The sequence below is a fragment of the Tardiphaga sp. genome (genome assembly GCF_044336785.1).
Classification (GTDB): Bacteria; Pseudomonadota; Alphaproteobacteria; order Rhizobiales; family Xanthobacteraceae; genus Tardiphaga.
In genome coordinates this window covers 1-41,705 of sequence record NZ_JBIIOT010000045.1, presented here as the reverse complement: position 1 = coordinate 41,705, position 41,705 = coordinate 1, and the positions used below count along the sequence as shown (strand labels likewise).

General features: G+C 62.1%; 42 protein-coding genes. 15 read left to right on the top strand and 27 right to left on the bottom strand.

The window, feature by feature from the left end:
• Positions 1 to 165: 165 nt before the first annotated feature.
• The 4 genes from ACIQ2A_RS14610 to ACIQ2A_RS14595 form a co-directional block, all read right to left on the bottom strand.
• Complete coding sequence (locus tag ACIQ2A_RS14610) at positions 166 to 915, bottom strand: superoxide dismutase (RefSeq protein ID WP_398480315.1); 750 nt, start codon at positions 913 to 915, stop codon at positions 166 to 168.
• A 185-nt stretch (positions 916 to 1,100) separates the two neighbouring features.
• On the bottom strand, positions 1,101 to 3,101 hold the full coding sequence (locus ACIQ2A_RS14605) for an OmpA family protein (RefSeq protein ID WP_398480313.1): 2,001 nt from the start codon (positions 3,099 to 3,101) through the stop codon (positions 1,101 to 1,103).
• 201 nt (positions 3,102 to 3,302) lie between these two features.
• A complete protein-coding gene (locus ACIQ2A_RS14600; RefSeq protein ID WP_398480311.1) occupies positions 3,303 to 3,536 on the bottom strand; it encodes a hypothetical protein in 234 nt (77 codons plus the stop codon).
• Positions 3,536 to 4,021 carry a pyridoxamine 5'-phosphate oxidase family protein gene (locus ACIQ2A_RS14595; protein ID WP_398480309.1) on the bottom strand — a complete coding sequence of 162 codons (486 nt, stop codon included), beginning with the start codon at positions 4,019 to 4,021 and terminating at the stop codon, positions 3,536 to 3,538. The genes ACIQ2A_RS14600 and ACIQ2A_RS14595 overlap by 1 nt, the downstream gene beginning before the upstream one ends.
• A gap of 134 nt (positions 4,022 to 4,155) precedes the next feature.
• On the opposite strand from ACIQ2A_RS14595, the gene ACIQ2A_RS14590 reads away from it, so the two are divergent.
• Positions 4,156 to 4,542, top strand: coding sequence for an MAPEG family protein (locus tag ACIQ2A_RS14590; RefSeq protein ID WP_398480307.1), 387 nt, complete (start codon positions 4,156 to 4,158; stop codon positions 4,540 to 4,542).
• A gap of 106 nt (positions 4,543 to 4,648) precedes the next feature.
• On the opposite strand, the gene ACIQ2A_RS14585 is transcribed toward ACIQ2A_RS14590, so the two are convergent.
• The 12 genes from ACIQ2A_RS14585 to sdhC all read right to left on the bottom strand — a co-directional run bounded on the left by ACIQ2A_RS14585 (position 4,649) and on the right by sdhC (position 19,367).
• The gene (locus ACIQ2A_RS14585) at positions 4,649 to 6,619 is read right to left on the bottom strand and encodes an ABC transporter ATP-binding protein/permease (RefSeq protein ID WP_398480305.1); all 1,971 of its coding nucleotides are present in this window, start codon (positions 6,617 to 6,619) and stop codon (positions 4,649 to 4,651) included.
• Positions 6,620 to 6,669: 50 nt separating this feature from the next.
• Positions 6,670 to 8,796, bottom strand: coding sequence for an ATP-binding protein (locus ACIQ2A_RS14580; RefSeq protein ID WP_398480303.1), 2,127 nt, complete (start codon positions 8,794 to 8,796; stop codon positions 6,670 to 6,672).
• 90 nt (positions 8,797 to 8,886) lie between these two features.
• Positions 8,887 to 9,657, bottom strand: a complete 771-nt coding sequence (locus ACIQ2A_RS14575; protein WP_398480301.1) for an ABC transporter permease — start codon at positions 9,655 to 9,657, stop codon at positions 8,887 to 8,889.
• Entirely contained in the window at positions 9,654 to 10,442 is a 789-nt protein-coding gene (locus tag ACIQ2A_RS14570) for an ABC transporter ATP-binding protein (protein WP_398480299.1), read from the bottom strand. Before ACIQ2A_RS14570 ends, ACIQ2A_RS14575 begins: the two co-directional genes overlap by 4 nt.
• 35 nt (positions 10,443 to 10,477) lie before the next feature.
• Positions 10,478 to 11,494, bottom strand: coding sequence for an ABC transporter substrate-binding protein (locus ACIQ2A_RS14565; protein ID WP_398480297.1), 1,017 nt, complete (start codon positions 11,492 to 11,494; stop codon positions 10,478 to 10,480).
• 139 nt (positions 11,495 to 11,633) lie between these two features.
• Positions 11,634 to 13,124 carry an AMP-binding protein gene (locus ACIQ2A_RS14560; protein ID WP_398480295.1) on the bottom strand — a complete coding sequence of 497 codons (1,491 nt, stop codon included), beginning with the start codon at positions 13,122 to 13,124 and terminating at the stop codon, positions 11,634 to 11,636.
• An 83-nt stretch (positions 13,125 to 13,207) separates the two neighbouring features.
• A complete protein-coding gene (locus tag ACIQ2A_RS14555) occupies positions 13,208 to 14,419 on the bottom strand; it encodes an ABC transporter substrate-binding protein (RefSeq protein WP_398480293.1) in 1,212 nt (403 codons plus the stop codon).
• A gap of 178 nt (positions 14,420 to 14,597) precedes the next feature.
• Positions 14,598 to 15,734: a GSU2403 family nucleotidyltransferase fold protein gene (locus ACIQ2A_RS14550; protein ID WP_398480291.1), complete on the bottom strand. Its 1,137-nt coding sequence runs from the start codon at positions 15,732 to 15,734 to the stop codon at positions 14,598 to 14,600.
• Between the two features lie 194 nt (positions 15,735 to 15,928).
• Positions 15,929 to 16,711 carry a succinate dehydrogenase iron-sulfur subunit gene (locus ACIQ2A_RS14545; protein WP_398480289.1) on the bottom strand — a complete coding sequence of 261 codons (783 nt, stop codon included), beginning with the start codon at positions 16,709 to 16,711 and terminating at the stop codon, positions 15,929 to 15,931.
• 20 nt (positions 16,712 to 16,731) lie between these two features.
• Entirely contained in the window at positions 16,732 to 18,570 is a 1,839-nt protein-coding gene (gene sdhA / locus ACIQ2A_RS14540) for a succinate dehydrogenase flavoprotein subunit (protein ID WP_398480287.1), read from the bottom strand.
• A 3-nt stretch (positions 18,571 to 18,573) separates the two neighbouring features.
• Positions 18,574 to 18,948 (bottom strand): succinate dehydrogenase, hydrophobic membrane anchor protein, encoded by a 375-nt coding sequence (sdhD, locus tag ACIQ2A_RS14535; protein ID WP_398480321.1) that lies wholly within the window; start codon positions 18,946 to 18,948, stop codon positions 18,574 to 18,576.
• Positions 18,949 to 18,968: 20 nt separating this feature from the next.
• The gene (sdhC, locus tag ACIQ2A_RS14530; protein WP_398480285.1) at positions 18,969 to 19,367 is read right to left on the bottom strand and encodes a succinate dehydrogenase, cytochrome b556 subunit; all 399 of its coding nucleotides are present in this window, start codon (positions 19,365 to 19,367) and stop codon (positions 18,969 to 18,971) included.
• 245 nt (positions 19,368 to 19,612) lie between these two features.
• On the opposite strand from sdhC, the gene ACIQ2A_RS14525 reads away from it, so the two are divergent.
• Positions 19,613 to 20,461 carry a sulfite exporter TauE/SafE family protein gene (locus ACIQ2A_RS14525; RefSeq protein ID WP_398480283.1) on the top strand — a complete coding sequence of 283 codons (849 nt, stop codon included), beginning with the start codon at positions 19,613 to 19,615 and terminating at the stop codon, positions 20,459 to 20,461.
• A gap of 152 nt (positions 20,462 to 20,613) precedes the next feature.
• Entirely contained in the window at positions 20,614 to 21,570 is a 957-nt protein-coding gene (locus ACIQ2A_RS14520) for a cation diffusion facilitator family transporter (protein ID WP_398480281.1), read from the top strand.
• A gap of 137 nt (positions 21,571 to 21,707) precedes the next feature.
• Here the strand turns inward: ACIQ2A_RS14520 and ACIQ2A_RS14515 are convergent, their stop codons facing one another.
• Positions 21,708 to 23,216 carry a malonyl-CoA synthase gene (locus ACIQ2A_RS14515; protein WP_398480279.1) on the bottom strand — a complete coding sequence of 503 codons (1,509 nt, stop codon included), beginning with the start codon at positions 23,214 to 23,216 and terminating at the stop codon, positions 21,708 to 21,710.
• Positions 23,217 to 23,517: 301 nt separating this feature from the next.
• On the opposite strand from ACIQ2A_RS14515, the gene ACIQ2A_RS14510 reads away from it, so the two are divergent.
• The 3 genes from ACIQ2A_RS14510 to ACIQ2A_RS14500 all read left to right on the top strand — a co-directional run bounded on the left by ACIQ2A_RS14510 (position 23,518) and on the right by ACIQ2A_RS14500 (position 25,736).
• The gene (locus ACIQ2A_RS14510) at positions 23,518 to 24,102 is read left to right on the top strand and encodes a fasciclin domain-containing protein (RefSeq protein ID WP_398480277.1); all 585 of its coding nucleotides are present in this window, start codon (positions 23,518 to 23,520) and stop codon (positions 24,100 to 24,102) included.
• A gap of 202 nt (positions 24,103 to 24,304) precedes the next feature.
• Positions 24,305 to 24,943 (top strand): cytochrome b/b6 domain-containing protein, encoded by a 639-nt coding sequence (locus ACIQ2A_RS14505; RefSeq protein ID WP_398480275.1) that lies wholly within the window; start codon positions 24,305 to 24,307, stop codon positions 24,941 to 24,943.
• Positions 24,944 to 24,953: 10 nt separating this feature from the next.
• Entirely contained in the window at positions 24,954 to 25,736 is a 783-nt protein-coding gene (locus ACIQ2A_RS14500; RefSeq protein WP_398480273.1) for a molybdopterin-dependent oxidoreductase, read from the top strand.
• Between the two features lie 106 nt (positions 25,737 to 25,842).
• On the opposite strand, the gene ACIQ2A_RS14495 is transcribed toward ACIQ2A_RS14500, so the two are convergent.
• On the bottom strand, positions 25,843 to 27,045 hold the full coding sequence (locus tag ACIQ2A_RS14495) for a YbfB/YjiJ family MFS transporter (RefSeq protein ID WP_398480319.1): 1,203 nt from the start codon (positions 27,043 to 27,045) through the stop codon (positions 25,843 to 25,845).
• 131 nt (positions 27,046 to 27,176) lie between these two features.
• Between ACIQ2A_RS14495 and leuB the strand changes: the two genes are divergently transcribed.
• On the top strand, positions 27,177 to 28,289 hold the full coding sequence (gene leuB / locus ACIQ2A_RS14490) for a 3-isopropylmalate dehydrogenase (RefSeq protein ID WP_398480271.1): 1,113 nt from the start codon (positions 27,177 to 27,179) through the stop codon (positions 28,287 to 28,289).
• A gap of 207 nt (positions 28,290 to 28,496) precedes the next feature.
• Here leuB and ACIQ2A_RS14485 read toward each other — a convergent pair whose 3' ends face one another.
• Positions 28,497 to 28,892, bottom strand: a complete 396-nt coding sequence (locus tag ACIQ2A_RS14485) for a hypothetical protein (RefSeq protein WP_398480269.1) — start codon at positions 28,890 to 28,892, stop codon at positions 28,497 to 28,499.
• 170 nt (positions 28,893 to 29,062) lie between these two features.
• Positions 29,063 to 29,866 carry a hypothetical protein gene (locus tag ACIQ2A_RS14480; protein ID WP_398480267.1) on the bottom strand — a complete coding sequence of 268 codons (804 nt, stop codon included), beginning with the start codon at positions 29,864 to 29,866 and terminating at the stop codon, positions 29,063 to 29,065.
• Between the two features lie 115 nt (positions 29,867 to 29,981).
• Here ACIQ2A_RS14480 and ACIQ2A_RS14475 point away from each other — a divergent pair, with 115 nt between their 5' ends.
• Both ACIQ2A_RS14475 and ACIQ2A_RS14470 read left to right on the top strand, forming a co-directional pair.
• Positions 29,982 to 31,016 carry an aspartate-semialdehyde dehydrogenase gene (locus ACIQ2A_RS14475; protein WP_398480264.1) on the top strand — a complete coding sequence of 345 codons (1,035 nt, stop codon included), beginning with the start codon at positions 29,982 to 29,984 and terminating at the stop codon, positions 31,014 to 31,016.
• A gap of 7 nt (positions 31,017 to 31,023) precedes the next feature.
• A complete protein-coding gene (locus tag ACIQ2A_RS14470) occupies positions 31,024 to 31,611 on the top strand; it encodes a TIGR00645 family protein (protein WP_398480262.1) in 588 nt (195 codons plus the stop codon).
• 112 nt (positions 31,612 to 31,723) lie between these two features.
• On the opposite strand, the gene ACIQ2A_RS14465 is transcribed toward ACIQ2A_RS14470, so the two are convergent.
• Positions 31,724 to 32,380 carry a carbonic anhydrase gene (locus ACIQ2A_RS14465; RefSeq protein WP_398480260.1) on the bottom strand — a complete coding sequence of 219 codons (657 nt, stop codon included), beginning with the start codon at positions 32,378 to 32,380 and terminating at the stop codon, positions 31,724 to 31,726.
• Positions 32,381 to 32,509: 129 nt separating this feature from the next.
• Between ACIQ2A_RS14465 and ACIQ2A_RS14460 the strand changes: the two genes are divergently transcribed.
• Positions 32,510 to 33,385, top strand: a complete 876-nt coding sequence (locus tag ACIQ2A_RS14460) for an HpcH/HpaI aldolase/citrate lyase family protein (RefSeq protein WP_398480258.1) — start codon at positions 32,510 to 32,512, stop codon at positions 33,383 to 33,385.
• A gap of 196 nt (positions 33,386 to 33,581) precedes the next feature.
• Here ACIQ2A_RS14460 and leuD read toward each other — a convergent pair whose 3' ends face one another.
• Positions 33,582 to 34,187, bottom strand: coding sequence for a 3-isopropylmalate dehydratase small subunit (leuD, locus tag ACIQ2A_RS14455; RefSeq protein WP_398480256.1), 606 nt, complete (start codon positions 34,185 to 34,187; stop codon positions 33,582 to 33,584).
• A 235-nt stretch (positions 34,188 to 34,422) separates the two neighbouring features.
• Positions 34,423 to 34,824 (bottom strand): metallopeptidase family protein, encoded by a 402-nt coding sequence (locus ACIQ2A_RS14450; RefSeq protein WP_398480254.1) that lies wholly within the window; start codon positions 34,822 to 34,824, stop codon positions 34,423 to 34,425.
• 121 nt (positions 34,825 to 34,945) lie between these two features.
• Here ACIQ2A_RS14450 and ACIQ2A_RS14445 point away from each other — a divergent pair, with 121 nt between their 5' ends.
• The 4 genes from ACIQ2A_RS14445 to ACIQ2A_RS14430 all read left to right on the top strand — a co-directional run bounded on the left by ACIQ2A_RS14445 (position 34,946) and on the right by ACIQ2A_RS14430 (position 37,196).
• On the top strand, positions 34,946 to 35,236 hold the full coding sequence (locus ACIQ2A_RS14445; protein WP_398480252.1) for a hypothetical protein: 291 nt from the start codon (positions 34,946 to 34,948) through the stop codon (positions 35,234 to 35,236).
• A 224-nt stretch (positions 35,237 to 35,460) separates the two neighbouring features.
• Positions 35,461 to 35,757 carry a hypothetical protein gene (locus ACIQ2A_RS14440; RefSeq protein ID WP_398480250.1) on the top strand — a complete coding sequence of 99 codons (297 nt, stop codon included), beginning with the start codon at positions 35,461 to 35,463 and terminating at the stop codon, positions 35,755 to 35,757.
• A 129-nt stretch (positions 35,758 to 35,886) separates the two neighbouring features.
• Complete coding sequence (locus tag ACIQ2A_RS14435; protein WP_398480248.1) at positions 35,887 to 36,312, top strand: hypothetical protein; 426 nt, start codon at positions 35,887 to 35,889, stop codon at positions 36,310 to 36,312.
• Positions 36,313 to 36,551: 239 nt separating this feature from the next.
• On the top strand, positions 36,552 to 37,196 hold the full coding sequence (locus tag ACIQ2A_RS14430) for a hypothetical protein (protein WP_398480246.1): 645 nt from the start codon (positions 36,552 to 36,554) through the stop codon (positions 37,194 to 37,196).
• Between the two features lie 100 nt (positions 37,197 to 37,296).
• Here ACIQ2A_RS14430 and ACIQ2A_RS14425 read toward each other — a convergent pair whose 3' ends face one another.
• Positions 37,297 to 38,466 carry a winged helix-turn-helix domain-containing protein gene (locus ACIQ2A_RS14425; protein WP_398480244.1) on the bottom strand — a complete coding sequence of 390 codons (1,170 nt, stop codon included), beginning with the start codon at positions 38,464 to 38,466 and terminating at the stop codon, positions 37,297 to 37,299.
• Here ACIQ2A_RS14425 and ACIQ2A_RS14420 point away from each other — a divergent pair.
• The gene (locus ACIQ2A_RS14420; protein ID WP_398480323.1) at positions 38,435 to 38,782 is read left to right on the top strand and encodes a hypothetical protein; all 348 of its coding nucleotides are present in this window, start codon (positions 38,435 to 38,437) and stop codon (positions 38,780 to 38,782) included. The two genes, ACIQ2A_RS14425 and ACIQ2A_RS14420, sit on opposite strands and share 32 nt — an antisense overlap.
• 132 nt (positions 38,783 to 38,914) lie before the next feature.
• Here ACIQ2A_RS14420 and ACIQ2A_RS14415 read toward each other — a convergent pair whose 3' ends face one another.
• The 3 genes from ACIQ2A_RS14415 to rplS form a co-directional block, all read right to left on the bottom strand.
• Complete coding sequence (locus ACIQ2A_RS14415; protein WP_398480242.1) at positions 38,915 to 39,124, bottom strand: cold-shock protein; 210 nt, start codon at positions 39,122 to 39,124, stop codon at positions 38,915 to 38,917.
• Between the two features lie 331 nt (positions 39,125 to 39,455).
• Positions 39,456 to 40,868, bottom strand: coding sequence for a 3-isopropylmalate dehydratase large subunit (gene leuC, locus ACIQ2A_RS14410; protein WP_398480240.1), 1,413 nt, complete (start codon positions 40,866 to 40,868; stop codon positions 39,456 to 39,458).
• 361 nt (positions 40,869 to 41,229) lie between these two features.
• Positions 41,230 to 41,631 (bottom strand): 50S ribosomal protein L19, encoded by a 402-nt coding sequence (rplS, locus tag ACIQ2A_RS14405; protein ID WP_398480317.1) that lies wholly within the window; start codon positions 41,629 to 41,631, stop codon positions 41,230 to 41,232.
• Between the last annotated feature and the right edge of the window lie 74 nt (positions 41,632 to 41,705).

Here is a 41,705-nt window from a genome sequence, read left to right as displayed (position 1 = left end):
AACCTCTCCCCGCTTGCGGGGAGAGGTCGCCTGTAACATGCGAAGCATGTGGAAGGCGGGTGAGGGGGCTCTCCGCCCGCTCGGAGCGAACGGAGAGCCCCCTCATCCGGCCGCGCTACGCGCGGCCACCTTCTCCCCGCGCAGAGCGGGGAGAAGGCACAACAATTACACCGCCAGCGTGCCAGCCTTCGCGGCAGCATAGCGCTCGCCGATCTTGGTCCAGTTCACCGTATTCCACCACGCCTTCAGATAGTCCGCACGGCGGTTCTGATAGGTGAGGTAATAAGCGTGCTCCCAGACGTCATTGCCCATCAGCGCACGCTTGCCGTCGATGATCGGGTTGTCCTGGTTCGGACGCGTCTCGATGGAGAGCTTGCCGGCCTTGTCCACAATCACGAACACCCAGCCCGAGCCGAATTGACGGCCGCCGGCGGCGTTGAAGTCGGTCTGGAATTTCTCCAGGCCACCAAGATCACGATCGATCGCGGCCAGCACTTCGCCGTCCGGCTTGCCGCCATTCGGGCCCATGATCTGCCAGAACATAGTGTGATTGGCGTGACCGCCGAGATTGTTGCGCACGGCGGTGCGGATATTGTCCGGTACGCTGGAGAGATTGCCGAGCACCTCGACCAGCGGCTTCTCGCCGAGCATCGGCGTGTCCTTGGCAAACGTGTTCAGATTGGCAACGAAGGCCGAGTGATGCTTGCCGTGATGGATCTCCATCGTCTTGGCATCGATATGCGGCTCCAGCGCATTCACCGGATAGGTCAGCGGCGGCAGCACAAAGGCGCCATTACCGGCGGTGGGCGTTGCAGCAGGTGCTGCAGCCTGGGCAAAAGCGAGCCGCGGTGCAGCAATCGCGGCAGCCATGCCGGTCGCAGCGAACATCATTTGGCGTCGGGACATCGAGGACATGGTGCGTCTCCTGGGATTTGCGGGCCGGCAATACGGCCTTGGCAATTACGTGCGGTTTGAGTGCCAGTTTCATATGCGGGCAATGTGACGCATCGGCGCAAGATCGATCACGTCACAGCGAGATTGAATCATTTGAAAAGAAACGGCCGGGATCGCTCCCGGCCGTCGGTATTTGTTAGCTCCGCTCAGCGGCGCGGCGGCGCCGTGCCGGGAGGCGGCGGTGGCAGCGACGCCTGACCGCCATTCAGCAGTGGCGTGATGTTGCGGACCGTGACACGGCGGTTCTGACGCTCCGGGCCATCGGTCTGGATCTTCAGATACTGCTCGCCATAGCCCTGCGACGTCAGGTTCTCCGCCGGCACCTGGAATTGCTGGGTGAGCAATTCCGCCGCCGACTGCGCACGGCGATCCGACAGCGACAGATTGTCGACATCGGAGCCGACCGCATCAGTATGGCCCTCGATCAGGAACACCGCCCGCGGATTCCGCGAGATGGCGCGATTGAGACCATCGGCGATCACCTGCAGCTTCGAGGCCTGATCCGGCGGAATATCCCACGAACCGAGGTCGAAGTTGATGGAGTCGAGATCAATGGACGGCATGCGCTGGCGCACGGCCGGGCTGTAGCGGACTTCATCCAGCGTATAGCGACGCTCGATGCGATCCACTGGCGGCGCGATCAGCGTATCGTAGACGAGATCGGGCGAGGCCTGATCGTAATCGACGATGTAGCGGTTCTGCGGAATGCGGATCATCGGAGGCGGCAGATCCACATAGAAGCCACCGCGCGGACCACGCGGCCCGCCGCGGGGACCATCGAACGAATTGTCGATGATGATGATCTCGCGACCATCGCGATCCCGGCGGATACGGCGCATCAACTGGCCGTCGCTGCCGACCACGGTGATGATCTGCGATCCATCGGGCCGCACCACGATGGTGCGATCCTCGTTGCCGACGCGCTGGGTGCGAATGTCGCGCGCGCCGTAACGGAAGCGATCGACCTCGTTGTGGCGGATATAGGATTGCCCGCTCGGATCCTGCACGATGATGCGGCCGGGCTCGGTGATGATGGTGCGACCACCTTCGCGGCGCTCGCTGCGCTGGCCGCGGAAGTCATCCAGACGGCGCGGACCATCCGGCGCGGCACCCGGCGCGATCGGCGCCAGGGCTGCGGCCGGCGGCGGCGCAGGCGGGATCGGCGTCGTCACCTGAGGTGCCGGTGGCTGCACGACCTTGATATTGCCGCCACCGGGAGCGACCACGAGAGGCGCGGCACTCGGGGTCGGCGGTGGAGCAACCGGAGCTGCCGCCGTGGGCGGCGTCCCCGGCGCTGCGCCGGGAGCGACAGCCGCGGGCGGCGTGCCGGGAGCAGCAGGCGCACCTGGAGCGGCGCCGGGCGCACCCGGCCTGCCCTCGCCGCGGCGACCGCCTTCGCGGCCTTCGGGCCCACCGGGACGGCCGGACGGCGCCGCACCGGCTGGCGGAGTCGCCGACGGAGCGGGCGCTGCGGCAGGCGGTGTTGCGGCCGCTGGCGGAGTTGCTGGAGCTGCCGCCGGAGGCGTGGCTGGCGTCGGCGCTGCTGCGGGAGCCTGGCGCGCGGCAGGCGGTGTCGCAGGCTGGGCCGGCGTTTGCGCAGCGGGTGGCGTGGCCGGAGGCGTCGGACGCGCACCGGGTTCGCGGCGCTCGCCATCCGGGCGTTCACGACGCTCGGCGCCGGCCGGTGCTTCGCGACGCTCGGGACGAGCAGCAGCAGGCGGAGTCGGTGCAGCCGGCGGCTCAGCGCGTGGCGCCGGCGCTGCGGCGGGAGGCGTGGGCGGAGTTGGACGTGGCGGCGGCGCAGCTTCAGGGGCCGGACGCGCCGCAGGGGGCGCAGGTGGTGCCGCGCGCGGCGCGGCTGGCGGCTCGGCACGTGGCGCGGGAGCTGCGGCCGGAGGTGCAGGGGGAGCCGGACGTGGGGCTGGTGGCGCGGCGGCAGGAGGCGCAGCTGCAGGCGGAGCGGGCCGTGGCGCGGCAGCCGGCGGCGGCCCCTTCGGCGCAGCCTTGGGCTCGCCTTCTGCTGCAGGCGGGGCTGCCTGTGCGAGCAGGATCGGCGCATCGCCATTCGATGCGTGAGATGTCGCGACTGCGATCTGCGTCACACCGAACGCAGTCGTGGCCAGCAGGACGAGACGAAGTTTTGTCATGATGAGCTTGGGCCCCTCGCTTAAGTAGACTTCAACAAAAGATTTGTCGGCCGAACAAATCGGCAGATCGATGAACGAATAAGCATGGGGCCGGAATGTGGCGGCCCGCAAAGCCACAGTCGTATTTATTTTGCACACACGAACGGCCTGAGCGCGCATTGTTCATGGCGCGTTCAGACCGTTTGTTTAGTAGCGACCGTATTACATCACCGCTGGTGGCTGACCCGGCGTCTCATCCGGATTCGGCACCGGAATATCCGCGGGCAGATCGCCCGGCAATTCCTCCGGCCGCGAGGGCTCGCCGGGATCGCGTATGGGCGGCGGCACTTCGGGCCGCGGATTGCCCGGCGGGCTTTCCTGTGGCGGCTCCGAAGGCTTGCCCGGCGTGATCGGCGGCTCCTCGACAGGCGTATTGCCGGGTGCGGCGCTCGTCATCAGATCGCAACCTTGCGATTGGTGCCGATATCCGGACGCGAGCCGGTCATCGCCGCCGCAGCCATCTTCACATAGCTGATCACGGTGCCCGGCGAATCCCAGAACTCGGCTTCGTCCGGCGTGAACTTCAGCACGCGAATGTTCGGATCATCCGCACTGTCCCACCACGCCTTCGCTGTGGTGGTGAACAACTCCTTGATCTTGGCGCGATCGTTGGACACGACCGCCGTACCACTCACCGACACGTATTTCTGATCGCTCGCATCTGCGAAGGAGAGATTCACATTCGGGTTCTGCTTGATCTCGTCATCCTTGTGACGGCGTGCGTCACTGAGGAAATAGACCGCGTCTGCCGCGCGATCGATATAGGCGGACATCGGCCGGGCGCGCAGCTTTTCGCCATCCTGCGTCACCAGCATGGCAAAGCCGATCTTCGTCATCAGCTCCCAGGCCCGATCGGTATCGCGAGCATTGTCATTGGTCATTTCATTTCTCCCTTCGCAGGGTAACAAGCGCGACCGGGCGATGTTCCGGCACCGATCGGCGCATGGACCGATTTGACAGCCGATCGGGAACCGCCCATCACAGCCGAATTCACCACGCCGTTTGGGGGGATTCGATGCCGTTCGCTTACTGGAGCATTCTGATTGCTGCACTGCTTCCGCTGATCATTGCCGGCTATGCCAAATCAGGATCGCGCGACAACAATACGCCCCGCGACAGCGCTGGCGAGCTCACCGGCCCCAAGCGCCGTGCCTATGCCGCGCATCAGAATGCGTTCGAGAGTTTTCCGTTCTATGCCGTGGCGGTGCTGGGTGCGCTGTTCTTCGGTGCATCGGCCAAGACGGTCGGCGTGCTCGCTGCCGTCTATCTCGCCTTCCGCATCGCGCATGCGCTGTTCTATATCGCCGACAGATCGACGCCGCGTTCACTGGCCTATGCCGGCGGTTTCCTCACCAATGTGGCGATCTTCGCGCTGCCGATGCTGCAGATCAATTTCGTCTGAGCCTTTCCTTCGTCATTGCGAGAAGCGAAGCGACGAAGCAATCCAGTTCTTTCTTTGCATAGCTCTGGATTGCTTCGTCGCCTTTGGCTCCTCGCAATGACGCCAGTTATGTCGCCGGCTTGCGATGACGCAGGAAGCGGCCGAGCAGGCGACGCTTGCCCTTGCGCGGAATCAGATCGATATCGCTCACCAGCTTGGCGCCGCCCTTGCGGCGCTCCAGCACGATCTTGCGGCTATGGAACGCCTCGAGCTCAGCGCGATGCGCCACCGAGACGACGGTCGCCTTGGGCATCTCCTTGGTCAGTAGCCCCATCATGCTGTCCTGACTCTTCTCGTCGAGCGCGGACGTCGCCTCATCCAGCACGATGATATCAGGGTTGTGAAGAAACAGCCGCGCGAAGGCCAAACGCTGCTTCTCGCCGCCGGAGAGTGTCTGATCCCACGGCGCTTCCTCCTCGATCTTCTCCTTGAGATGCGCAAGGCCGACCTTGTCCAGGGCTTCGCCGATCTGCTCGACGCTGAAATCCTCTTCTGCAGCGGGATACGAGGCGGCGCGGCGCAGCGTGCCCGACGGCACATAGGGCTTTTGCGGCAGCATGAAGAGCCGGCGATCGGGATGAAAATTGACGCTGCCGCCGCCCCATGGCCACAGGCCGGCAATGGCGCGCACCAGCGTGCTCTTGCCGGTCCCGGACTCGCCTGCAACCAGAAGGCGCTCGCCCGGATCGATATTGACTTCGGTATCGCCGACAACAGCGGTGCCGTCGTCGAGCGTGACGGACAGATCGTGCAGGCTCAACATGCGGTCATCCGTGGTCTCGCCGCGCTTGATGCGGCCGATACCGTCGCCGAGTTCGGCGCGCTCGAGACCGTCGAGCGACATCATCAGCGAGGCGATGCGGCGTGCGCAGGCATTCCAGTCGGCCAGGCGCGGATAGTTATCGACCAGCCAGCCGAACGCGCTCTGCACGATGGTGAAGGCGGACGCCGCCTGCATCACCTGGCCGAGCGACATGCTGCCATCGAGGAATTTGGGTGCACAGAGCAGAAGCGGCACCACGGGCGCGATCAGGCTCGACCCCTGAGACACCAGCGTGGTGCGCATATATTGCCCGGCAAGCCGCGTCCATTGCTTGAGGACATTGCCGAAGGTCTTGTCGATGCCGCCGCGCTCTTCCTCCTCGCCGCCGAGCAGCGCGATGCTTTCGCCGTTTTCGCGTACGCGGGTGAGGGCGTATCGATATTCGGCCTCGGCCTGGTTCTTGTCTTCGGAGATGCCGACAAAGCGGCGACCGATCGCCATGATCGAGCCCGACGCGATGGCGGCGTAGAGCACCGCGGCGATGACGAGGAAGCCGGGAATTGTGATCACGCTGCCACCAACGGACAGCGTCAGCGCGCCACCGATGGTCCACAGGACCACGATGAAGGTCGCGGCCGACAGCAAGGCAGACGTGACACCCGCGATAAAGTCCACCGGCGAGTCGGTGGCGATGCGGAGATCTTCCGCGATCCGGTATTCCGGGTTCTTGTGATCGCCGCCGACCAGATTGAGTTGATAGTAGCGGCCGTTCTTGAGCCAGCGCGAGATCACCGAACTCGTCAGCCAGGCGCGCCAGCGGCGCTGGATGCTCATGCGCGCGAACACCTGCCCGACGCCGAGCAGTACGCTGCCGATGGCGAGCGGAAAGAACACGCCGGTGAGATGAAAGACGCTCGCCGCATCGCGCTTCTCGATGGCGTCGAAGATCGCGCGATTCCAGACATTGATGCCGTATTGGAAGGCGACATTGGCGATAATCATCAGCAACAGGCCGATGGAAAATGCCCAGGCGAGCTTGTCGCCCGTCTTGCCCCAGAAGCCGCGCGCACTAAGCCAGAACCGCGTCAGCAGATAGTCTTTCCGCGCCTGCTCGACCTCCTCCGGTGACAAGTCCGGATCGGGTTCGACCACTTCGGGCGGGGGTGGATCGATATGGTCGCCGGCCTCATCCTTCAGCGGGACGATCGGGCCTTTTTGGGCATCGTTCTTCGGCTTGGTGGTGTTAACGCTTTGGTGACCCGCAGGCTTGCTCATGGCGCAATAACGCCAAGCCTATCATGGGGTTCCCTGAGGTTCCGCTGTTCTCAGGCAGTCTCCCGCTGGGCCTTGCGCCAGTTGCCTGATTTAGCCAGGACGCGCGAGAGCTGCTCGATGGAATAGGGTTTTTGCAGCAGCTCAAAGCCGAATGTGCCGTTCTGCGCCAGGACGTGGCTGTAGCCGGATGTGAGCACGACGGGCAGATCCGGATAGAGTTTTCGAATCTCCTGCGCGAGTTCGATCCCGGTCATGCCGGGCATCACGACATCGGAGAACACCACGTCGTAGCGACCGGCGCTGCGCTGTAATTCGTCGAGTGCTTCCTCGGCGCTGTGCTTGAGGACTGTGGCATAGCCGAGCTCGGACAGTGCGTCGGTCGTGAAGGTGCCGACATCGCGATTGTCTTCCACGATCAGCACTGAGAGGCCGTGGCCATCGATGGGCGGCGCCTCGCTTGATACGATTGTCGGCGCGACATTGCCGACGACGCGCGGCAGATAGAGCGTGAAGACGCTGCCCTTGCCGACTTCACTGACAACCGTGACCTCCCCGCCGGATTGCTTGGCGAAGCCGAATACCTGCGAAAGACCGAGACCTGTGCCCTGCCCGACTTCCTTTGTCGTGAAAAACGGCTCGAAAATGCGTTCGAACTGATCCGCGGGAATGCCGCTGCCGGAATCTGCGAGGGCCACGGCGACATAGCCATCCTTGCGCGGCATCGGCGCCGATGGCAGCCGCTCGCTGGCGGTGACGCTGATGATGAGGCGGCCCTCGCCCTTCATGGCATCGCGCGCATTGACGGCGATATTGATCAGGGCCGTCTCGAACTGGCTGAGATCGGCATCGACAAACAGTGGCTTGTCCGGCAGATGCGTGACGATCTCGATCGGCGAGCCCGTCAATGTGCCGATGATGTCGGTGACCCCGTTGACGCAATGGCCGACATCGAACACTTCGGGCTTCAGCGTCTGCCGGCGCGCAAAAGCGAGCAGCTGAGCCGTCAGCTTGGCCGCGCGGTTCACCGTCTCCGATATCGCCGCGATATAGCGGGCGCGACGCTCGGGTGCGAGATCCGGTCGCTGCAGAAGATCGACCGACGAGCGGATCACCGTCAGCAGATTGTTGAAATCATGCGCCACGCCGCCGGTGAGCTGGCCCAGCGCCTCAAGGCGCTGGCCGTGTTTCAATGCTTCCTCGGCCTCGCGACGCTTTGTGGCCTCAAAGTTCAGCCGGCGGGTGCGGCGAAGCGCGAAGAGCAGCAAGCCGAACAACAGCAGTGTGGCCGGAACGCCGAAAATCAAATGATAGCTGATCGCTTTCAACCAGCGATCGCGGATGGCCGAAGTTTCCAGGCCGGCGGCGACATAGACGGGATAGCCTGCCAGCCGCCGATAACCGATGCGGCGTTCGACATTGTCGCCGGGCGCGCTGATGGTCACGAGCCTGCCGTCGGGATTGGTCGATAGCACACGCCCGACCGGCCCTTTGGGATCGAGCCGCGCGGCCGCTGCGAGCGCCGGATAGCGCGCAAGGATCGATCCGTCGGTCAGCCCCAGCGCGAAGAAACTGCCCGGCGCGCGGCCGATGCGGGCATAGAATTTCTCGAAATATTCGGGGAACACCGACGCCTGCACGACACCGGTGAAGCTTCCGTCCACGCTGGTGCGACGGCGGCTGACGCCGAAGAACGCCGCACCCTGATAGGGCGGCCGCGGCAGCAGATTTGCACCGATAAACGTGCCGACATCCTTGTCGATGTGGGACTTGTAGTAGTCACGATCGGAAAAATCGAGATGAGGCAGCGCAAGATTGAGGCTGTTGACCAGTGCGCGGCCCTTGTCGTCGAACACCCAGACCGATTTCAGCTGCGGCAGCGCATCGGTGAGCTGCCTGAGCCGCGCCGACATTGCATCCGCCTTGAACCGCAGCTCGTCGTCGCTGCGATCGCGAACAATTTCGTTCACCTCCGACAGGCTGCGATCGATGGTCTCGAACACTTTCAAGGCGTGTTCATGCGCGACATCGACCGTGCGATCGATCTCGCGATCGGCAATATCGTTGGTGGAAATCCAGGAATTGGTGGCGGCGAAGGCGAAAAGCGCAATGGGAAACGCCAGGGATGCGGCCATCATCCACTGCAGCATTTTCAGAGAATTGTGCTGTTCTGTCTTCACAGTCCCTGCCCGCGTCGCGCCAGTCTAGCGCATGACGCGGGATCGACCAACCCATGAGGGTTGATCGAATGCAGAGGTGTGACGTGTTCGCTAGCCGGCGTTCATCTGCGAACGGAAAGCCCAGCGCGTCGAACGCTGCTCGATCCAGGCAAAAACCGCATACATCAGCACGCCTTCGAAGGCGAGCAACAGCAATGCGGCATAAACATTCGCCATGCGGAAACTGGCACCTTCCTGCGCGATCAGAAAGCCGAGACCGGCATTGGCACCGAGGGTTTCGGAGACAACGGTACCGACGAAGGCCAGCGTGATGGCGACTTTCAGTGAACCAAAGAAATATGGCAGCGCACGCGGAATGCCGACCTTCAGCATGATATCCAGCTTGCCGGCACCGAGCGCACGCAGCACGTCTTCGAGTTCGGGCTCCGTTGTCGCAAGACCGGTGGCGATATTGACGACGATCGGAAAGAACGAAATCAAAAATGCAGTGACGATGGCGGGCACTTCACCGATACCGAACCACAGGATCAGCAGCGGCACGATGGCCACTTTCGGAATCGTGTTGAAGCCGATCATGACGGGATAGAGACCGCGGTAGATGGTCTGAGACCAGCCGACCACGAGGCCGAGCATGACGCCGAACACCACCGCCAGCGCGAAGCCGACCGAGGTGACCCACAGTGTCGCCCAGGAATGATAGAGGAACACCTTCCACAGCTTGAACATTGCGGCAAAGGCAGCCGATGGTGGCTGCAACACCGATGTGTTGATCTTGAACACCGCGCAGGCGCCTTCCCAGATCAGAAAGATCGCGAGCGTGAAGATCCAGGGCGAGAGCTTTTCGACAACGCGCGAATTCATGATTTACGCGCCTCCGCGATCTTCTGGCGCAGCTCGTGCACGATGTCGCCGAAGCTCTTGTCATAGGTGACTTCGAGATCGCGCGGCCGTGCAAATTCGACCGGCTTGATTTGCACGATATGGCCGGGACGCGCGCTCATGACATAGATATTGTCGGCGAGGAAAGCGGCCTCGCGCAGATCATGGGTGACGAGGATCACGGTGAAGCCGAGGCGCTGCCAGAGATCGCGCAGCACGCACCACAGCTCCTCACGCGTAAAGGCATCGAGCGCCGCAAAGGGCTCATCGAGCATCAGCAATGCGGGTTCGTGGATCAGCGAACGACACAGCGACACGCGCTGCTGCATGCCGCCCGATAATTCCCATGGATAGCGATCGCCGAAGCCAGCCAGGCCGACGGTTGCGAGCAGTTGCTCGGCCTTGGCGCGAAACTCGGCTTTCTTCGATCGATATTGCGAGCGATAGGGCTCGACGATTTCCAGCGGAAGCATGACGTTGTCGATGACCTTGCGCCATGGCAGCAGATTCGCGTGCTGAAACGCCATGCCGGCCATCTTGACCGGTCCCTTCACTTCCTTGCCATCGATGGCAATCGTCCCGGCAGTCGGCTTGTGCAGGCCGGTGACGAGACGCATCAAGGTGGACTTGCCGCAGCCCGACGGGCCGACCACGGCGGCGAATTCGCCGCGCGCGATCTTCAGCGTTGCATCCTGCAGCGCGACGATGTCCCCCGCCGCGCCGCGATATTTCAGCGTGACGCCATCGATATCGACGAATGCTTCCATGCGAACTGATCCGACCTTCTTGTCGCGCTGGTCGGTCAGAGCTTGCGTTCGCCGGCCGGGGGCAGATAGTCCGACGTGAACAGGTCACCGGCCTTCGGCTTCGGATTCTTGAACTCGTAGGTGACGGCGATCTGCTCGATGGCATCGCTCATCCGCTTGTCGTCGATGCCGCCGACGCCGTTGGCCTTCACCCAGTCGGTAATGAAGTTGTCCTTCAGCGACATCTTCAGGCGCGCCAGCTCGATCTTCTCGTCGCCGGTCTCGTTGCGCTTCATCACCGATTTGATCGCGGCATCAGGATCCTTCGCCGTGTCGATGATGCCCTTGATGGTGGCGCGCACGAAGCCGGCGACCACCTTCGGATTGGCCTTGGCGAATTCCGGATTGACCATGATAGCATTGCCGTAGAGCACGATGCCATGATCGGCCATCAGCATCACCTTGATGTCCTTCTCGGCGATGCCCTTGGCCAGCAGGTTGAAATAGGACGAGAACGAGAATCCGGTGATGGCATCGACCTTGCCATCAGCGAGCATCGGCTCGCGCACGGGGAAGCCGACATTCTCGATCTTCACCTTGGCGTCGTCGATCTTGTTCTCCTTCACGAAAGCCTTCCACTGCGCGAAGGCGCCATCCGGCGCGGGCGCGCCCAGAATCTTGCCTTCGAGGTCCTTCGGCGCATTGATGCCGGACTTGGCGATGGAGACAATGGCGAAAGGCGGCTTGTCATAGACCATCAGCACGGCCTTGACGTCCTTGTCCGGGTTCTGGTCGCGGAAGCGCGCCAGCGAATTGATGTCAAAGAAGCCGATCGGATAGGTGCCGGCGGCCACGCGGGCGATACCGGCGACCGAGCCCGGCCCGGTATCGATGGTGACGTCGAGCCCTTCGGCCTTGTAGTAGCCCTTGTCCAGCGCGACGAAATAGGGCGCCGACGGCCCTTCATATTTCCAGTCGAGCGCGAATTTGACGGCGGTCTGCGCCTGCGCCGACATGATGGACGTCAGCAGCGCGGCACCTGCAATTGCACTGAGACCCAATTTGCGAAGCATGGAAAAATCCCCTGATCGAATGTCCGATACAGGCTAGCACAGACCATGCCAGCATTGGCCTCGGCAATATCACGCTGTCCCCCGAAACGCACGGATGTGCGCGCGGGAGATGCCGGCCGGCCACAGGTCGCAGAACGGCTTATGCCGGCCGCGTCCGGAACTCGCGGCCTTCGTCCAGCCAGCGGATCCGTTCGTCCCGCAGCATGGTCCGGCGCACCTTGCCGGCATCGTCGCGGACGGCGTCCTGCGAGAACTCGTAGCTTTCGGGATGCTTGGGCCGGGCGAGGTTTTCGGCCAGGAAGCCCGGCATGGCGGCAGCCAGCCCCGCGCTTTCGGCGCCGGGTCGCAGCTGCAGGATGGCATGGATGGACGCACCGAGATCGGGATGCGGCAGGCCGATGACAGCACAGCTCTCGATATCGGCATGCGCCAGCAGCGCCGCCTCGACCTCGGCGGGATAGACATTGGCGCCGCCGCGCAAAATGAGATCGGTGCGGCGATCGGCCAGCCAGATATAGCCTTCGGCATCGATATGGCCGATATCGCCGAGGGATTCCCAGCCATCGGCAGAGCGCTTCGGCTCGGCGCCGAGATAGTGATAGGTCGTGCCGGCGCCCTCGACCGATTTCAGATAGATTTCACCGATCTCGCCCGGCGGCAGATCGCGGCCGTCCTCGCCGACGATTTTTGCAGCGCCGATCTCGACCCGCCCGACCGAGCCCTTGCGCTTCAGCCATTCGGTGCCGGGAATGACGGTGGAGGCCTGCCGCTCGGTGCCGCCATAGAGCTCAAAGATGCGCTCGGGGCCGAGCCAATTGATCCAGTCTTCCTTCAGCCGCGGCGGCATCGGCGCGGCCATGTGGAAGACGGTGCGCAGGCTGGAGACATCGTATTTCGCGCGCACATCGTCGGGCAGCGCCCAGATGCGGCTCATCATGGTGGGGACGAAATTGACCCATTCGAGCTTCCAGCGATCGATCAGCCTGAGCGCCTCCTCCGCATCGAATTTCGTCATGCCGACAATCGTGCCGCCGGCAAACAACCCCACATGCGCCACCGAGAATGGCGCATTGTGATAGAGCGGGCCGGGATTGAGCAGTTGCACGCGCTCATGCACGTTCAAGGGCTGCAGCTTTGGATCGGTGACCGCAGGCTGATGATCGACGATCACCTTGGGCCGGCCGGTCGATCCGCCCGAGGTCATGGCCTTCCAGTAACGCCCGATCGGGCCATCGATCGGCGCGTCGGAAAATCCCTCCGGCACGAAATCCGCGGGCAACCGCTTCGGCGCTTTCCAGTCTTCCTCGCCGCCGATGACGAGGGACGGGCGCAGCAATTCGAGAATCGCCGAGGCCTCGCCGCGCGGCAGCCGATAGGACAGCGAACACGGCGTGGCGCCGCATTTCCAGATCGCGAAGGTAGTTTCGAAGAAGGCGTTGGAGTTCGGCAGGCCGACCGCGATGAAATCGCCGGGCTTGACGCCATGCTGCATGAAAGCGCGCGCCCGCCGATTGGCGTTGCGCTCGAGATCACCCCAGCTGAGCGCGACATTGTCGTGCACGACCGCAGGCTCATCGAAGCCATTTCGCTCCGCATGCCAGCGGGGGATGTCAGCCATCGGGATCAGCATTGCGGTTCTCGCTTGTTGTTATTGGAGCGTTCTGACTTCACCTCTCCCCAGCGGGGAGAGGTGTTTCGAGCGCCATCGCTTCGTTAGTTCATTTTCGCTTCGATCACCGGCCCAAAACTCTCCCACTGATCGCCCTTGAAGCGGATCATCTGCATCTGCTTGATGGGGAAATGATCGCCGGGTGCGGTGTTCATGGTGATGCCCGGCAGCAATGATGTCGGCGCGAGGCCCTTCAGGCTGGTGGCGATCCGCATGATGTTGTCGCGCGACAGATCATCGCCGGCCTGCTTCAGGATATATTCCAGCGTCTGCGCCGCACCGTAGGAATACAGGACGAGGCCGTTGCTGCGATCCACATCGGGCGCATATTTGTCGACGAAGGCATTGAACTCCTTCATGCCGGCATCGTCCTTCCAGGCGGGATCGATGGGATCCTTGGTATAGTTCGCGCCGATCAGCCCCTGCGAATGATCGAGACCCGCAGGCTTCAGCACGGCACCGGTGGACTGGCTGACCTGATTGAGAATCTGGATCGGCTTCCAGCCGATTTCACCGATCTTGCGGATGGCCATGGCGGCGAATTTCGGCGTCGAGAGATTCAGGAACATGTCCGCTCCCGATGCCTTCAGTTTCACGATCTGCGAATCCACCGTGGGATCGGAATTGTCGTAGGTCGCCTCGCTGACGATCATCGAGATCTTCTCGCCGAGCCCGTCGCGCACGCCCTTGTAGATATCCTTGCCGTAATCATCATTGGCCGACAGCACGGCGATCTTGGCATTCGGATGATTGTCGATGATCCATTTAGCATAGATGCGCCCCTCGGCCTGATAGGGCACGTTGAAGGGCATGGTCCATGGATTGGCCTTGGGATCATCGCCGAACCGCGTGCCGCCGCTCGACAGCATGATCTGCGGCACCTTCTTGGTGTTCAGATATTTCATGACGGCGGTGTTCGACGGCGTGCCCAATGTCTGGAACAGCAGCAGCACCTCGTCATTCTCGACCAGCTTGCGCGTCTGCTCGACAGCCTTCGGCGGCGAATAGGCGTCGTCATAGGACAGCCAGTTGATCTTGCGCCCGTTGATGCCACCCTTGTCGTTGAGCATCTTGAAATAGGCGCCGTTGATGCGGCCAACCATGCCGTAGGCCGATGCCGGCCCGCTATAGGGCACGAAATTGCCGATCTTGATTTCCGTATCGGTGACGCCCGGACCGTATTTCTTCTGGGCCGCTGCAGGACCTGACGCGATGACAAAGCACGCGCCAAGCGCGGCAAGAATGCGCGCTCGCATGGATGTTTCTCCCTTGTTTTATCGTCATTGCATCACCGCATCGGTGACGGGCGTTCCGCTGTTTTTGTTTGCGGTGCGCGAATAGTTTCTGCTTCGATCTGGGAAAGCAAGGCTGTTTGCAGCAAGCCAGATTTCCGCTCGACGGAACGATTGATCACGTCGCTACTGAGCGATCGGACTACATATTCTTGCGCACGTCCGGCACATCACCGGCAAGTCCATAGCTCGCCGGATCGTCTCCCAACTCGGTGATGCCTTTCGCCAATCCCTGACGCAGCATCGACTGCAGGCTTTCGTCATATGTCGCGAGGCTCTTACTGATGGCGTCTTTCCATGCGTCACCGCGATCCCAGGCCTCCATGAAGGCCGCTGCCATATCCGCCTGCTGGTAATTCATGATGAGCGCCTGGAAGATCGAGCGCGCCTGAATCCGGTCCTTGGCGCTTTTCGCCATCACGTCGCGATCGTCCCGCCGACGCGAGGCGACGATGAGCTTGTGCACGGCGTATCGCTCCGGCGACGGAATGGTCACCGGGACGCCTGCGCCATGTAGAAGCACGGCGCGGATCGGATACCGGATCAGAAAATCGAGGAAGCGGAGAGGATAGGCCGCTGCGCCGCCCAGCGCCGGCATCTGCACCGGCTTGTCGGCGACATCGTCCGGTCCCCGATTGGGCGTCAGGAATTCGACCTTGAACTGGTCGCGCGACACGAATTGCGTCGATACCCGCCCGTCCGCCGAGCTGGGCACCTCGCGAAACGTGGGATCGACCTTTTTGAGGATGCCCAGGATCGGCGGCAGGCTGTCGCCGATGGCGACCGAGATCTCCCGGAACTGAGCGAAATCGGCGTCGCCGGTTTGCATGGCGGCCGCATCGAGCCGCCGCGCCAGCACGGCCGAATAGCATTGATAGGCGACAGTGCCGACCAACACCCCGCGCAACCTGAAGAAACCGGCATGTGCCAGTTCCTCGACCACCCGGCCCGTGGTGATCGGCGGCTTTGGGAGATAAGCCTCCCGCGTCAGGGTGGATACGAGGCGGCGACGTCCCTTGATGTCCGCCTTGAGGTCCTTGAATTCCTCGACGCGCCTAGTGATGTCGGGATCCTCTTGCGGACCCACGTAACGCCGGTCCTGTCCGCCGCCTTCAGGCTTGGGCGTGTCAAAGTACCAGTATTTGCGGCCCTTGACCTCGACGGCGACAAACCGGCCATCGGACGAAAATTCGGAGGTGAAGCTGTCGTCAAGGCTGCGCTGCACGAGCTCCGAGTACAGCGTCTGAAAGGTAATATCGACGCCCGCAGCCTTGGCCATGGAACCCCCGCTATACTATTTCCGCAATAGCAGTATAACGCGGCTAGACCGCCGATTCAAGCTGTTATACTGTTTCTGCGAAAACAGTATACCGAACGAACATGACCGTTGGGCCAACGAAAAAGGCCCGCAAATGCGGGCCTTTCCACGACATGATCGTCGCCTGACAATCGGTGTTTCAGCTCGCTTGAACGTCAGACCTGACGTTCGACCATCTTCATCTTAAGCTCGGCAATGGCTTCCGACGGGTTGAGACCCTTCGGGCACGCCTTGGCGCAGTTCATGATGGTGTGGCAGCGATACAGGCGGAACGGATCTTCTAGATTGTCGAGACGCTCGCCAGTGGCTTCGTCGCGGGAATCCTTGACCCAACGGGTGGCCTGCAGCAGTGCGGCCGGGCCGAGGAAGCGATCACTGTTCCACCAGTAGCTCGGGCACGAGGTCGAGCAGCAGGCGCACAGGATGCACTCGTAGAGGCCGTTGAGCTTCTCGCGATCCTCGTGGCTCTGGCGCCATTCCTTCTGCGGGGTCGGCGTGGTGGTCTTCAGCCACGGCTCGATCGACGCATACTGGGCGTAGAAGTTGGTGAGATCCGGCACCAGGTCCTTCACCACCGGCTGATGCGGCAGCGGATTGACCTTGATGGCGCCGTCATCGACTTCGTCCATCGCGCGGGTGCAGGCCAGCGTGTTCTGGCCATCGATATTCATGGCGCAGGACCCGCACACGCCTTCACGGCAGGAGCGGCGGAAGGTCAATGTCGGATCGATGTTGTTCTTGATCCAGATCAGGCCGTCCAGAATCATCGGACCGCAGTCATTGGTATCGACGTGATAGGTGTCGACCGACGGGTTCTTGCCGTCATCGGGATTCCAGCGATAGACGCGGAACTCACGCGTCTGCGTGGCACCGGCGGGCTTCGGCCATTCCTTGCCGCCGGTGATCTTGGAATTCTTCGGGAGTGCGAACTCAGCCATATTCTCGAGCCTTCGCTTTCTCAGTACACGCGCGCTTTGGGCGGGATGTACTGCACGTCATTCGTCATCGTGTAATCATGCACCGGGCGATAATCGATGGTGGTCTTGCCACCCTGCTCGACCCACGCCAGCGTGTGCTTCATCCAGTTCTTGTCGTCGCGATCCGCAAAATCCTCGCGGGCATGGGCGCCACGGCTTTCGGTGCGGTTGGCGGCGGAGTCCATGGTGACGATGGCCTGACCGATCAGGTTGTCATATTCCAGCGTCTCCATCAGGTCCGAATTCCAGACGAGCGAACGATCGGACACGCCGATATCGTCGATGCCGTCATAGACCTTGTGAATCAGCGTCTTGCCTTCGTTGAGCACGTCGCCGGTGCGGAACACGGCGCAGTTGGTCTGCATGACCTGCTGCATGCTCTCGCGCATCTTCGCCGTGGGCGTGCCGCCCTTGGCATTGCGGAAGTGATCGAGACGGCCGAGCGCCATTTCCGACGAATTCGGCGGCAGATCGGGCTGCTTGGCATTCGGCGTCAGCTTGTCGGCGAGACGCAGCGCGGCGGCGCGGCCGAACACCACGAGATCGATCAGCGAGTTGGAGCCGAGACGGTTGGCGCCATGCACCGACACGCAGGCGGCTTCGCCGACGGCCATCAGGCCCGGCACCACCGCATTGTCGTCGCCGTCCTTCTTGGTGACGACTTCGCCGTGATAGTTCGTGGGAATGCCGCCCATGTTGTAGTGCACGGTCGGGATCATCGGGATCGGTTCGCGGGTCACGTCGACACCGGCGAAGATGCGCGCCGATTCCGAAATGCCCGGCAGGCGTTCATGCAGGATCGCCGGATCGAGGTGATCCAGATGCAGGAAGATGTGATCCTTCTTCTTGCCGACGCCGCGGCCTTCGCGGATTTCGATGGTCATCGCGCGCGAAACGACGTCGCGCGAGGCCAGATCCTTGGCGGACGGCGCATAACGCTCCATGAAGCGTTCGCCTTCGGAGTTGACGAGATAGCCGCCTTCACCGCGGGCACCTTCGGTCACCAGACAGCCCGAACCATAGATGCCGGTCGGGTGGAACTGGACGAACTCCATGTCCTGCAGCGGAAGACCCGCGCGGAGCGCCATGCCGCCGCCGTCGCCGGTGCAGGTATGGGCCGAGGTACAGGAGGCGTAAGCGCGGCCATAGCCGCCGGTGGCGAGAATGACGGTCTGCGCCTTGAAGCGATGCAGCGTGCCGTCGTCCATCTTCAGCGCGATGACGCCGCGGCAGGTGCCCTGGTCGTCCATGATCAGGTCGATGGCGAAGTATTCGATGAAGAACTCGGCGGCGTGACGCAGCGCCTGGCCATACATCGTGTGCAGCATGGCGTGACCGGTCCGGTCGGCGGCGGCGCAGGTGCGCTGCGCCTGGCCCTTGCCGAAATCCATGGTCATGCCGCCGAACGGGCGCTGATAGATCTTGCCGTCTTCGGTGCGCGAGAACGGCACGCCCCAGTGTTCGAGCTCGTAGACCGCGTCCGGCGCGTTGCGCACCATGTATTCGATGGAATCCTGATCGCCCAGCCAGTCCGACCCCTTCACGGTGTCGTACATGTGCCAGCGCCAGTTATCCTCGTGCATGTTGCCGAGCGAGGCCGAGATGCCGCCCTGCGCCGCAACGGTGTGCGAGCGGGTCGGGAACACCTTGGTGATGCAGGCGGTGCGAAGACCCGCTTCGCCACAGCCGACGGTCGCGCGCAGGCCGGCGCCGCCGGCGCCCACGACGACGACGTCATAGGTGTGATCTTCGATGGGATAGGCGTAGCCGTTGGTGGCGGGGCCGCCAACGCCGTTCGCGCCATTGCCGTTCGCGGCCATGCGCTACACTCCAGATGATAGTTTGAAAATGGCGTAAGCCGAGGCCAGCGACACGACAGCGGCGAAGAAGTTGTTGGCGATCGCGCAAACCAGCTTCAGCTTCTCGTCATGCACATAGTCTTCGATCACGATCTGCATGCCGATCTTCATATGCACCACGCTGGCGACGATGAAGAGCAGCAGGATGATGGCGACCAGCGGCGAACCGAGGATCTGTGCGGCCCCCGCCTGATTGCGGCCAAGCAGCGACATGACGATAAAAACGATCGGAACCAGGAGCAGCAGCATGGCCACCGCCGAGGTACGCTGGCGCCAATGATCCGACGTGCCGGAATGGCCCGAACCGTGGTTGCGGACGCGGCCGAGCGGCGTGCGCATGGATTTCTGCGAATTGCCGCTCATCGTGCGCCTCCGCTCATATAGGCCACGACCCAGAGCAGGATGGTGATGACGATGCCGGCGATCAGCGCTGCGCGGGTCAGCCATTCACGCTCGGTCGGCTTGAAGCCATAGCCGAGGTCCCAGACCAGATAGCGGATGCCGCTCATGGCGTGATGGACCAGTGCCCATGTGTAGCCAAAGGCGATCAGGCGGCCGATGATGCTGCCGGCAAAGGCCTGCACATATGCGTAGGCTGCGGGGCCTGACGCGGCGGCGATCAGCCACCAGACAAGCAGCAGGGTGCCGAAATACAAGGCAATACCCGTCGCGCGATGGATGATGGACAGGGCCATCGTCAGCGTCACGCGATAGATTTGCAGATGTGGCGAAAGGGGGCGTTCGATCCTGGTGGCCATTCAACAACTTTGACAGGTTAATGGGCAAACTCTGCTCGATATGGGATCGCGTAGAGCAATTCTATTTACGAAGTCGATACGGCGAGTGCAATCGCGAAATGACATAATCGGAATGCATGTTCAGAGTTTGAAATCAGCATTGCGCGTGGCGGGATTGACACTTGGCATGCCACGGGCGCACAGCCGATGAAGCGCGATTCAGGCAAGCTTTATGGCGCGATTGCAAATATAAATCGGGGCGGGACATGGCAGGCCTGAGTATCACCGAAGTTGTCGAACTTGCGGTCCTTCTGGTGGCGGTGGGAGGACTGAGCGGTTTCCTTGCCGGGGTGTTCGGGATCGGCGGCGGAGCCATTCTTGTGCCCGTATTTTACGAGTGTTTTCGCATTGCCGGCGTGCCTCTGGAGGTGCGGATGCCGCTCTGCATCGGCACCTCGCTGGCCATTATCATCCCGACCTCGCTGCGCTCGTTCCGCGCCCATCTCGCCCGCGGTGCAGTGGACATGGAGATCCTGCGCAAGTGGTGGCTGCCGATCCTGGTCGGCGTCGCCGTGGGCAGCGTGACCGCCCGCTTTGCCCCCGAAAGGCTGTTCAAGATCGTCTTCGTGGTGGTGGCCTGGTCCGCTGCTGCACGGCTGCTATTCGCTCGTGAGGGGTGGAAACTCGGCGACGACCTGCCCGATGGACCGCTGATGAAGGTCTATGGCTTCTTTGTCGGCCTGCTCTCGACCCTGATGGGCATCGGTGGTGGGCTGTTTTCGAACCTGCTGATGACTTTTTACGGCCGCCCGATCCATCAGGCGGTAGCGACCTCCTCCGCGCTGGCGGTGCTGATCTCGATCCCCGGCGCGCTCGGCTACATCTATGCCGGCTGGCCGGCGGCCGCGACCTATCCCGACGTCGCGCCGCTGCAGCTGCCCTTCGCGCTCGGCTATGTCTCGCTGATCGGCGCCGTGCTGGTGATGCCGACCAGCCTGCTCACCGCGCCGCTCGGCGTGAAGGCGGCGCATGCGATGTCCAAGCGCACGCTGGAGATCGCGTTCGGGGCTTATCTATTCATCGTGGGAAGCAGGTTCGTGGTGGCGCTGCTGTAATGCGTAGGCCGGCGGATGAGCCGAAGGCGTCATCCGCCGGCCTAGCTCAAAGCTGAAACTCCGCGGCGGATGACGCTTCGCTTATCCGCCCTACAGCCCCGCGTAATACTATCCGTAATAGTATCCATACGCAGTCTTGTTATGGATGCCGCATGGCTCACGATCACAACCACGATCATGCGCATGATCACGATGACCATGCCGGACATTCACATGGCCCCGGTGGACACGTCCATGCGCCGGCAAACTTCGGCAAGGCCTTTGCCATCGGCATCACGCTCAACACCATCTTCGTCGTAGTCGAAGCGGTCTATGGCTATGCCGCCGGGTCAATGGCACTGGTCGCCGATGCCGGGCACAATCTCTCCGACGTCCTCGGCCTGATCGCCGCATGGACCGCCGCTGTGCTGTCGAAGCGCGCCGCGACGCCCCGCTTCACCTACGGCCTCAAGGGCTCGTCGATCCTCGCAGCCCTGTTCAACGCTGTGTTCCTGCTGGTCGCCGTTGGCGCGATCGCCTGGGAGGCCGTGCATCGGCTGTTCAATCCGGAACCCGTGACCGAACTCACCGTCATCGTGGTCGCCACCATCGGCATCGCCATCAATGGCGTCACCGCCTGGCTGTTCGCCTCCGGCCGCGACAGCGATCTCAATATCCGTGGCGCCTATCTGCACATGGTTGCGGATGCTGCGGTGTCTGTCGGCGTCGTCATCGCCGCCATCGTGATCATGTTCACCGGCTGGCTGTGGATCGATGCCGTCACCAGCCTTGTGATCTGCGTGCTGATCGTGTGGGGCACATGGAGCCTGCTCCGCGACTCCACCGCGATGTCGCTGGCCGCCGTGCCGCGCGGGATCGATCCGGTCGCGGTGCGCGCCTATCTGGAGAAGTGCCCAGGCGTGGCGCAGGTGCATGACCTGCATATCTGGCCGATGAGCACCACCGAGGTGGCGCTGACCTGCCATCTGGTGATCCCGACAGGCGCGCCTGGTGACGCCTATCTCATGGATATCTGCGCGCGGTTGAAGCGCGATTTCGGGATCGAACACACGACGATCCAGATCGAGACGGATATGAATTCGGCATGCGCGCTGGCGACAGCGCATTGATCTGACATACACCACCCTCATCCTGAGGAGCCGCGCAACGCGCGGCGTCTCGAAGGATGGCGGCAAGCTCCGAGCCCAGCCAGCTCATGGTTCGAGACGCGCGCCAACAGGCGCGCTCCTCACCATGAGGGGTGGAGTTACTTCTTGTAAATATCCTTATACGTCTCGCGCAGCACGTTCTTCTGCACCTTGCCCATCGTATTGCGCGGCAGGTCGTCCACGAAGATCACGCGCTTCGGCATCTTGAATTTGGCGATCTGGCCATCGAGCGCCTTGATCACCGAAGCCTCATCCAGCGCCGTCTTCTTGTCACTCACCACCACGGCCGTGACACCCTCGCCGAAATCCGCATGCGGCACGCCGATCACGGCGCTTTCCACCACGCCCGGCATGGCGTCAATCTCGCTTTCGATTTCCTTGGGATACACATTGAAGCCGCCGGAGATCACCAGATCCTTGCCGCGACCGAGAATGTGCACATAGCCCTTGGCGTCGATCTTGCCGAGATCGCCGGTGATGAAGAAACCATCGTCGCGGAATTCCGACTTGGTCTTTTCCGGCATCCGCCAATAGCCCTTGAACACATTCGGGCCCTTCACTTCGATCATGCCGATGGTGTCTTTCTCGAACTCCTTCCCGGTTTCCGGATCGGTGACGCGCACGGACACGCCGGGCAGCGGGAAGCCGACCGCACCCGGCACGCGCTCGCCGTCATAGGGGTTCGAGGTGTTCATGTTGGTTTCGGTCATGCCGTAACGCTCGAGCACCGCGTGGCCGGTGCGCGCAAACCATTCGCGATGCGTATCGGCCAGCAGCGGTGCCGAGCCTGAAATGAACAGCCGCATATGGCTGCAGGTATCCTTCGACAGGTTCGGCGACTGCAGCAGTCGCGTATAGAACGTCGGCACACCCATCAGCACGGTGGACCGCGCCATCAGCTGGATGATGCGCTCGGGATCGAGCTTCGGCAGGAAGATCATCGCCGCGCGCGAGAATAGCGTGACATTGCTCGCAACGAACAGGCCGTGCGTGTGATAGATCGGCAGCGCGTGGATCAGCACGTCGTCCTTGCTGAAGCGCCAGTAATCGACGAGCGAGAGCGAATTGGATGCGAGATTATCGTGGCTCAGCATCGCGCCCTTGGAGCGGCCTGTCGTCCCCGACGTGTAGAGGATTGCGGCGAGATCGTCATCGCCACGCGCGATCGTGGCGAAGTCCGGTTTTTCTTTCTCGGCCGCATCCGTCAGCGAGCCCTTGCCATCCGCGCCGAGCGTCTCGACCTTCGCGCCAACCTTGGCGGCAATGGCTTCGATGCCGTCCTTCTTCGACGGATCGCAAACGATCAGCGACGGCTCGGCATCGGTGATGAAGTAATCGAGCTCGTTCAGCGTATAGGCCGTGTTGAGCGGAAGATAGACCGCGCCGGCACGCACCGTTGCGAGATACAGGACAAGGCCCGGCACCGACTTCTCGGTTTGTGCTGCAACGCGGTCGCCCGGCTTCACGCCGCGCGATACCAGCACATTTGCCATCTGCCCCGCCAGGCCGATCAGATCGCCGTAGCTGATATGCGCGCCCTCCGGCGTCTCGATAGCGAGGCGCTTCGGATCTTCAAGGTTGTCGAACAGGCGGGAGAACAGATTCATGTCAGGATCACGCACGGTTATGAGGAGCCCAGACAATCGCACCTATGAGAGACCTGCGATTGCGTCAAATTGTCCGGCTTCTTACCAAGATCGGCCCCTCTTGCGCAACGCGCGCGCGAACGCGGCGCGTGCTGGAAAGTTTCAAAGGCCGTGAAAAATATAGGCTGAAACTGGCCTGTTTAGCTCCCGTAGCTCGGACATCGACGACGCATCGACCTCCACTTCGGGCCTCGTCGAAAGCCTCTTTCATCGTGCCGGTGCATGTGCATCCGGCCGCCCAAGAACAACCGGGAGACGATCCATGTCCAAGCGTATTGCACTTCTGTCGGCCGTCGCATTCAGCACCCTCGCCATCACCGGCGCCGTGCTTGCTCCGGCCCAGGCCAAAGACAAGATGATGAAGTCTGAAATGTCGGGCGAGAAGACCGTGATGGTCGGCGGCGCGCCGATGTATCCGTCGAAGAACATCGTCGAGAACGCGGTCAATTCGAAGGACCACACCACGCTGGTCGCCGCCGTGAAGGCTGCCGGCCTCGTCGACACGCTCGCCGGCCCGGGCCCGTTCACCGTATTCGCGCCGACCAATGCCGCTTTCGGCAAGCTGCCGAAGGGCACCGTCGAGACCCTGGTGAAGCCTGAGAACAAGGCGACGCTGACCAAGATCCTCACCTATCATGTGGTGCCGGGCAAGCTGAACGCCGCTGACCTTCAGGACGGCCAGAAACTCACCACCGTGGAAGGCGAGCAGCTGACGGTGAAGAAGTCGGGCGGCAAGGCCATGATCGTCGATGCCAAGGGTGGTTCGTCCACCATCACGATCCCCGACGTGAACCAGTCGAACGGCGTCATTCACGTCATCGACACTGTCGTGATGCCGAAGGCGTAAACAGTCCAGGAACCACAATCACGCGCGCATCCTGCACCCCCAACCGGGCTGCGTGCGCTGACAGAGAGCGAGCCGGGGCAACCTGGCTCGCTTTTTTGTGATCACCGGGATAAATCCGCTCACGCGGTGGTTTATGTGACAAACGTAACGATTGCCGATCCCCGCCGTAATGTCGGGACAGGCCCAGACCACGGATTACGCCATGTCCAGCATCGCTGCCGATCACGAACGCACCGAACCCGCCGGCACCACCACAGCCAAGGTGATCCAGCCGGCCTGGGTGCGTGTACTGCACTGGATCAATGCAGTCGCCATGGTGATCATGATCATGTCGGGCTGGCAGATCTACAATGCCTCGCCGCTGTTCGGCTTCGTGTTTCCGCCCAGCGTGACGCTTGGTGGATGGCTTGGCGGCGGCATCATGTGGCACCTCGCCGGCATGTGGCTGCTGGTGATCAACGGCCTGCTCTATGTGACGCTGGGCTTCATCACCGGGCGCTTCCGCAGAAAGCTGCTGCCGATCTCCGCATCGGGCGTGATCGATGACACCAAGGCCGCGCTGACCGGCAAGCTCTCGCATGCCGATCTCTCCACCTATAACCAGGTGCAGAAGCTGCTTTATGCCGGGATCCTGATTGTCGGCGCTCTCATCGTGCTGTCCGGCCTCGCGATCTGGAAGCCGGTCCAGTTTCAATATCTCACGGCGATCTTCGGCGGCTACGATGCCGCGCGCTATGTGCATTTCGTGATGATGGCGTCCATTGTCGGCTTCCTCGTCATCCATGTGGCGCTGGCGCTGCTGGTGCCGAAGAGCCTGCGCGCGATGATCATCGGACGCTGAGGAGCCAATCATGCTGAAGAAAATGCGCTCGCTCATCATCCCCGGCGTCGACAAGCAGCTGCTGGTCAAGGACGCCGTGAAGCTGATGCCTGATCTGTCACGCCGCCGCTTCATCGCTTCCGGCGCGAGCTTCGGCGCGCTGACGCTGCTGACCGGCTGCAACGTCTCGGACAGCCTCTCCGCGGACAACCTGCTGACCCATATCTCCAAGTTCAACGACATGGTGCAGGCCAAGATCTTCAATCCGAATGTGCTGGCGCCGACCTATGCCGAGAAGGATGTGCGCCGCCCCTTCCCGTTCAACGGCTTTTACTCGGAAGACGAAGCCCCGCAGATCGACGGCAAGGAGTGGAAGCTCGAGGTGTCCGGCCTCGTCGACAACAAGAAATCATGGACACTGGACGAACTGACCAAGCTGCCTGAAGTCTCGCAAATCACACGCCACATCTGCGTCGAGGGCTGGAGCGCCATCGGCTCATGGCAGGGCACGCCGCTGCGCGATTTCCTGAAACTGATCGGTGCGGACACGAACGCGAAATGGGTGCATTTCCGCTGCGCCGAGGATTATTACACCTCGCTCGATATGCCGACCGCGTTACATGCGCAGACGCAAATGACGTTCAAGTTTGATAATAAGACCCTGCCGCAGTCGCTCGGTTTTCCCATGAAAGTCCGGGTGCCCACCAAGCTCGGTTTCAAGAACCCGAAATATGTGACGTCGCTCGAAGTGACGAATGACTACAAGGGCGGCTATTGGGAAGACCAGGGATATAATGATTTTAGCGGGAGCTAGGCTCCATCCCTCATGGTGAGGAGGCGCGAAGCGTCGTCTCGAACCATGAGCTAGCATGGCGCAGAGATTGCGGCCATCCTTCGAGACGCGCGCGGGAGCGCGCTCCTCAGGATGAGGATGGAGATGAATGGCTGAGCTCCTGCTGAAACGCCGACATCACCGCGCCCACCGCGAGTGTCGCCGCTGATACCACCAGCGCCGAGGTCAAACTTCCCGTCGCGTCCGAAATCGCGCCCACCGCGATCGGGCCCATCGTCTGCCCGATACCGAACACGATGGTCACCACCGCGATCGCTTTCGGCCAGGTCTCCTTCGGATAGTTGAAGCGCACGAAGGCTGTCGTTGCAGCGACGACGGCAAAGAATGACACACCAAACACTGCGGCCGATACACCAAGCACCAGCGGCGAATGGCCGAGCAATGGCATCGCCGCGCCCACCGCATTGGTACCGAGAATGATCGCCATCGCCCGCCCGCTCTGGCCCCGCGCCAGCACGCCGCGCCACAGCCATGGCGAGGCAAATGAGCTCGCCCCGATCACGCACCAGAATGCGCTCTGCGCGACCGCGCTGCCGCCGCCGTCACGCACATAGGCGATCATGAAGGTCATGTAGGCGATATAGCCGGCGCCGAACATGAAATAGGCGATGAGGAAAATCCACATCGGCCGGATCGCGACGGCAGGCGCAGCCTGGGTCGAGGTGCCTTCGCTGGCATCCACCAGCTTCCGCAGCAGCGGCAGGCCCATCACCACCGAGACGAGGCCGATCACGAGCCAGACGATCCACCACGAGCCCGCGCCAACCCCCTGCAACACAAAGGGGGCGATCAGGCCGGACACCAGAATGCCGATGCCAGGCCCGGCATAGAAGAGGCTGAGCAGATAGGACGACCGCTCCGGATGTTTCAGCCCGATGGTTGCCGCCAGCGCACCACCGGCCACGAAGGAAATTGCTGCGCCAAATCCGGTGACGAAACGGGCGATACTCAGCAGCGTGAAATCCGCCGTGACGCCGCACAGCAGCAGCGACGCGATACAGGCGACGGTGCCGAGCTGGAGCACCGCAAACAGGCCGTAGCGCTTGCCGAGGCCTGCTGCGGCGAGTGCGCCGAGCAGATAGCCGGCGGCATTGACGGTATTCATGAAGCCCGCGGCCGAATAGGACCATTGCAGGCTGTCGCGCATATCCGGCAGCACCAGCGAATAGACGAAGCGGCCGATGCCAAGGCCGATGGCCGGTGCAAGCGACAAAGCAAGGATCAGCAACGCCGGATTGCGGCGCGAAAGCGAAGTGTCGGTCAAAGTCAGGCGTCTCCCGGACGCACTGTCGCAGCTTTCGCAGCGCTTGCAATCGACGCGTGCAGCAAGGCTGTCTTGCCAATATGGCAATGACGGCTTAGCACTCGCCCGAAATTCGATGGTCAGAGAAGGAAACGATCATGGCGGCGCATAAACTGCTGGTTCTCCCCGGCGACGGTATCGGTCCGGAAGTGATGGCGGAGGTGACGCGCCTGATCGACTGGCTGGATGCCCAGGGCATCGCCAAATTCGACACAGAGACCGGCCTCGTCGGCGGCGCATCCATCGATGCCGACGGCCTGCCGATCACCGACGCCACCATGGCCAAGGCCGACGCAGCCGACGCCATCATCTTCGGCGCCATCGGCGGTCCGAAGTGGGACGGCGTGGCTTACGAGAACCGCCCGGAAGCCGGCCTGCTGCGCCTGCGAAAGGATCTCGGCCTGTTCGCCAATCTGCGCCCGGCGGTCTGCTATCCCGCGCTCGCGGATTCCTCGAGCCTGAAGCGCGAGGTGGTCGAGGGCCTCGACATCATGATCGTGCGCGAGCTCACCGGCGGTGTCTATTTCGGGGAGCCGAAGACCATCACCGATCTCGGCAACGGCCAGAAGCGCGCCATCGATACCCAAGTCTACGACACCTATGAGATCGAGCGCATCGCCCGCGTCGCCTTCGACCTGGCCCGCAAGCGCCAGAACAAGGTGACCTCAATGGAGAAGCGCAACGTCATGAAGTCCGGCGTGCTGTGGAACGAGGTCGTGACGCAGGTGCATGGCCGCGAATACAAGGACGTCACGCTGGATCACCAGCTCGCGGATTCCGGCGGCATGAATCTGGTGAAGTGGCCGAAGCAGTTCGACGTCATCGTCACCGACAACCTGTTCGGCGACATGCTGTCGGATATCGCAGCGATGCTGACCGGCTCGCTGGGCATGCTGCCGTCGGCCTCGCTCGGCGAAGTCGATAGCAAGACCGGCAAGCGCAAGGCGATGTATGAGCCGGTGCATGGTTCAGCGCCGGACATTGCGGGCCAGGGCAAAGCCAATCCGCTGGCGATGATCGCCTCCTTCGGCATGGCGCTGCGCTATTCGCTGGATCTCGGCGATCTCGCCGACAAGGTCGATCAGGCGATTGCGGCCGTGCTGGCGAAGGGTTTGCGCACGGCCGATCTGAAGTCGGAAGGCGCGACGATCATCTCGACGGCGCAGATGGGTGAGGCTGTGCTCGCTGAACTGCAGGCGCTGTACAAGTAAGAAGACAAGTGGGCCTCATGGTGAGGAGCCCGCCTCTTGCGGGCATCTCGAACCATGGGGCGGGTCGCTCGCTTGCGGCCATCCTTCGCGACGCGGTCGAAGACGACCGCTCCTCAGGATGAGGGCAGAGTTTACGAGTTGCTCCCCTAAAACAAAAATGCCCGGCTCGCGCCGGGCATTTTCGTATCTCTCGCTTTCGCGCCGTTCTCAATAATACGGGATCGGAATGCGGTTCGGATAACCACCGAGATCGTAGTCGCTATACAGCGGCTGGCGATCGATCGGGCGGTTCAGGTTCTGCGTGCCGAAAGACGGACCGGGCGGATAGGCGTAATCGGTGAACTTGCGGTCGCCGGGCAGCACTTCGGTGCCGGCATCGAGCCAGGAACGGCGCGAGATATAGACACGGGTACGCGGGCCCTGCTGGTAGGACACGTTCGGGCCACGCGGGCCGTAATTGTAACGGCCGCTATCGACGGTGACCTGCTTGCGCTTCTTGGTCTGGGTCTGGGCATCGGCCGGGGTCGCAAAGCCGATGGTGATGACGGCAGCCGCCGCGAGCAGTGCACCGGTCAGTTTGGCGGCGGAGAATTTCAAGGTCATCTAGTCCTCTTGGCACTCTGATTCTTCGTCAAGAATCGCATTTCGCAAGTTCCCGGCAATTTAGCTGGCCGGATGGCAGCCCTACAAGGTCTAACCGGCCACACCTTGGGAGAATAATTCGCGGTGTGGCCGAATGTTGCATGCATTCCAAGGTCTTGGTCGCAGCATCGTCACAGGCTGCCCCGCAAAAGCGGGTTCTGGGCGCCGGTGACCCAATCCGAACCGGCCGCAGACAATGCCGGGCCGCTCGCACAGCCCGTCCGCTTCAGTTCGGCATGGGCGAACAATTCTGCAAGCTTCGGTTCGCCGCCGGCCGTCAAAAGCATGAGACGGTCGAGCATGCAGGCGACAGCCGCGCGGCGCGCCGGCAAGCCTTCGCCCTGGCAGGAAAAGCCGGAAATGCGGAGATTTTCCGCATCCAGATTGCGGGTGAAGCCGAGGCAGCGCTTGGCATCCTGGCGGCGATCCGCAAAGCCGAACAGCGCCACCGGGCCGAATTTGCTGTCGATGATCCCCTCGCCCACCGTTTCGCGCGGGCCGCTCGGGTCCATCCTCAGAGCAACGTCAGCAACAGAGGTGTCTTCCAGAGCTTCGCCGCCGAGACGATAGAGTTCGAGCTCGGCAAGTGGCCGTCCTTCAGCCGGCATCCAGCGCAAGACGTCCTTGCGGCCGCCAGCGGGATGCCGCTGGATTTCATAAGCTGCTGTAATTCCTGCCACATCCGCCTGCCGGACGGCGAAGGCGGGATACGAGCGATCGGCCACCGTCCAACCGGGCTTTGCAACCGCAGCCGGCGTCCAGTCCAGCTCCAGATGCTGGAATGCGGCCACTGCAGCCATGGCAAGCAGCGCCAGACAGCCCATATAGGCAAGCATGCGTCCGGCCACGGCCGTGCATTCGTCGGCGAAGCTATACACCGCCGGGCGGAAGTCGAATTCGCGCTCGCGGTTGTGGGCTGTCGGATTTGAACGCATCAAGGCACTGAGGACGCTTACAACGTTGTGTTTGCGTGATTTCTCGCATAGAAGCGCTCGCGCTTCGGTTTCCGCGGATGGCGGATCGAAGGCATTTTTCTTCGGAGAGTGAACGATGGGTTACAAAGTCGCGCTGGTCGGAGCGACCGGCAATGTCGGGCGTGAAATGCTCAGCATCCTGGACGAACGTAAATTCCCCGCTGACGAGGTCGTGGCGCTTGCGTCGCGCCGCAGCATGGGCGTTGAGGTTTCCTTCGGCGACAAAACCCTGAAATGCAAAGACCTCGCGACCTACGACTTCAGCGATGTCGATATCTGCCTGATGTCGGCCGGCGGAGCCGTGTCCAAGGAATGGTCGCCGAAGATCGGCGCAGCCGGTGCCGTGGTCATCGACAATTCGTCGACCTGGCGCATGGACCCCGACGTGCCGCTGATCGTGCCGGAAGTGAACGCCGCGGCGATCGATGGCTTCTCGAAGAAGAACATCATCGCAAACCCGAACTGCTCGACTGCGCAGCTCGTGGTGGCGCTGAAGCCGCTGCATGACAAGGCGACCATCAAGCGCGTGGTGGTCTCGACCTATCAGTCGGTGTCGGGCGCCGGCAAGGATGCGATGGACGAGTTGTTCTCGCAGACCAAGGCCGTCTACACCAATGCCGAACTGGTCAATACCAAATTCCCGAAGCGTATCGCCTTCAACGTGATCCCGCAGATCGACGTGTTCATGGAAGACGGCTACACCAAGGAAGAGTGGAAGATGATGATGGAGACCAAGAAGATTCTTGATCCCAAAATCAAAATGTCCGCGACCTGCGTGCGCGTGCCGGTGTTTGTCGGTCATTCCGAAGCGGTCAATATCGAATTCGAGAATCCGATCTCGGAAGACGAAGCCCGCGACATCCTACGCAATGCGCCGGGTTGCCTCGTGATCGACAAGCGCGAACCCGGTGGCTACGTCACGCCTTACGAGGCGGCCGGCGAAGACGCGACCTATATCAGCCGCATCCGCACCGATGCGACCGTCGATAACGGTCTCGTTCTGTGGTGCGTCTCGGACAACCTGCGCAAGGGCGCGGCACTCAATGCCGTGCAGATCGCGGAAAGCCTGATCAACCGCAAGCTGATCACCGCCAAGAAGAAGGCGGCCTAAGCAACTGATGTCGGAGCCGACTCAAGAAGAAGCTGAATCGGCTCCGCGTCGTTCGCATCCCCTGCTCAGGGGGATCGAGCTGATCATCGAGCATGTGTTGTTCAACAGCCGTTGGCTGATGGCGCCGTTCTATCTCGGCCTCGTCATCGCCCTCGTCGCGCTGCTCTACAAATTCGGCGTCACACTCGTCGAATTCGTGCTGCATACCCCGACCGCCAAAGAGACCGACACGATCCTGGGCGTGCTGAGCCTGATCGATCTGTCGCTCACCGGCAATCTGATCCTGATCGTCGTATTTTCCGGCTACGAGAATTTCGTCTCGCGCATCGATCCGCGCAACCATCCGGACTGGCCGGAATGGATGACCAAGGTCGATTTCGCCGGACTGAAGCAGAAGCTGCTGGCTTCCATCGTCGCCATCTCGGCGATCCAGGTGCTCAAGGCCTTCATGAATCTGGATGGCGTGTTCGAGCCGCAGAAACTCGGCTGGCTCGCGGGGATTCATCTGCTGTTCGTGGTGTCAGCACTGCTGCTGGCGCTGTCGGATCGCTGGAATACCGATGATCACGACGGCAAGAAGGACAACAAGAAGTAGGCTTGTCATCGCCCGGCTTGACCGGGCGATCCAGTAAACTCAGTCCGTGCGGTGTCTACTGGGTCACCCGATCAAGTCGGGTGACGACAGCGGGGCTTCTCTGCCCCACCATTCACCCCGCCGACTTTGCCTGCCCGACCGGCTTGAACACCTTCTCGACCTTGTCCAGCACCGACAGCGAACCGATGGCGACGCCGAAATAGGCGCCGTGCAGCAAGAGATCGCCGGCATCGACGCGCTTTTTCACGAAGGGGAAGCTCATCAGGTTTTCGAGGCTGCGGAACACCGCGGCCTTTTCGATCCGCGTGACGAAATCCTGCATCGACTCGTGATCGCGGATTTCCACGGTTTCGCCGGGCTTGGTGAACATCGACATCCAGCGGCCGATGAAATCGCCCGGCGATAACGGCGCGGCCTTATCGACGAACGCACGGATACCACCGCATTGCGCGTGGCCAAGCACCACGATGTGTTTCACCTTCAGCACCTGCACCGCATATTCCAGCGCGGCCGAGACGCCGTGGGCATTGCCGTCGGGCTGATAGGGCGGCACCAGATTGGCGATGTTGCGCACCACGAACAATTCGCCGGGCGACGCATCGAAGATGACCTCCGGCGACACGCGCGAGTCGCAACAGCCGATCACCATCACTTCCGGGAACTGGCCCTTCTCGGACAATTCGCGAAAGCGCGACTGTTCTGTGGGCAGGCGCTCCGATGCAAAAGTCTGGTAGCCGGCGATAAGTTGCTGCGGGAATGTTGCGGTCATGTTGTGCCTCGTGGGTTCACACGGATAACCATAGCACGCAGCTGCGAACAAGCCTTCCGGACGCCAATCTGAGATGCTATCGCGGTTGCCAAGCCCATAAGCAGACACCGTTTTCGAGGGAACAACGCCATGATCCGCCCGCGCCGCAGCCATTTGTTCATGCCCGGCTCCAATCCGCGTGCGCTGGAAAAGGCGCGGACCGTGGCGGCCGACGGCATCATTCTGGATCTCGAAGACGCCGTGGCGCCGGATTCCAAAGGCACCGCGCGCGACGCCATCGCCGAAACGCTGGGCAAAGGCGGTTTCGGCAAGCGCGAAATGCTGGTCCGCATCAATGCGCTGGATTCACCCTGGTGGATCGACGACGTCGCGATGGCTGCCAAGGCCAAGCCCGACGGCATTCTGGTGCCGAAGGTGTCCAGCATCGAGGATCTCAATGCGGTGGCGGATCGTCTCAGCGATCTCAATGCCGACATGTCGATCAAGGTCTGGGCGATGATCGAGACCTCGCGGGCGATCCTGCATGTGGAAGAACTCGCCGCCTGCTCCAGGGATGCGGAAGTGCGTCTCGCCGGCTTCGTGTGGGGCCCCAATGACATCGCGCGCGAGACACGCATCCGGATGACGCCCGGCCGCGCATCGATGCTCGGCATGATCACCCAATGCGTGCTGGCCGCACGGCTTTACGGCCTCGACATCCTCGACGGGCCCTACAGCAATTTCAACGACAATGAAGGCTTCATCGCCGAGGCCGAACAGGGCCGCGACATCGGCTTCGACGGCAAGACGCTGATTCATCCCGCGCAGATCGACGCCAGCAACAAGGTGTTCACGCCGCCGGCGGACGAAGTCGCACAGGCGCGGCGCATCATCGCGGCCTTCGAACAGCCGGAAAATGCGAGCCGCGGCGCGATCCAGATGGACGGCAAAATGGTCGAGCGCCTGCATGCGGAGATGGCGAAGCGGACGATTGCGATCGCGGACGCGATCGCAGCGATGGGGTGAGGCTTTCTTCTCCCTCCCCCAAGCGGCGAAGCCGCGCAGCGGGGAGGGTGGATCGAAGCGAGCGTTCAGTGAGCTTTGAGACGAGTGGGGTGCTTCCCCAAACTCCGACGTCACGTGGGGAGAGACCCCACCCGGCGCTACGCGCCACCCTCCCCATTCGCTTCGCTCCGGGGAGGGAGGCCATTAACGCCTCAGCTCACGCCCAGGCGCGCTCGCTCTTCAGCTTCTCTTCATACCCATCGATGGAGGTCTTCTTTTCCATCGTCAGACCGATATCGTCGAGGCCGTTGATCAGGCAGTGCTTGCGGAACGGGTCGATCTCGAACTTCACCGTGCCGCCATCGGGGCCGCGGATCTCCTGGTTCGGCAGATCGATGGTGACGATGGCATTGGCGCCGCGCTCGGCATCGTCGAACAGCGCGTCGAGATCGGTCTGCGAGACGCGGATCGGCAGCACGCCGTTCTTGAAGCAGTTGTTGTAGAAAATGTCGCCGAACGAGGTCGAGATCACGCAACGGATGCCGAAATCCAGCAGCGCCCACGGCGCGTGCTCGCGCGACGAACCGCAACCGAAATTGTCGCCGCCCACCAGGATCTTCGCCTGGCGATAGGCCGGCTTGTTGAGCACGAAATCCGGATTCTCGCTGCCATCGTCATTGTAGCGGGCATCCGCGAAAAGACCCTTGCCGAGGCCGGTGCGCTTGATGGTCTTCAGATACTGCTTCGGGATGATCATGTCGGTATCGACATTGATCACCTTCATCGGAGCTGCGACGCCTTCCAGCGTGGTGAACTTGTCCATGAGCGTGTCCTCGGAATTGAGCGCGCTTTTTAGCGCGGGAGGGCGGGCGCTCCAAGCGGCATTTCTGCAGTGCTGGGATCGGGTTAGCCTAAGCCCCTCATCCTGAGGAGCCGCGCAGCGGCGTCTCCCAGCGAATGGCGCAGCCATTCGCAAGGGATGGCCGCAGGCTCGGAGCCTGGCCAGTTCATGGTTCGAGACGGCGCGGAAGGCGCGCCTCCTCACCATGAGGGGGAGCCTAGTCCGTCACCTGCGCCTCGATGGCCTCCATGTCGTCGTCCGAGAGGCCGAAATGGTGGCCGATTTCGTGGACCAGGACGTGGCGGACGATATGGCCGAGGGTTTCGTCATGCTCGGCCCAATAATCCAGGATCGGGCGGCGATACAGCCAGATCATGTTGGGCATCTGGCCGGAGATCTCCTGCGACTGGAACGGCAGGCCAACGCCCTGGAACAGCCCGAGCAGGTCGAATTCGGTTTCGGCCTGTAGCTCCTCCAGCACCTCATCGGTGGGGAAATCATCGACACGGATGATCACACCCGCACAGAGCTTGCGGAAATCCTCCGGCAGGACGGCGAGCATGGCATGGGCCATCTCTTCCATTTCGGCGAGGTCGGGAGCTTTTGCCTGATGCCACATGGGTTCCTGTCTAGCCGATCCGGCTTTGTTGGCAAGGCGTCCGCAGCGGTTGACGCGACCGCCTCAATCAGAGACTTTGCGGCGAGAAAACGACGGCAGTTTGGGGCGTAGCATGCGGATCATGACAGCAACTTTGGCAGTGGCGACACTGGCCCTCGGCAGCCTGTCGATGGACGGCGCCACAGCGCAGACCACGCCGTCTGCCAAGCGCTCGACCGACATCTCGGCCCAAAGCAGCAGCGCCCGCCCGCGCGTGCGCATCTATCGCGACGACGACACCCGCGGCGTCTATCCCCGCTACAATCCCGGCCCGAACGCCGTGCGCGATTGCACGGCGCAACTCGTGCAGGAGCATCGCCCGAGCGGTACCGTGATCGTGCCACGCACGAATTGCTACTGGCGCCGCGGCTAAGCACAGGCATCGCAGCTTCACGTCGCGCGCAGAACCAAGCGCAACCATGCTTGTGCGCGCGCATTTCAATCCCTTCGTTCCCCATTCTGCGACCAAAAACCGTGCGGCATATCGCGCGGCTTATATTCATTTCGCGTTCACCTCCCGAGACCTAGCGTCATCACATGGGCAATGAACCCATGCAGCGTGCACGTTCAGATGCCCGCGGAATTAGGAGAGAACACGTGAACTTGAAAAAGCTATTCGGCCTTGCCGCCATTGCAGGCCTGATGTTCGTGGCCGCGCCGGCGCAGCAGGCGAACGCGGTCTCGCTCAACAATCCGGGCGTTGCGGCCACGGTGCAGGGGGCCGGTGAAGGCCTGACCACCCAGGTGCAGTATCGTCACCATCATCGTCACGGCTATCGCCACCACCATGTGCGCCGTCACCATGGCTGGCATCGTCCGCACCATGTGCGCCGCCATCACGGCTGGCATCGTCCGCACTTCCATCATCATCGCCGCCACCACCACTGGCGCTAACGAGATCGCGCGATGTGGAGCCATTCCACATCGCGCATTTCACCGCGTCCCCTTGTCGCGGGAAATCGAAGCACTTTGAAACGTTATGCGATCAAGGCGACGACAAAAGAGACTTCAACGAGGACAATCATGAAGACATGGGTAGGCGCAGCTCTGATGGCTGCTACTGTGACACTCGGCGGTACATTCGCAGCAGCGCCTGCGCTGGCCGCAACGCCCGCGAAGGCTGCCGCACAGAACAAGGCGCCGCTAACGGACTTCAGCTCGCAGCATCGCCACTGGCACGGCCACCGCCATCATCACTTCGGCCACCGCCACTGGGGACACCATCGCCACTTCGGCCACCGGCACTATGGCTATCGCCCCTATTACGGACCGCGTTATGGCTACGGCTATCGGCCGGTCTATCGCTCTTATTACGGCCCGGCCTATTACGGCGGCGGCTATGGATATCGGCCCTATGGTTATCGCCCTTACGGCGCCTATGGCTATGGACCGGGCATCGGCTTCGGCGGCGGCCCGCTCAGCGTCGGCTTCTCGTTTGGCCGCTGGTAAGAACAGCATATCGCAAAGCGATCATCGCGGGCGCCTTCACGGCGCCCGTTTCATTTTGACGCGCTCATTCATGGCGCGTTCAGATCACCGCTCCTAGTTTTCGTGCCAAGGGCACACCAGTCACGCACGGCCACCGCTCGCAGATCACGATCTGCGGCAACGCTTATCCGTGCGTCGATGACACCTTCGGGAGGGTGATTTCGATGAAACCAGATCGCGTGTCTACAATCCGAAACGTCGTGACGCGCTCGCTCGGCATCGCTGCGGCAGCGGGCGTGATGTTGTCGCTTGCGCCTGCCGCGCACGCGCTATCGCTGAGCAATCCCGGCATGGCACCCGCCGCTAAACAGGCGCGCGACGCGCTCACCACCGAGGTCCAGCATCGCGGCCATGGCGGCGGCGGATTTCGCGGTGGCGGGGGTTTCCGCGGTGGTGGCGGAGGCTTTCATGGAGGAGGATTTCGCGGCGGCGGGCATGCATTCCACGGAGGCGGGTTTCGCGGCGGAGGCTTTCGCGCAGCCGCGCCAGCTTTCCGCGGCGGCGGCTTCCAGCATCGTCCCGCTTTCGCCGGCGGCGGGTTTCGACGCGGACCTGCATTTCACGGCGGCGGCATCCGCTATGGCGGACCGGCCTTCGCGCGCCGCAGCTTCTACGCCCCGGCCTATTATGGCCATCGCCGTCACGTCCATCGCCACCGTTACTTCGCGCCGCGCTACTATGGCTATGCCGGACCCCGCTACTATTCGTATGGTCCGCGCTATTACGGCCCTCGCCGTTTCTGCCGCGTGATCTGGACCTATTACGGCCCGCGAAAGATCTGCCGCTATCGCCCGTGGCACCATCGCCACTGGCATCATCGGCGGCACTTCAATGTGTATTGGTGAGCTGGAGCCGTAGGGCGGATGAGCGAAGCGTCATCCGCCGGCCAGGCGCGCAGCTGAAACTCCGCGGCGGATGACGCCTTCGGCTCATCCGCCCTCCTCACTACGGGTCGAGCTGAAATGCCTCGAAGCGATGCAGCTCTTCCTCAATGCGCCGCTTCCATTCTTTTCGCGGCGCTTTCTTTTCCGCGCCCTCGCCCACCCAGCTCCACTGCTGCATCAGCAGTTTCTTATTCTGCCGATCAGTCTTGAGATCGATCGCCGCGACGATCTTGTCGTCCACCAGGACCGGCAACGCGAAATAGCCAAGCTTGCGTTTGTCCTTCGGCACATAGGCCTCGAAGCGATGATCGTGACCGAAGACGAGATGTGCGCGCTTGCGCTGAATGATCAGCGGGTCAAATGGCGATAACAGATGCACGAGACCATGCGGCGCGGTCTCGCTTGCTTCGATGCTATCAGGCGTCGCCCAATGCTCCTGCTTGCCGGCGCCTTCAAGTGCGACCGGCATCAACTCCCTGCGCTTCATGCGCGCCTCGATGATCTTTCGCACGCCGGCCTTGCTCGGCGCATCGAGATGACAGATCGAATCGAGACTGACGATGCCTTGCGACCGCAGCGCCCGATCGAGCAGATAGGCGAAGCACTCGTTACCCGTTGCAGCCTTTGGCAAACTCTTCAAATCAAAATGGCGCAACAGGAGATCATAGGTTTTCAGCATGCCCGTGCGTTCGGAGACCGTGAGATGGCCCTCAAAAAACGCCAGTTGCAGCGCGCGCTTCGACGGCTTGCGGCTGGCCCATTCATGATCCTTCTCGCGCAGAACATCGTCATCGATGTCACGAATCGATAGCGGCCCTGATTTCGCCAGCCGCATCACCTTGCGCTTGTCTGCCGGCGTCACGGTTGCGCACCAGTCATGACCATTGGCGCGATAATATTTCATGTCCGGCACGAAGAAGCGCAGATCGGCGGCTGGCACGTAAGCCAGCGCGTGGGTCCAGTATTCGAACACGCTCTTGTCGATGGACTGCGCCTGCTTCAGATCGCTGCGTTTGTAGTTCGGAATCCGCGCAAACAGGATGTGATGATGACTACGCTCGATGACATTGATGGTGTCGATCTGCACATAGCCGAGATGCTGCACGGCCCGCGCGACGGCATCAGCGCCCTCACCGAACGGCGCGCGCTCATCCAGCCGCTGCGCCCGCAGCCAGACGCGGCGGGCGTGAGTCTGGTCCATGGCGATCGGCTGGGTGGGTGAGCGCGGCATTTGCAAAGCGTGTGGTGGCGATGGACGCTGCGCGTTCCTATATGGAACCAAGAGCAGCGTCTTGAGCAGGAAGGGTTCGACCTTGAACAAACCAGAGTCCGCCATCGAGACGCAACTCGAAAAGAGGGCGCGGGTCGCGCGCGACGGCAAAGTGGCGATGGACGAGCATGCGGCACGCGTCGCCTTTGTCGCCAACAACACCGAAAAGCTGCGGGCATTGCGGCTGGCCAAGGAGGCCGCCGATCGCGCCGAGGCGCTTGCCAATCCGCCACCGCCCAAGGTCAAACGCATACGCAAGGCGAAGACGGCGGCCTGAACGATGTCGCCGCGTGCATTGCGGCGGCAAACTCAAGATTCATCCAGACATAAAAAAGCGCCCCGCCGTTTCCAGCGGGACGTTCCTCAGGCCTTCGTTTCAGTACATCCGTGAAACGCTTGCCGCGTCAGCTTATGCCAGCGAGAGATTCTCAGCGCTGACCTTGCCACGCATCTTATCGGTCTTCAGCTCGAAATTGACCTGCTGGCCTTCATTCAGGCCGCTGAGGCCCGCACGCTCGACGGCGCTGATGTGAACGAACACATCCTTGCTGCCATCGCTCGGCTGAATGAAACCAAAGCCCTTGTCGCTGTTGAACCACTTCACGGTACCGGTCGCCATAACACTTCTCCAAGAAACAATCGGCCGATTTGTGTGCATCAACGCGATGCCGGCTACGACTGTGTGTTGTTCCACACGACCTCCGTGCGGAACTATCCAATCTCAGCGAAGTCTTGGGCGAAGGGCTGCTTGTGCAGCTATCGGCGAAGTCAGAGCCGTCAAATCGAATATGTCGGCACCATAGAGCAATCCACGGGAAATACAAGCGCCGCGCTAGCTGCCATGGAATGTTCGCACATGGGTTGTTTTCGTGGCAACACGCATCACTATCGTGTCAACGAAAACGGCCCGTCGAAGCGGGCCGTTTTGTTAGTTCATGCTGCGGTGGCCATTAATGCCACTCGCGGATATCGACGAAGTGGCCCGCGATCGCTGCTGCTGCGGCCATGGCCGGCGACACCAGATGGGTGCGGCCCTTGTGGCCCTGGCGACCTTCGAAATTGCGGTTCGAGGTGGCGGCACAGCGCTCTTCAGGACGCAGCTTGTCCGGATTCATCGCCAGGCACATGGAGCAGCCGGGCTCACGCCATTCAAAGCCGGCCTTGATGAAGATCTTGTCGAGACCCTCGGCTTCCGCCTGCTCCTTCACCAGACCGGAGCCCGGCACGATCATGCCCGACACATTGCCGTTGATGGTTTTGCCCTCGATCATCTTCGCGGCGGCGCGCATGTCCTCGATGCGGCCATTGGTGCAGGAGCCGATGAAGACGCGGTCGATCTTGATGTCGGTGATTTTCGTGCCGGCGGTCAGGCCCATATAGGCCAGCGCGCGCTCCTTGGAGAGACGCTTGGCTTCATCGGCAATGTCAGCCGGGTTCGGCACCTTGCCGGCGATCGAGATGACGTCCTCAGGCGAGGTGCCCCAGGTGACGATCGGCGGCAGTTTGGCGGCGTCGAGACGGATCTCGTGATCGAAATGCGCGCCTTCGTCGGTGCGCAGCGTATTCCAATAGGCCACGGCCTTGTCCCACAACTCGCCCTTCGGCGACATCGGGCGGCCCTTCAGGAATTCATACGCCACGTCGTCCGGCGCGATCAGGCCGGCGCGGGCGCCGCCTTCGATGGACATGTTGCAGACCGTCATGCGGCCTTCCATCGACAGCGAACGGATCGCCTCGCCCGCATATTCCAGCACATAGCCGGTGCCGCCGGCGGTGCCGATTTCGCCGATGATGGCCAGGATGATGTCCTTGGCGGTGACACCGTCCGGCAGCTTGCCATCGACGACGGCGCGCATGTTTTTCGCTTTCTTCTGGATCAGCGTCTGCGTCGCCAGAACATGCTCGACTTCCGACGTACCGATACCATGCGCGAGCGCACCGAAGGCGCCATGCGTCGATGTGTGGCTATCGCCGCAAACCACCGTCGTGCCGGGCAGCGTAAAGCCCTGCTCGGGGCCGATGACATGGACGATGCCCTGGCGCTTGTCGAACTCGTTGTAATATTCGATGCCGAATTCGCGGACGTTTTCCGCCAGCGTGCGGATCTGCTCGGCGCTTTCCGGATCGGGATTGGGCTGCGTGCGATCGGTGGTCGGCACGTTGTGATCGACGACGGCAAGCGTCTTCGACGGCGCATGCACCTTGCGGCCGGCGGCGCGCAGGCCTTCGAACGCCTGTGGCGAGGTCACTTCATGCACCAGATGGCGATCGATATAGAGCAGGCAGGTGCCGTCATCGGCTTGCTCGACGACGTGGTCGTCCCAGATCTTGTCGTACAAAGTGGTCGGCTTGGATGTTGTCATTTTGATTGAGCCTGACTTGGAAATTTCGGACCAGTCGCGCGCTGCTGAATGATGTGCCGCTTGGGCGGCGCAAGGCGTGCAACTGAAAGCAAACGGCTTAACGCGTGAGATTGCTCACGCGCTTCTAAGCGCACCCACGATCGAGGTCGTGAAGCGACCAAAGAAACGACCGGGCAAGCGGCTGTGATCGTCGATGACGATGCGCAAGGCGTGCTGGTGCAGGTCTAGAAACATTCCAGTCATATAGCATCGAGAAAACGCAACGCCAATGCGACAGAGGTATGCCGCACCAGCACAACAAAAAAGCGCGGCTTGCGCCGCGCTTTTCCGAAATCCTGAAATCTTCGCGCGAGGCGACAGATTACTCGGCGGCGGCAGCTGCCGCGACCTTCTTGGCCGGGCGCTCGGTCTTCTTCTCGGTGATGCGGGCCGACTTGCCGCGCAGATCGCGCAGGTAATACAGCTTGGCGCGACGCACCTTGCCGCGGCGCACGACCTTGATCGAGTCGATCATCGGGGAGAGCAGCGGGAACACGCGCTCGACACCCTCGCCATACGAAATCTTGCGCACGGTGAAGCTCTCATTGATGCCACCGCCGTTACGGCCGATGCAGACGCCTTCATAGGCCTGCACGCGGGAACGCTCGCCTTCGACAACCTTCACGTTGACGATGACGGTGTCGCCCGGACCGAATTCCGGAATCGACTTGGTTGCGGAAAGGCGATCGAACTGCTCTTTTTCGAGCGTCTGAATGATGTTCATCGAAATCTCCATCGGCGGCGCGCCCAGACGTCGGCGCGGGCTGCGCTCGAAACTCTTACCCTGCCAGTGCACGG

Bases quoted from the DNA above. Each gene is read 5' to 3' on its own strand.
- ACIQ2A_RS14485 (WP_398480269.1), bottom strand. From the start codon at position 28,892: ATGACCTTGAAATTCTCCGCCGCCAAACTGACCGGTGCACTGCTCGCG.
- ACIQ2A_RS14450 (WP_398480254.1), bottom strand. From the start codon at position 34,824: ATGTGGCATCAGGCAAAAGCTCCCGACCTCGCCGAAATGGAAGAGATG.
- ACIQ2A_RS14545 (WP_398480289.1), bottom strand. From the start codon at position 16,711: ATGGCTGAGTTCGCACTCCCGAAGAATTCCAAGATCACCGGCGGCAAG.
- ACIQ2A_RS14525 (WP_398480283.1), top strand. From the start codon at position 19,613: ATGGCAGGCCTGAGTATCACCGAAGTTGTCGAACTTGCGGTCCTTCTG.
- leuD (WP_398480256.1), bottom strand. From the start codon at position 34,187: ATGGACAAGTTCACCACGCTGGAAGGCGTCGCAGCTCCGATGAAGGTG.
- ACIQ2A_RS14500 (WP_398480273.1), top strand. From the start codon at position 24,954: ATGCTGAAGAAAATGCGCTCGCTCATCATCCCCGGCGTCGACAAGCAG.
- ACIQ2A_RS14570 (WP_398480299.1), bottom strand. From the start codon at position 10,442: ATGGAAGCATTCGTCGATATCGATGGCGTCACGCTGAAATATCGCGGC.
- ACIQ2A_RS14585 (WP_398480305.1), bottom strand. From the start codon at position 6,619: ATGAGCAAGCCTGCGGGTCACCAAAGCGTTAACACCACCAAGCCGAAG.
- ACIQ2A_RS14470 (WP_398480262.1), top strand. From the start codon at position 31,024: ATGTCGGAGCCGACTCAAGAAGAAGCTGAATCGGCTCCGCGTCGTTCG.
- sdhC (WP_398480285.1), bottom strand. From the start codon at position 19,367: ATGGCCACCAGGATCGAACGCCCCCTTTCGCCACATCTGCAAATCTAT.
- ACIQ2A_RS14600 (WP_398480311.1), bottom strand. From the start codon at position 3,536: ATGACGAGCGCCGCACCCGGCAATACGCCTGTCGAGGAGCCGCCGATC.
- ACIQ2A_RS14510 (WP_398480277.1), top strand. From the start codon at position 23,518: ATGTCCAAGCGTATTGCACTTCTGTCGGCCGTCGCATTCAGCACCCTC.
- ACIQ2A_RS14610 (WP_398480315.1), bottom strand. From the start codon at position 915: ATGTCCTCGATGTCCCGACGCCAAATGATGTTCGCTGCGACCGGCATG.
- ACIQ2A_RS14595 (WP_398480309.1), bottom strand. From the start codon at position 4,021: ATGACCAATGACAATGCTCGCGATACCGATCGGGCCTGGGAGCTGATG.
- ACIQ2A_RS14415 (WP_398480242.1), bottom strand. From the start codon at position 39,124: ATGGCGACCGGTACCGTGAAGTGGTTCAACAGCGACAAGGGCTTTGGT.
- ACIQ2A_RS14555 (WP_398480293.1), bottom strand. From the start codon at position 14,419: ATGCGAGCGCGCATTCTTGCCGCGCTTGGCGCGTGCTTTGTCATCGCG.
- ACIQ2A_RS14590 (WP_398480307.1), top strand. From the start codon at position 4,156: ATGCCGTTCGCTTACTGGAGCATTCTGATTGCTGCACTGCTTCCGCTG.
- ACIQ2A_RS14560 (WP_398480295.1), bottom strand. From the start codon at position 13,124: ATGCTGATCCCGATGGCTGACATCCCCCGCTGGCATGCGGAGCGAAAT.
- leuB (WP_398480271.1), top strand. From the start codon at position 27,177: ATGGCGGCGCATAAACTGCTGGTTCTCCCCGGCGACGGTATCGGTCCG.
- ACIQ2A_RS14445 (WP_398480252.1), top strand. From the start codon at position 34,946: ATGACAGCAACTTTGGCAGTGGCGACACTGGCCCTCGGCAGCCTGTCG.
- sdhA (WP_398480287.1), bottom strand. From the start codon at position 18,570: ATGGCCGCGAACGGCAATGGCGCGAACGGCGTTGGCGGCCCCGCCACC.
- ACIQ2A_RS14505 (WP_398480275.1), top strand. From the start codon at position 24,305: ATGTCCAGCATCGCTGCCGATCACGAACGCACCGAACCCGCCGGCACC.
- sdhD (WP_398480321.1), bottom strand. From the start codon at position 18,948: ATGCGCACGCCGCTCGGCCGCGTCCGCAACCACGGTTCGGGCCATTCC.
- ACIQ2A_RS14520 (WP_398480281.1), top strand. From the start codon at position 20,614: ATGGCTCACGATCACAACCACGATCATGCGCATGATCACGATGACCAT.
- rplS (WP_398480317.1), bottom strand. From the start codon at position 41,631: ATGAACATCATTCAGACGCTCGAAAAAGAGCAGTTCGATCGCCTTTCC.
- ACIQ2A_RS14575 (WP_398480301.1), bottom strand. From the start codon at position 9,657: ATGAATTCGCGCGTTGTCGAAAAGCTCTCGCCCTGGATCTTCACGCTC.
- ACIQ2A_RS14565 (WP_398480297.1), bottom strand. From the start codon at position 11,494: ATGCTTCGCAAATTGGGTCTCAGTGCAATTGCAGGTGCCGCGCTGCTG.
- ACIQ2A_RS14420 (WP_398480323.1), top strand. From the start codon at position 38,435: ATGGCGATCGGCTGGGTGGGTGAGCGCGGCATTTGCAAAGCGTGTGGT.
- ACIQ2A_RS14460 (WP_398480258.1), top strand. From the start codon at position 32,510: ATGATCCGCCCGCGCCGCAGCCATTTGTTCATGCCCGGCTCCAATCCG.
- ACIQ2A_RS14515 (WP_398480279.1), bottom strand. From the start codon at position 23,216: ATGAATCTGTTCTCCCGCCTGTTCGACAACCTTGAAGATCCGAAGCGC.
- leuC (WP_398480240.1), bottom strand. From the start codon at position 40,868: ATGACAACATCCAAGCCGACCACTTTGTACGACAAGATCTGGGACGAC.
- ACIQ2A_RS14550 (WP_398480291.1), bottom strand. From the start codon at position 15,734: ATGGCCAAGGCTGCGGGCGTCGATATTACCTTTCAGACGCTGTACTCG.
- ACIQ2A_RS14480 (WP_398480267.1), bottom strand. From the start codon at position 29,866: ATGCGTTCAAATCCGACAGCCCACAACCGCGAGCGCGAATTCGACTTC.
- ACIQ2A_RS14465 (WP_398480260.1), bottom strand. From the start codon at position 32,380: ATGACCGCAACATTCCCGCAGCAACTTATCGCCGGCTACCAGACTTTT.
- ACIQ2A_RS14425 (WP_398480244.1), bottom strand. From the start codon at position 38,466: ATGCCGCGCTCACCCACCCAGCCGATCGCCATGGACCAGACTCACGCC.
- ACIQ2A_RS14435 (WP_398480248.1), top strand. From the start codon at position 35,887: ATGAAGACATGGGTAGGCGCAGCTCTGATGGCTGCTACTGTGACACTC.
- ACIQ2A_RS14475 (WP_398480264.1), top strand. From the start codon at position 29,982: ATGGGTTACAAAGTCGCGCTGGTCGGAGCGACCGGCAATGTCGGGCGT.
- ACIQ2A_RS14605 (WP_398480313.1), bottom strand. From the start codon at position 3,101: ATGACAAAACTTCGTCTCGTCCTGCTGGCCACGACTGCGTTCGGTGTG.